This window comes from Brevibacterium sp. CFH 10365, from assembly GCF_009299785.1.
Taxonomy (GTDB): domain Bacteria; phylum Actinomycetota; class Actinomycetes; order Actinomycetales; family Brevibacteriaceae; genus Brevibacterium; species Brevibacterium limosum.
In genome coordinates this window covers 1-57671 of record NZ_VIGO01000010.1, presented here as the reverse complement: position 1 = coordinate 57671, position 57671 = coordinate 1, and the positions used below count along the sequence as shown (strand labels likewise).

General features: G+C 65.8%; 47 protein-coding genes and 2 pseudogenes (1 of these 49 running past the window's edge). 29 read left to right on the top strand and 20 right to left on the bottom strand.

Annotated features, from left to right (window positions below; translation table 11 throughout):
- A protein-coding gene (locus tag FHG09_RS17615) for a helix-turn-helix domain-containing protein (protein ID WP_152348945.1) crosses the window boundary here: on the bottom strand, positions 1–537 show its 5' end (the start). It extends 1362 nt beyond the left edge of the window; only the first 537 of its 1899 coding nucleotides appear in the window; its start codon is at positions 535–537; its stop codon lies beyond the left edge, outside the window.
- Between the two features lie 78 nt (positions 538–615).
- Positions 616–1896: a pyridoxal phosphate-dependent aminotransferase gene (locus tag FHG09_RS17610; RefSeq protein WP_152348944.1), complete on the bottom strand. Its 1281-nt coding sequence runs from the start codon at positions 1894–1896 to the stop codon at positions 616–618.
- A gap of 161 nt (positions 1897–2057) precedes the next feature.
- Between FHG09_RS17610 and FHG09_RS17605 the strand changes: the two genes are divergently transcribed.
- The 11 genes from FHG09_RS17605 to FHG09_RS17555 all read left to right on the top strand — a co-directional run bounded on the left by FHG09_RS17605 (position 2058) and on the right by FHG09_RS17555 (position 14664).
- Positions 2058–2693, top strand: coding sequence for a TetR family transcriptional regulator (locus FHG09_RS17605; protein ID WP_152348943.1), 636 nt, complete (start codon positions 2058–2060; stop codon positions 2691–2693).
- 109 nt (positions 2694–2802) lie between these two features.
- Positions 2803–3639, top strand: a complete 837-nt coding sequence (locus tag FHG09_RS17600) for an ABC transporter ATP-binding protein (protein WP_152348942.1) — start codon at positions 2803–2805, stop codon at positions 3637–3639.
- A complete protein-coding gene (locus FHG09_RS17595; RefSeq protein WP_152348941.1) occupies positions 3636–4370 on the top strand; it encodes an ABC transporter permease in 735 nt (244 codons plus the stop codon). The genes FHG09_RS17600 and FHG09_RS17595 overlap by 4 nt, the downstream gene beginning before the upstream one ends.
- A gap of 227 nt (positions 4371–4597) precedes the next feature.
- Positions 4598–5245, top strand: coding sequence for an NTP transferase domain-containing protein (locus FHG09_RS17590; protein ID WP_152348940.1), 648 nt, complete (start codon positions 4598–4600; stop codon positions 5243–5245).
- A complete protein-coding gene (locus FHG09_RS17585) occupies positions 5242–6096 on the top strand; it encodes an SDR family oxidoreductase (protein WP_152348939.1) in 855 nt (284 codons plus the stop codon). The genes FHG09_RS17590 and FHG09_RS17585 overlap by 4 nt, the downstream gene beginning before the upstream one ends.
- 105 nt (positions 6097–6201) lie before the next feature.
- On the top strand, positions 6202–8331 hold the full coding sequence (locus FHG09_RS17580) for a hydantoinase/oxoprolinase family protein (protein WP_152348938.1): 2130 nt from the start codon (positions 6202–6204) through the stop codon (positions 8329–8331).
- Positions 8328–10385 (top strand): hydantoinase B/oxoprolinase family protein, encoded by a 2058-nt coding sequence (locus FHG09_RS17575; protein WP_227492845.1) that lies wholly within the window; start codon positions 8328–8330, stop codon positions 10383–10385. The genes FHG09_RS17580 and FHG09_RS17575 overlap by 4 nt, the downstream gene beginning before the upstream one ends.
- Positions 10382–11374 carry a carbamate kinase gene (locus tag FHG09_RS17570; protein WP_152348937.1) on the top strand — a complete coding sequence of 331 codons (993 nt, stop codon included), beginning with the start codon at positions 10382–10384 and terminating at the stop codon, positions 11372–11374. The genes FHG09_RS17575 and FHG09_RS17570 overlap by 4 nt, the downstream gene beginning before the upstream one ends.
- Before the next feature lie 28 nt (positions 11375–11402).
- Positions 11403–12320: an AAA family ATPase gene (locus FHG09_RS17565; RefSeq protein WP_152348936.1), complete on the top strand. Its 918-nt coding sequence runs from the start codon at positions 11403–11405 to the stop codon at positions 12318–12320.
- Complete coding sequence (locus tag FHG09_RS17560) at positions 12317–13534, top strand: VWA domain-containing protein (RefSeq protein WP_152348935.1); 1218 nt, start codon at positions 12317–12319, stop codon at positions 13532–13534. The genes FHG09_RS17565 and FHG09_RS17560 overlap by 4 nt, the downstream gene beginning before the upstream one ends.
- On the top strand, positions 13531–14664 hold the full coding sequence (locus FHG09_RS17555) for an XdhC family protein (protein ID WP_152348934.1): 1134 nt from the start codon (positions 13531–13533) through the stop codon (positions 14662–14664). Before FHG09_RS17560 ends, FHG09_RS17555 begins: the two co-directional genes overlap by 4 nt.
- A 29-nt stretch (positions 14665–14693) precedes the next feature.
- Here the strand turns inward: FHG09_RS17555 and FHG09_RS17550 are convergent, their stop codons facing one another.
- Positions 14694–17672, bottom strand: a complete 2979-nt coding sequence (locus FHG09_RS17550; RefSeq protein ID WP_152348933.1) for a DUF1116 domain-containing protein — start codon at positions 17670–17672, stop codon at positions 14694–14696.
- Positions 17657–18829 (bottom strand): DUF2877 domain-containing protein, encoded by a 1173-nt coding sequence (locus tag FHG09_RS17545; RefSeq protein WP_193627432.1) that lies wholly within the window; start codon positions 18827–18829, stop codon positions 17657–17659. The genes FHG09_RS17550 and FHG09_RS17545 overlap by 16 nt, the downstream gene beginning before the upstream one ends.
- Before the next feature lie 35 nt (positions 18830–18864).
- Here FHG09_RS17545 and FHG09_RS17540 point away from each other — a divergent pair, with 35 nt between their 5' ends.
- From FHG09_RS17540 to FHG09_RS17500, 9 genes are all read left to right on the top strand, one after another.
- Complete coding sequence (locus FHG09_RS17540) at positions 18865–20682, top strand: PucR family transcriptional regulator (RefSeq protein ID WP_152348931.1); 1818 nt, start codon at positions 18865–18867, stop codon at positions 20680–20682.
- Positions 20683–20919: 237 nt separating this feature from the next.
- Entirely contained in the window at positions 20920–22395 is a 1476-nt protein-coding gene (locus FHG09_RS17535; protein WP_227492844.1) for a uracil-xanthine permease family protein, read from the top strand.
- Positions 22396–22399: 4 nt separating this feature from the next.
- Positions 22400–23371, top strand: a complete 972-nt coding sequence (locus tag FHG09_RS17530) for an FAD binding domain-containing protein (protein ID WP_152348930.1) — start codon at positions 22400–22402, stop codon at positions 23369–23371.
- The gene (locus tag FHG09_RS17525) at positions 23368–23877 is read left to right on the top strand and encodes a (2Fe-2S)-binding protein (protein ID WP_152348929.1); all 510 of its coding nucleotides are present in this window, start codon (positions 23368–23370) and stop codon (positions 23875–23877) included. The genes FHG09_RS17530 and FHG09_RS17525 overlap by 4 nt, the downstream gene beginning before the upstream one ends.
- Positions 23874–26264, top strand: a complete 2391-nt coding sequence (cutA, locus tag FHG09_RS17520) for an aerobic carbon-monoxide dehydrogenase large subunit (RefSeq protein WP_152348928.1) — start codon at positions 23874–23876, stop codon at positions 26262–26264. Before FHG09_RS17525 ends, cutA begins: the two co-directional genes overlap by 4 nt.
- Before the next feature lie 24 nt (positions 26265–26288).
- Positions 26289–26999, top strand: coding sequence for an SRPBCC family protein (locus FHG09_RS17515; RefSeq protein ID WP_152348927.1), 711 nt, complete (start codon positions 26289–26291; stop codon positions 26997–26999).
- Positions 26996–28402: an amidase gene (locus FHG09_RS17510; RefSeq protein WP_152348926.1), complete on the top strand. Its 1407-nt coding sequence runs from the start codon at positions 26996–26998 to the stop codon at positions 28400–28402. The genes FHG09_RS17515 and FHG09_RS17510 overlap by 4 nt, the downstream gene beginning before the upstream one ends.
- Positions 28403–28474: 72 nt before the next feature.
- Positions 28475–29701 carry an MFS transporter gene (locus FHG09_RS17505; RefSeq protein ID WP_152348925.1) on the top strand — a complete coding sequence of 409 codons (1227 nt, stop codon included), beginning with the start codon at positions 28475–28477 and terminating at the stop codon, positions 29699–29701.
- The gene (locus FHG09_RS17500; RefSeq protein WP_193627431.1) at positions 29698–29889 is read left to right on the top strand and encodes a hypothetical protein; all 192 of its coding nucleotides are present in this window, start codon (positions 29698–29700) and stop codon (positions 29887–29889) included. Before FHG09_RS17505 ends, FHG09_RS17500 begins: the two co-directional genes overlap by 4 nt.
- A 37-nt stretch (positions 29890–29926) precedes the next feature.
- Here FHG09_RS17500 and FHG09_RS17495 read toward each other — a convergent pair whose 3' ends face one another.
- The 5 genes and pseudogenes from FHG09_RS17495 to FHG09_RS20145 form a co-directional block, all read right to left on the bottom strand.
- Positions 29927–31399 (bottom strand): amino acid permease, encoded by a 1473-nt coding sequence (locus tag FHG09_RS17495; protein WP_152348924.1) that lies wholly within the window; start codon positions 31397–31399, stop codon positions 29927–29929.
- A 273-nt stretch (positions 31400–31672) separates the two neighbouring features.
- A complete protein-coding gene (locus tag FHG09_RS17490) occupies positions 31673–32710 on the bottom strand; it encodes a DNA glycosylase AlkZ-like family protein (protein ID WP_152348923.1) in 1038 nt (345 codons plus the stop codon).
- Positions 32711–32713: 3 nt separating this feature from the next.
- Positions 32714–33289: a GNAT family N-acetyltransferase gene (locus FHG09_RS17485; protein WP_152348922.1), complete on the bottom strand. Its 576-nt coding sequence runs from the start codon at positions 33287–33289 to the stop codon at positions 32714–32716.
- Between the two features lie 92 nt (positions 33290–33381).
- The gene (gene phoA / locus FHG09_RS17480) at positions 33382–35175 is read right to left on the bottom strand and encodes an alkaline phosphatase (RefSeq protein WP_193627430.1); all 1794 of its coding nucleotides are present in this window, start codon (positions 35173–35175) and stop codon (positions 33382–33384) included.
- A gap of 233 nt (positions 35176–35408) precedes the next feature.
- Positions 35409–35546: pseudogene (locus FHG09_RS20145) on the bottom strand (IS5/IS1182 family transposase); the annotation flags it as partial.
- 108 nt (positions 35547–35654) lie between these two features.
- Between FHG09_RS20145 and FHG09_RS20140 the strand changes: the two are divergent.
- Positions 35655–35927 carry a recombinase family protein gene (locus FHG09_RS20140; RefSeq protein WP_227492855.1) on the top strand — a complete coding sequence of 91 codons (273 nt, stop codon included), beginning with the start codon at positions 35655–35657 and terminating at the stop codon, positions 35925–35927.
- 314 nt (positions 35928–36241) lie between these two features.
- On the opposite strand, the gene FHG09_RS17465 is transcribed toward FHG09_RS20140, so the two are convergent.
- From FHG09_RS17465 to FHG09_RS17450, 4 genes are all read right to left on the bottom strand, one after another.
- Entirely contained in the window at positions 36242–37243 is a 1002-nt protein-coding gene (locus tag FHG09_RS17465) for a hypothetical protein (protein WP_152348920.1), read from the bottom strand.
- Positions 37240–37953: an ABC transporter ATP-binding protein gene (locus FHG09_RS17460; protein ID WP_227492843.1), complete on the bottom strand. Its 714-nt coding sequence runs from the start codon at positions 37951–37953 to the stop codon at positions 37240–37242. Before FHG09_RS17460 ends, FHG09_RS17465 begins: the two co-directional genes overlap by 4 nt.
- Position 37954: 1 nt before the next feature.
- The gene (locus tag FHG09_RS17455) at positions 37955–39250 is read right to left on the bottom strand and encodes a hypothetical protein (RefSeq protein WP_152348919.1); all 1296 of its coding nucleotides are present in this window, start codon (positions 39248–39250) and stop codon (positions 37955–37957) included.
- 95 nt (positions 39251–39345) lie between these two features.
- Positions 39346–39693, bottom strand: a complete 348-nt coding sequence (locus FHG09_RS17450; RefSeq protein ID WP_152348918.1) for a lactococcin 972 family bacteriocin — start codon at positions 39691–39693, stop codon at positions 39346–39348.
- 283 nt (positions 39694–39976) lie between these two features.
- On the opposite strand from FHG09_RS17450, the pseudogene FHG09_RS20135 reads away from it, so the two are divergent.
- The 5 genes and pseudogenes from FHG09_RS20135 to FHG09_RS17425 all read left to right on the top strand — a co-directional run.
- A pseudogene (locus tag FHG09_RS20135) lies at positions 39977–40114 on the top strand (IS5/IS1182 family transposase); the annotation flags it as partial.
- A 113-nt stretch (positions 40115–40227) separates the two neighbouring features.
- Positions 40228–41193 carry an ABC transporter ATP-binding protein gene (locus FHG09_RS17440; RefSeq protein WP_152348917.1) on the top strand — a complete coding sequence of 322 codons (966 nt, stop codon included), beginning with the start codon at positions 40228–40230 and terminating at the stop codon, positions 41191–41193.
- Between the two features lies 1 nt (position 41194).
- Positions 41195–42058, top strand: coding sequence for an ABC transporter permease (locus FHG09_RS17435; protein WP_152348916.1), 864 nt, complete (start codon positions 41195–41197; stop codon positions 42056–42058).
- A gap of 99 nt (positions 42059–42157) precedes the next feature.
- Complete coding sequence (locus FHG09_RS17430; RefSeq protein WP_152348915.1) at positions 42158–43468, top strand: sensor histidine kinase; 1311 nt, start codon at positions 42158–42160, stop codon at positions 43466–43468.
- Entirely contained in the window at positions 43446–44051 is a 606-nt protein-coding gene (locus FHG09_RS17425; RefSeq protein WP_152348914.1) for a response regulator transcription factor, read from the top strand. Before FHG09_RS17430 ends, FHG09_RS17425 begins: the two co-directional genes overlap by 23 nt.
- A gap of 11 nt (positions 44052–44062) precedes the next feature.
- Here FHG09_RS17425 and FHG09_RS17420 read toward each other — a convergent pair whose 3' ends face one another.
- Positions 44063–45199, bottom strand: coding sequence for an ABC transporter permease (locus FHG09_RS17420; protein ID WP_152348913.1), 1137 nt, complete (start codon positions 45197–45199; stop codon positions 44063–44065).
- Entirely contained in the window at positions 45196–46083 is an 888-nt protein-coding gene (locus tag FHG09_RS17415) for an ABC transporter ATP-binding protein (protein ID WP_152348912.1), read from the bottom strand. Before FHG09_RS17415 ends, FHG09_RS17420 begins: the two co-directional genes overlap by 4 nt.
- 327 nt (positions 46084–46410) lie before the next feature.
- On the opposite strand from FHG09_RS17415, the gene FHG09_RS17410 reads away from it, so the two are divergent.
- Genes FHG09_RS17410 through FHG09_RS17400 form a run of 3 tightly spaced genes read left to right on the top strand, consistent with a single transcriptional unit; the run spans position 46411 to position 51189 of the window.
- The gene (locus FHG09_RS17410) at positions 46411–48786 is read left to right on the top strand and encodes a SpaA isopeptide-forming pilin-related protein (RefSeq protein WP_152348911.1); all 2376 of its coding nucleotides are present in this window, start codon (positions 46411–46413) and stop codon (positions 48784–48786) included.
- A gap of 10 nt (positions 48787–48796) precedes the next feature.
- Positions 48797–50179, top strand: coding sequence for a SpaH/EbpB family LPXTG-anchored major pilin (locus FHG09_RS17405; protein ID WP_152348910.1), 1383 nt, complete (start codon positions 48797–48799; stop codon positions 50177–50179).
- Positions 50176–51189: a class C sortase gene (locus tag FHG09_RS17400; protein WP_227492842.1), complete on the top strand. Its 1014-nt coding sequence runs from the start codon at positions 50176–50178 to the stop codon at positions 51187–51189. The genes FHG09_RS17405 and FHG09_RS17400 overlap by 4 nt, the downstream gene beginning before the upstream one ends.
- On the opposite strand, the gene FHG09_RS17395 is transcribed toward FHG09_RS17400, so the two are convergent.
- From FHG09_RS17395 to FHG09_RS17375, 5 genes are all read right to left on the bottom strand, one after another.
- Positions 51161–53839, bottom strand: coding sequence for a helix-turn-helix transcriptional regulator (locus tag FHG09_RS17395; RefSeq protein WP_193627429.1), 2679 nt, complete (start codon positions 53837–53839; stop codon positions 51161–51163). The genes FHG09_RS17400 and FHG09_RS17395 overlap by 29 nt on opposite strands.
- Positions 53840–54083: 244 nt before the next feature.
- Positions 54084–54755, bottom strand: a complete 672-nt coding sequence (locus FHG09_RS17390) for a response regulator (RefSeq protein WP_152348908.1) — start codon at positions 54753–54755, stop codon at positions 54084–54086.
- Entirely contained in the window at positions 54752–56206 is a 1455-nt protein-coding gene (locus FHG09_RS17385; protein ID WP_152348907.1) for a sensor histidine kinase, read from the bottom strand. Before FHG09_RS17385 ends, FHG09_RS17390 begins: the two co-directional genes overlap by 4 nt.
- 142 nt (positions 56207–56348) lie before the next feature.
- Positions 56349–56933: a class I SAM-dependent methyltransferase gene (locus FHG09_RS17380; RefSeq protein WP_152348906.1), complete on the bottom strand. Its 585-nt coding sequence runs from the start codon at positions 56931–56933 to the stop codon at positions 56349–56351.
- Between the two features lie 47 nt (positions 56934–56980).
- Positions 56981–57671, bottom strand: a 691-nt coding sequence (locus FHG09_RS17375) for an anti-sigma factor (protein ID WP_152348905.1), incomplete at its 5' end; no start/stop codon positions are given.

The following is a 57671-nucleotide window of genomic DNA, read 5'->3' as shown; positions in this document are numbered from 1 at the left end:
CACTCCGAGGAGCGATTCCATGCGCTCGGCCTTCACCGCGGAGTCGACGCGTCTTTCGTGAGGCAGTCGGGTCAGATCGTAGTTCGACGTCCACTGTGCGGCGCGATCGCGCACGACCTGTCCTGCCAGTCCGACGCCGGGAGGTACCCGCAGCTCTTTGAGATTCGCCGAGATCGCTCCGCGACTGGCCTGAACACGCAGGTCGTCGGTCTCCGGATAGTACTGGGAGAGGTAGGCGATATCGCATCCGATGAGTGTTCGGGCACGATCGACGAGCTTCTGCAGCAGCTTCTCGGTGTCTCGCACACGGATGAGCTCCGAGGCGCTTTCGAGCAGGGCCGAACGCTCGCGATCCTTCTGCTTCCACCGGGTCATGGTCGCCGAGAGGTCGGAGAAGGAGTCGATGAGGTTGGGGTGGTGCTCGAGGCCGCGGGCCAGGGCAGCGCGGTCGAGATCGACTCCGCGGGAGAGGGCTCTGACGATCTCGGCCACGGCGGCCGCGGACACGGTCCCCGACTCATCATCGATCTCTGTCATGAGACCAGTGTCGCAGGGGCTCGGTGCCTCTGCCGCACCCGGCATCGGACGGATGATTCGCCCGATCGGTCGTCGCCGTCAGCCGGCGGCTGCGGCTCCGCGCACCTCATGCTCGCGCACGATGGGCAGTTCACACGTCGTCGGAGCGACCTGCCGGTAACCGGAGAGGAACGTGTCGAGGCGTTCGATCGCCTCGGTGAGCACCTCGACCGAGGGCAGGGTGACGAGCCGGAAATGGTCCGGTTTCGGCCAGTTGAAGGCCGTGCCGTGGGAGACGAGGATCTTCTGTTCGCGCAGCAAATCGAGGGCGAACTGCTCGTCATCGGTGATGCCGAACTTCTCGACATCGAGCTTCGCGAACATGTACAGCGCTCCGTCGGCCCGGTGTGCCGAGACCCCGTCGATCGAGTTGAGCCCCTCGTAGGCGACCTGCATCTGTTGGCCGAGGCGGCCGGCCGGCAGGACGAGATCGTCGATCGACTGCTTCCCGCCGAGGGCCGCCTGGATGGCGTGCTGTGCCGGCACGTTCGAGCACATGCGCATATTCGCCAGCAGTTTGATGCCCTCGAGGTAGCTGTGCGCCTCGTTCAGCGGTCCGGTGATCGCCAGCCAGCCGGAACGGTAGCCGGCGACCCGGTAGGCCTTCGACAGACCCGAGAAGGTCAGGCACAGCACGTCGTCGCCGGTGAGCGTGGCCATGTTGACCAGTTCGACGCCGTTGTAGGTGATCTTCTCGTAGATCTCGTCGGAGAAGACGATGAGGCCGTGACGGCGGGCGATGTCGGCGATCTTCTGCAGCGTCTCCTTCGAGTACACCGCGCCCGTCGGGTTGTTCGGGTTGATGACGACGATTCCGCGGGTGCGTTCGGTGATCCGGGATTCGAGATCTGCCAGATCCGGCTGCCAGGCGTCTTCTTCTGCGCAGCGGTAGTGGACCGGGGTGCCGCCGGACAGTGCCACCGAGGCGGTCCACAGGGGATAGTCGGGACCGGGGACGAGGATCTCGTCGTCCGGGTTGCACAGCGCCTGGAGGCTCAGGGTGATGAGTTCGCTGACCCCGTTGCCGAGGAAGACCTCGTCGGTGCCGAGGTTGTGGATGCCGCGAGTCTCGTAGTACTGGACGACCGCACGGCGGGCGGAGAGGATTCCCCGCGAGTCGGAATATCCCTGCGTCACCGGCAGGTTCGCGGCGATGTCCTGGACGATCGCCTCGGGGGCTTCGAAACCGAACGGGGCGGGGTTGCCGATGTTGAGCTTGAGGATCGTGTGCCCGGCGGCTTCCATCGCCTGGGCCTCTTCGAGGACGGGTCCCCGAATGTCATAGAGGACATTGGCCAACTTCGACGACTGCCTGAACATGTGAACCGAAAAACCTTTCATACGACTGCTGCTATATCCACGCTAGGACCCCCGCCGAGGTGGTTCTGACCAAACAGAGGCCCGTTTCCCAGACCTTTGCCGGGCTCGGCGGATTGTTGTGCAGACCTTTTGCAGCTTGGTCTCACGATACTCTGGGAACCATGGCGGATCTGAACCCGGGGCCCCGCCGGAGGGGGCGCCCGCGCAAGGCGGGCAGCAGTGACGCGCGAGCCGCGATCACCGACGCCGCTGGCGCCGAATTCGCCGAGAAGGGCTATGACAAGGCATCTTTGCGCGGCATCGCCCGCCGTGCCCAGGTCGACTCCGCGCTCGTCCACCACTACTTCGAGTCCAAGGCCGGCCTCTTCGCCGAGGTGGTCAGGCTTCCCGTTCGACCGGATCGCATCATCCGCTCGGCTTTCGACGTATCGGACGACCGCCTCGGCGAGTCTCTCGTGCACACGGTGCTCAGCGCCTGGGAACACTCGAGCGTGAAGTCGATCGGGGTGTCCGTTCTGCGTTCTGCGGTCAGCGATTCGGCGGCCGGCCGCCTGATCAGACAATTTCTGCTGCGCGAGCTCAAAGGAGCAGTGGCGGGGAGGATCGAGGACAGCGGCGTCGACCGTGCCGAGGCGGACCTGCGGGCCACGCTCGTCCTCACTCAGATGGCGGGTGCGCTCATGTTCCGCCATGTCCTCGAACTCGAACCGCTGGCGTCGATGTCCGTCGACGATCTCACTGCACGCCTGTCGCCCGCGGTGCAGGGGCATCTCGACGGGGTCAGCGACGCGGATTGAGCCCGAACGGCTTCAGCGCAGCTGCCGCTCATCGGCGATGGGGCAGCAGTCATGAGAACTGTCGGTGACAACTCTTGACCGGAGCACTCTCGGATGTCATATTCAGCACATGATGAATAAGTCGGTGGACGCACGAGGACTGACGATCCGGAGGGGCCGTCGGACCGTCATCGACTCCTTGGACCTCGATGTGTCCAGGGGCGCTGTCGTCGGCCTGCTCGGGCCCAGCGGCAGCGGGAAGACGACGCTGATGAGAGCCGTCGTCGGAGTCCAGATCGTCGCAGGCGGGCGGGTACAGGTGCTGGGTCGGCCCGCCGGGTCGGCGGATCTGCGGCATCGGGTCGGGTACATGACTCAGTCGGCGAGCATCTACGAGGACCTCAGCGTGCGGGCGAATCTGCGCTACTTCGCCCGCGTGCAGGGCGCTCCGAAAACCGATGTCGACCGGGTGCTCGAGCGCACGGATCTCATCGACCAGGCCGATCAGCTGGCTCGGACGCTCTCGGGCGGTCAGGCTAATCGGGTGTCCTTGGCCGCGGCGATGCTCGGATCCCCGGACCTGCTGGTCCTCGATGAGCCGACCGTGGGCCTCGACCCTGTGCTGCGGGCCGACCTGTGGGACCTCTTCCGCGGTCTCGCCGAGGAGGGGACCACGCTGCTCGTCTCGAGCCATGTCATGGATGAGGCCACTCGGTGCGATCGTCTCCTGCTCATGCGTGAGGGCGCGATCATCGCCGATACGACGCCGCGCGATCTGCTCGCGACCACGGGGGCCGCCTCGGCGGAAGAGGCGTTCCTCGACATCATCGACAGGGACACGACCGGTCGGGGATCGGCCGGGCGGCGGAGTTCGGGGACTCATCTGCTCTCGCGTGAAGTCGACGGACCAGGGAAGCGGGGGCATGGGCGACGAGGCCATGCCGGGGACAGAGGAGGCAGGCGATGAACCCGATGCGCACCCTGGCGACGACGGGGCGCGTCCTCGCTCAGATCCGCAACGATCCGCGTACGATCGCACTGCTGCTCATCGTGCCCAGTCTGCTCATCGGCCTGGTGGCGTGGATCTTCGACGAGACCGAAGTGTTCGCCGACATCGGGCCGGCGATGCTTGCGCTCTTCCCCTTCATCGTCATGTTCCTCGTCACGAGCATCGCCACACTGCGCGAACGCCGCAGCGGAACGCTCGAGCGTCTGCTGTCGATGCCGTTGGGACGCGGCGACTTCATCCTCGGATACACCCTGGCGTTCGGTCTCCTCGCCGTGGCGCAGACGGCCGTGGCCGTCGGGTACGCAACATTGGTGTGCGGGCTTGAGATCGAGGGCTCGGTCGGACTGCTCTTCGTCGTCGCGATCGCCGATGCTCTGCTCGGCACGGCGTTGGGGCTGTTGGCCAGCGCGTTCGCCCGCACGGAGTTCCAGGTCGTGCAGTTCATGCCCGTGTTCGTGTTCCCGCAGATCCTGCTCGGCGGGATCTTCCTCCCGCGCGATCAGCTGCCCGATGTGCTCGAGGTCATCGGCGACTGGTTGCCGCTGTCACACGCGATCGACGCGCTCGGGGCGGTCTCGACCGGAGATGAGGACAATGCCTATATCTGGCTGCGGGTGCTCTTCATCGCCTGCTGGATCGTCGGTGCCGTCATCGTCGGCTCGCTCACTCTGCGGCGTCGGACGCCGTGAGATCTGGCGGCGCTTGAGTCGTCTAAGTCTTCAGCCAACCAGTCCTGTGTGGTCGCCATTATGCTGGCCAGGTCGCATCAGAGGGCGCATGAAGCCACGGTCCGCGATGCCGGGTGCGATACGCCCGGAGACGTCCTTTCGGTACCACGAGATCTGACGACGGGCTGGGACCGTCTTTGGTGAGATGTGCAGTGGCACATCGGCGGAAGTGGTGCCAGTCTGGGCACATGGAGCAGGTGAATGAGGCGAGTCTTCTTCTGCTGGCTGCCGGCAGCGGTACTCGGATGGGCGGGCCGAAGGCACTGCTGCGGTACGGGGACGGCACCGCGCTGCTGACCGCGCAGGTCGAGAGGATGCTGACTGCGGCGACCGCGCGGGGACTCGACCCGGACGTCATCGTCGTGCTCGGCCCCGCATTGGCGCAGACGTCCCGTCTGGTGCCTCGCGGCGCGCGAGTCGTCGAGAACCCGGACTACCGCCAGGGTCTGAGCACCTCCCTGCACGCTGGGCTGAGCGCGGTGCCGAACACGGCCGCTGGTGTCGTCATCTCACTGCTCGACCTGCTCGACGTCCCGGCCGAGGCCCACGGACGCCTGCTCGATGCGACAGCCCCCGAAAATCTCGCCCGCGCGCACTGGAACGCGGTCCCCGGCCACCCCGTCGCCCTCGGTCGCGATCACATCGCCGAAGCGCTCGCGGCCGCCGCCGGGGACAAGGGGCTGCGGGCCATGCTCAAGCGCCACTCAGGCAGCGGCGCCGTCACCAGCGTCGAGTGCGCGGACCTGCTGCCGCCGGGCCGCGACGGGCTGGTCGACGTCGACACCCCGGAAGCCGCAGCCGAATTCGGAATGCACTTGGAAGGAACCCACTCATGACCCCGATCCCATCGAACAGAGCAGCCGAAGCACGAAGGGTCGCCATCGTCTCCGGCACCGGGAAGACCGGCCGCGCAATCGGAGACGCAGTGACGGCCGCAGGCCATGTACCGGTCCCTCTCGGGCGGAGGGACCTGACCGATCCCACTGCTGCTCTGCGCGGCTGCCACGCCGCCTACCTCATGGCCCCGAACCTGCACAGCGACGAACTCGGGTTCATCGAGATGCTCCTCGATTCCTCACACAGAGCAGGCATCGAGCGCATCGTCTATCACTCGGTGGCTGCTCCCTACGCCCCCTCGATGCCGCACCACCTCGCGAAGGCCGAGTCCGAGGACCGAGTGCGCAGGAGCTCTCTGCCTTTCACGATCGTCCAACCCTGCGCCTATATGGAGAACCTCCTGCCTGGACTGCGCGAGACTCCGCCCGCCATCAGTGTCGCCTACAGCGCCGACACTCCCTTCGGGCTCATCGGTCTGCGCGATGTCGGTGAGGCGGCCGCACGGCTGCTCACGACCGAGGACCACCTCGGCGCGACCCTTGAGCTCGGCGGACCGGAGCTCGTCAGCGTCCGGGACGTCGCTCGGGCCGCGGGCGAGGTCCTCGGCGCCGAGGTGGGCCTCGAGGTGACGAATCCAGCGGCCTGGACCGCTGCCCAGGAGGCCCGCGCCGATTCCGGCATTGACGCCCGTGAATGCGCATGGCTGACGGCGATGTTCGACTACTACGACCGCTACGGACTGCCCTGCGGCAGCGCCGGGATCCCGGCGGTCCTCGGGCGCGAGGCCCGCAGCCTCGATGAGGTGCTCGCCGAGGAGCTGCGCGCCAGCCTTGGCGAGAGCCGGTTGTGAACTCTCGCCAACAGACGCACTCGCGTTTGTCAGCTCTTGCCGGTTCAGTCAGCGTGGGCACCGGGAAAGATGGTGACAAATCCCACGCGACCTGGAAGGACGAAGATGTCGCCCCAAGCTCCACGGATCCGCATCGGCATCGACACCGGCGGAACATTCACGGACATCGTCGCATTCGACGAATCCACCGGTACACTGACGACGACGAAGACTCCATCGACGCCGTCGAACCCAGCCGACGGGTTCATCAACGGCATCGACAAGGTGCTGGCCATGCTCGGCGACTCGGTCTCAGCGGAGCACATCAGCGCCGTCAGCCACGGCACGACCGTGGCGACGAACCAGCTGCTCGAGGGCAAGCTCGACCGTCTCGGCTTCATCACCACCGAAGGCTATGAGTTCGTCCTCGAGATCGCCCGTCAGGCCGTGCCCGACGGCTACGGCAACTCCTATTTCTGGGTCAAGCCCGAACGCATCGTCCCCGCCGACCTCGTCAAGACCGTGTCCGGTCGCCTCGACTTCGAAGGCGGTGAGGTCCGTCCCTTCGATGAGGAGCAGGCCCGCGAGGTCGCCCAGTGGTTCAAGGATCAGGGCGTGATGACGCTGGGCGTGAACTTCCTCCACGCCTACGCCAACCCTGCCCATGAGCAGAGGATGCGGGAGATCCTCACCGAGATCCACCCTGAGGCGACGGTCTCGCTGAGCTCCGAGGTGCTGCGCGAATACCGCGAGTACGAGCGCTCGATGACCACCCTCGTCGACGCGGCCGTCAAACCGAAGGTCTCGAAGTACGTGCACAACATCCACGAACGCCTCGACGCCTACACCGGCGTCGGCGAGAACTCCGCTCTGCCCTTCTACATCATGAAGTCCAACGGCGGGGTCCTCTCCGCCGAAGAGGTCGTCCACCAGCCCATCACCACCGTGCTCTCGGGGCCGGCCGCCGGTGCGCTCGGCGCCGGGCTCATCGCCCGGGAAGCGGGCTTCGACCAGGTGCTCACCTGCGACGGCGGCGGCACCTCGACCGACGTCACCGTCGTCATCGACGGAGAACCGGCCCTGACCACCGAGGGCACCGTCGGCGTTTACCCTTCCAAGATCCCGATGATCGACGTCGTCACCGTCGGCGCCGGCGGCGGCTCCATCGCCTGGACCACACCGGAGGGCCAGCTCAAGGTCGGCCCCCAGTCCGCGGGAGCCGATCCCGGCCCCATCTGCTACGGCAACGGCGGCACCGAGCCGACGATCACCGATGCCCACGTCTTCCTCGGACGGATCCCGCCCCACCTCCTCGGCGGGGAGATCCCGCTCGACGTCGACGCGGCGAAGACCGGCATCGTCCGGACCGCCGAACGCCTCGGTCTGAGCGCGGAGAAGGCGGCGACCGGCATCCTCGAGATCTCCGCCTGGAACCAGGCCAATGCCCTGCGCCAGATCTCCGTCCAGCGTGGGCTCGACGTCCGTGACTTCATGCTCGCGACCTTCGGCGGCTCCGGCTCCCTGCTCGCCTGCACCCTCGTCGACGTCCTCGACCTCGCCGGCGTCGTCGTCCCGCACGACCCGGGGAACGTCTCGGCGTACGGTCTGCTCACCGTCGACGTGAAGAACGACTACGTGCAGACCCACGTCAGCCGCGACGACCGCCTCGACATCGCCGAGGTGGCCGATCTCTTCGCGGGACTCACAGACCGGGCCGCCGCCGCACTCGACGGTGAGGGCTTCCCCGCCGCGGCGCACCAGTTCGACCGTTCGGTCGACCTGCGCTACTTCGGCCAGGCCTTCGAGGTCCGCGTCCCGGCACCGGCGGGCGCGATCACGAGGGAATGGGCCGACGAGGTGACCCGAGCCTTCCACGCCGAGCACCGCAAGCTCTACGGCTACGACTTCGCCGCCGCCGACGACCAGTTCGTCGAATGGGTCAACCTCCGTGTGTCCGGCATCGGACCGATCACGCGACCGGAGACTCGCAGCATCGCCTCGGCCGACGGTGCGCCCGCCCTCGACGAGAGGGCGAAGACCGGTCAGCGTCCCGTCTGCTTCGACGCCGCCGACGGCTTCGTCGACACCCCGGTCTACTGGCGCGAGGAGCTGCTGGCCGGTGACGAGATCGCGGGGCCCGCGATCATCGAGGAGTTCGGTTCGACGGTGCCTCTGCACCCCGAGTTCAGCGCGCGCATCGATCGCGCGGCCAACATCATCATCACCCGCACCACCGGTCAGGAGGACAGCAAGTGACCACCACAGCCGACACGAGCGCCGTCGATTCGGGTTCGATGCTGCGCACCGAGCCCCTGACCGGCCAGGAGCTCGCCGACTACATCGCCGCCTCGCCGATCAACCCGGCCGGCCTGCCGACCGCCTACGAGCACGGCAACCGCCTCACCGCGGAAGGGTCGAGCGTCGACCCGATCATCGTCGAGATCGTCGAAGGCACCCTGGCCAGTGTGGAGATGGAGGTCGAGACCTCGATCTCGCGCACCTCACGCTCCCCGATGATCCGCGATGCCCATGACTTCCGCGCCGGCATCCACGACCGGCAGCTGCGCAAGCTCACCGGCCGTTCGTACTCCGCACTCGTCCACCCCGTCGTCCGGGACTTCCCCATCGAGGAGATGCGCGAAGGCGATGTGTTCTTCCACAACGACGTCTACGAATCCGAAGGCGGCATCGGCCACCTGCCGGACATGTGCGTGACCGTTCCCGTCTTCGCCGAGGGACGGGTCGTGTGCTTCGTCCAGGCCTTCGGCCACCACGACGACATCGGCGGGGCGTGCCCCGGTTCGATGCCCTCAGGGGCGACGAGCGTCTTCGAAGAGGGCCTCATGATCCCGCCGATCAAGCTGTGGTCCGAAGGGGTCCCGAACAGGTCCGCACTGCGGATCATGTCGCGCAACTCCAGGATGCCGGATTCGCTGTCGGCCGATCTCGACGCCGAGTGCTCGGCCTGCCTGATGGGCGCTCGTCGTCTCTCGGAACTCTTCACCCGCTACGGAGTCGAGACCGTCGAGACGGCCTTCGATGCGATTCTGCAGAACTCCACTGAGATCTACCGCCGTGAGATCCTGTCGAAGATCCCCGACGGCCAGTACGTCTGGGAGGACTATGCCGAGCACGACGGCGTCTCGGACCCCATGCTCCACACCCAGCGCATCACGCTGACGAAGACGCCGACCGGGGGACCGGACGACGGACCGCGGCTCATCGTCGACTTCACGGGCACCGCCGCCCAGGCCGCGGGACCGATCAACCACTGCGGCGACTATGTGGGCGGAAACTTCCTCAAGAAGTGGCTCGCCCCGATCTTGCGCAACCTCGCCGACACCCCCGAGCGGATGGGCGAACTCGACGTCAACGAGGGCATCGTGCCGCTCATCGAGATGCGCTTCCCGGAGAAGGGCACCCTGCTCACCCCCGAGTTCCCCGGACCGACGAACGCACGCACGTTCGTCATCCTCCGCCTCCTCGGCGTCCTCGCCGGCGTAGTCGCGAAAGCTGTGGACGGCCGCATGCCCGCGGACCAGGAGACGATCCGCTACACCGGGGTCTACGGCAAGGACCGCGACGGCAAGGACTACCTCATGCGCGAGGTCCTCGGCGGAGGCTCCGGCGGACGCTACTACTCCGACGGCGAGGACACGATCCACGTCGTCCCCGATTCCCGGAACCTGCCCACCGAATTCACCGAGTCCCGTTTCCCGTTCCGCGTCGAACGCCTCGGTCTGGCCGTCGATTCAGGCGGTGCCGGTCGTTACCGCGGTGGCCTCGGCTACGAGAAGCACATCCGGATGCTGCGCGACGGGCACTTCATGTCGATCGCCGACCGTTCGATCCTCGCGTGCTGGGGCGTCAAGGGCGGAAAGGCGGGCAAGCCCTTCGAAGTGACCATCGATCCGGGAGGTCCGAACGAACGTGAGATCGATGCGCTCGCCGATGCCGAGGTCATCAGCGCCGGTGAGGTCGTGCGGATCCGCACCACGGGCGGCGGAGGCTGGGGCGACCCCCTCGACCGTCCGATCGCCGAGGTGGTCCGCGACGTCAGCTGGGGCAAGGTGAGCATCGCCGGCGCTCGTGGGTCCTACGGAGTCGTCGTCACTGCCGATCCGAGCGCATCCGTCGGCGCCGATGCCGCCGGAGTCGACGGTGCCGAGGCCGACGAGGCGGCCACGACCGCGTTGCGCGAGCAGATGCGGGCCGCCCGGGATGCGAACGAGCCCTTCTTCGACCGCGGACCCGGCTATGCCCAGCTGTCCGTCGACGGAGCCTCAGCTGCGGCGGTCGACTGGCTGTGAGAGTCCTCGTCGCTCTCGGCGGCAATGCGATGACCGGGCCCGACGGAGATCCGTCTCCGTCGGCCCAGCAACGCGCGATCGCCGCCGCAGCCGTGCATTTGGCCGATCTCGCCGCGGCCGGACACGAACTCGTCATCACCCACGGCAATGGGCCGCAGGTCGGCAACATCCTGCGCAAGAACGAACTCTCCGCTCACGAGCTGCCGCCCGTGAGCCTCGACTGGTGCGGAGCGCAGACCCAGGGCACCATCGGCTTCACGATCGTCAGCGCCCTCGAACGCGAACTCGCAGCCCGCGGGCTGGAGAGCAAGGTCGCCGCCGTGGTCACCCGCACCGTCGTCGACCCCGCCGACCCAGCGTTCGCCGACCCGGTCAAGCCGGTCGGATCCTATCAGGATGCGGACTTCGCCGCGGAGATGACCGCTCACGGTCAGACCTGGAAGGACTTCGGCGCCAAGGGGTGGCGTCGCGTTGTGGCCTCTCCGGACCCCGTCGAGATCCTCGAGACCCCGATGATCTCCTTCCTCGCGGACTCCGGCTGGATCGTCGTCGCCGCCGGCGGGGGCGGCATCCCGGTCGTGCCCGCGGACGGGGGCTGTGCCGGGGTCTCCGGAGTCATCGACAAGGACCTCAGTGCCGCGAAGCTCGCCGCCTCGGTGGGCGCGGATCTGCTCATCATCGCGACCGATGTACCCTGCGCGGTCGCCGGCTTCGGCACTCCGGACGCGAGCGATGTCGGTGCCGTCACCGCAGCCGAGCTCAAAGCCCTGCGTGCCACCGGCACCTTCGCCTCCGGTTCGATGGGACCGAAGGTCGACGCGCTGCTCGACTTCGTCGACAACGGCGGATCACGAGCCGTCATCGCCGAGCTCTCGCAGCTCGCCGCGGCGGTGACCGGGGGAGTCGGCACCGCCGTGAGTTCGCACGGTCAGACGCACTCGGATGACCGGGTGGCAGCGGACGTTCGAGAGAGCAGAGACGATCAGTAGACTCGACTCGGGAGGAGGCGACGCAGCCATGACGATCTTCGACGATCCCCGTTCCCTGGCACAGGAGCTGGAGCGCGTGGGGCACATCGTCGCACCCGAACTCGCGACCACCTGTGTGCTCGCCCACCGCCTCGGCAAACCCCTGCTGTGCGAGGGTTCCCCGGGCGTGGGCAAGACTAGTCTGGCCCGAGCGCTCGCCCGCGCCTCCGGCGGCCCTTTCATCCGGCTGCAGTGCCACGACGGGCTCGAGGCCAGCCAAGCGCTCTACGACTGGGACTTCGCGAAGCAGATCCTCCACGTGCGCACGATCGAGGCGGCGTCCGGCTCGGCAGGGGAGCGCATCGACGCGCTCCGCCTCGACGATGAGCTCCACGACCGGGCCTTCCTGCTCGCCCGTCCGATCCTGCGCGCGATCGAGGACTCGCGGGGACTCGAGCCCGACGAACCGCGACCGGTGCTGCTCATCGACGAGATCGACCGCGCCGGCGACGAATTCGACGCCCTGCTGCTCGAGGCGCTCGCCGACTGGTCGGTCACCGTGCCCGAACTCGGCACGATCTCGACGCAGACCCCACCGCTGGTCATCCTCACCTCGAACCGCACCCGCGACCTCCACGACGCCCTGCGCAGACGCTGCCTCTACCAGTGGTTCGATCAGCCCGGCGCCGAGGCGGAATCACGGATCCTCTCCCTGCACGTGCCGGAGGCCGACGAGTCCCTGCGCCGGGCCGTCATCGCTGCGGCCAACCGACTCCGCAGCGCCGATCTGTTCAAACCACCTGGCACCGCCGAAGCCATCGACTGGCTGCGCGCCCTGCACGCCCTCGGCCTCGGCGAACTCGACGACCCAGCGATCGCGGCGACGATCTCCGCAGTCCTCAAAGACGCCGACGACCTCGCCCCCGCCCGCACAGTTCTCAGTCCGTTCGGAGGCGATGGAACGTGAGGACTCTGACGGACACTTTCCTGACCCTTGGCGCCCGGCTGAGAGCCGCGGGACTGCCCGCAGACCCGGACGCGGTGCGGTCGCTCATCACGGCCGTGACCTGCCTCGACCCGCTCGATCCGCAGCAGGTCCGAGCCGCGTCTCGGGCGCTGACCTGCACCCGACCCGAACATCTGCGCCTCCACGATGCGATCTTCGACGCCGTCTTCGGACTGGCAGGCCGACAGGATGCCGAGGAACCGGGCATCGACGTCGAATACCCCCGACCCGAAATGAGCACAGAGGGCGCAGGCGGGGAGGCGAGCGAGATCACCGAAGCCGGCCGGACCGAACACTTGCGCCACGTCGACCTCGGGTTCGAACACGGCAGCGAGGCCGCCGTCCTCATCGACGGCCTCGTCTTCCGACCACCGCGCGGCCTCGCGCATCGGACTCGCCCGGGGCACACCGGCATCATCGACGCCCCTCGGATCCTGCGCAGACTCATCCGCTCCGAGGAGATCTCAGCGATCCCGCGCAGGCGCAGCCTCCATCGCCGGCGCCCCGTCACCCTCGTCGCCGATGTGTCCGCCTCGATGACCGTGTGGCGGGAGCCCGCGCTGCGCTTCCTCGCCCGCGGCTCCGCAGTGCTCGGTGCCCGCTGCTTCACGGCGGGGACCCGCCTGACCAGAGTCGACGGACGCACACGAGCTGCTGCCGGTCACGGGCGAGGTGGCAGCGGTGTCGCCTCGGCGCTGGGTGAGGTCCTCGACGCGGGGGCCGGGACGCGCCTCGGCGATTCTCTGACCGAACTCCTCAGCGGGCGAATGAAGGACCTGGTCCGCGGCAGCATCCTCGTCGTCATCAGCGACGGCTGGGAACACGGGGACTGTGCGGAGCTCGACATCGCCTGTGCGCGGTTGGCCCGACTCAGCCATCGGTTCCTTTGGGTCAATCCCCGGGCCGGACGCGCAGGATTCGAAGCGCGCACTCGAGGCCTGGCCGTCGCCGCAGCGCATGCCGAGGCCGTGCTTCCGGCGACCTCCGTCGCCCAGTGGCAGAGCGTCGCCGACCTCATCGCGGCACCGGGATCGGCGCACGGCACCGGCGACGGACGCGCGTTTGCGACTCCGCGCGCTGTCGGTGGGCCTGTGACGGCGGTGGACGCGACTGCGAGCGCTGTGCCGACAGCGACCATGGTGCCGACAGCGACCGATCAGGAGGCTCACGCATGAACGAGGCCGACGCGATCCTCGCCTGGCTGGACGGACGTCGGGACTTCGCACTCGCCGTGGTGACGAAGACCTGGTCATCGGCGCCGCGACCGGCGGGCGCGATGATGGCCGTCGCCGCGGACGGACAGGTCATCGGCAGCCTCTCGGGCGGATGCGTCGAATCCGCCGTGCACGAACTCGCACTCGAGGTCCTCAGCACCGGTCGTGCGGCCTCGGCCCATTACGGAACGAGCGATGCGGAGGCGTTCGCAGTAGGGCTGGCCTGTGGAGGACAGATCGACGTCCTCGTCACCCCCGTCCTCGAGCCCGCCGCTGTCTCCCGACTGCGGATCTACCTCGAGGCGGTCTCCGGATCCCGTGCGGCAGCACTGGCTCTCGAGCTGCCGGGAGCCACCGAGGAGGACGGCGCAGAACTTGACGGACCGAGCCGCCTTCTCGCCCTCGACGCGGAAGGGAGAGCGCACGGTGACTTCGCTCATGAGCGCCTCACCGAACACATCTCCACCGACGCCCGAGGGATGATCGCCGACGGCGCCACCGGGATCCTCGAATACGATGAGACGGGACGTCGCCTCGGGTCGGGCACTCGCGTCTTCGTCGCCACCTCGACGCCTCCGCCGCGCCTGCTCATCTTCGGTGCCATCGACTATGCCGCGGCCCTGGCCGAGCTCGGCCGGTTCCTCGGCTACCGAGTCACGGTCTGCGACGCCCGGCAGGTGTTCACCACCGCAGAGCGTTTCCCCGCGGCCCACGAGGTCGTCGTCAGCTGGCCCCACCGCTACTTCGCCGCCGAGGCCGCAGCCGGTCGCATCGATGCCTCGACCGTGGTCGCCGTGCTCACCCACGACCTCAAGTTCGACGTCCCGGTCCTCCTCGAAGTCGTTCGGTCTGCGGCCGGATATGTCGGTGCCCTGGGGAGCCGGCGCACGCACACCCAGCGCACCGAGGCTCTTCTCGAGTCCGGGGCGAGCGAGGAGGAGATCGCGCGGATCCACGGTCCCATCGGTCTCGACCTGGGCGCACGCTCACCCGAGGCGACCGCGCTCTCGATCCTCGCCGAAGTGCTCGCCGAGAAGTCGCAGGGCACCGGGGCGTCCCTGAGCGCGACCACCGGCGCGATCCACCGCTGACGGCGGTCTGCCCCGGTAGGCGCAGGGCATCAGCCCCGCTGTGCGCTCAGGCCCTCGATCGCCGAGGTGAAGCATTCGGGCGGCGGCGTGACGAGTCCCGCGCCCACCTGGCCGACTCCGGCCACCTTCCCGGCCATACCGGTGTTGATCTGCGGCAGCACGTGCGTACGGAGCACCTTCGCGAGGTCGATTCCGCTCGGCACCCCGCGGAACTCGAGGACGGGGATCTGATGCTGCGGATGCTCGCCGAAGGTGATCTCATACATCCGTCGGGTGGTGTCGACCGCGAAGGCGACGTCCCCACCGACGAGACGTACGACCGCGGGGGCTGCGGCCATCGCGAGGCCGCCGATGCCCGCGGTCTCCGTGATCGCGGAGTCGCCGATGTCGGGATTGGCGTCCTCGACGCCGTAGGAGCCGAGGTAGAGACCGTCGGCGATCTGCGCCGGGCCCGAGTACCACTGCTCACCGGTGCCGGCGAGCTGAATGCCGAAGTCCGTGCCGTTGCGGGCCATGGTGACGACGAGAGTCGAGCCGGGCACCCCCTTCGCCGCCGCCATGGCGAGCTTGCACGTGGGCATGATGAGATTGAGCGCGAAGTAGTCGTTGGCCCCGAGGAAGCGCGCGACCTCGGCGAGGTCGTCAGCGGGGAAGTCGAGGGTGAAGAGCTTCGGCATGATGTCACGGAGGAAGAGCAGGGTCGCCGTTCGGTTGCGGTTGTGCCCCTCGTCCCCGGACTGGAGCATCTGCGTGACGTAATTCTTCGTGTCCAGCGGCCCGGTGGCGGCCACGGCCGCGGCGAGCACGGGGCCGAGCACGTCGCGCATCCAGTTCAGGCGAGTGAGCACCTCCTCGTTGTTCGCGCCGTAGCGCAGCACCTTGCCGAGGCCCTCGTTGAGAGAGCAGTAGGCGCGATTGCCGTGGACCGGGTCGACGAGCTCGAACATCCACATCGAGGGGCTGACCACGCCGGCCATCGGCCCGACTGCGTCACGGGAATGGCAGGGGGCGAAGGAGAAACGGCCATCGGCGAGACCGGCCTCCGCTGCCTCCAACGTCTCGGCGAGTCCTTCGAAGACGACGGCGCCGGCCAGAGCCCCGCGCATCGGGCCAGAGGCTCGGTCCCACTCGAGCGGAGGGCCGGAGTGGAGGAACTCGTCCTCGCGCAGTCCGAGGCACTCGCGGGCCGGTCGAAGCCCCACGACTTCGGCCCCTGCGGCAAGCATGCGCTCAACCGCTTGGGCGTTGGCCTCCCGGCGGCGGGGGTCGGCCATCACCTGATAGAGCGCGGCCGGATCGCCGAGGGCGGGCTTCCACGGAACCTCCGTCACAGGTACAGCCTGGGCACGCAGCTCCTCGGCGAAGAGGCTCAGGCCCACGGAGACCACGGAGGGTGCGGTTTCGAGCAGGCCCGAGAGGCTCTGGGTGCCGGCTGAGTCGGTGGTTGCCTGTGCGCCGGAGAAATTCGGGCATGCGCGCGACGGTGGCATCGAGGATTCGGCGACCGTGCTCACCTGTGCCTCGTAGCCGAGGTGAGCGAGTGCACGTGCGCTCGCCTCAGCGTTCGAGAGGAACACCTCGGCGCCGACGTCAACGAGCGCGCGGACGGCGGCAGAGAAGTCCTGCGGATCGGCACTCGTGCCGATGAGGCTGACGACGACGGGCAGGACTCGGCCGTCTTCGGCGGCCGCCGACTTGGCCTCAGTGATCGCTGCGGCCAGATCATCGGCGGGATCCGCGTGGGCGCCGTGGCCGAGCACGAGGTCGAGCAGCAGCACACCGGCCCGGGGGCCCAGATCCCGGATCGCCTGCAGACGCAGCGAGGGGTCGATCATCGGGTGGGCCCGGCCCCGGGTCATCTCGTCGGCACCGAAGTCGAGCACGGTGTGCGCGTCGGCGCTGACGGCCGTTCCGCTCACCAGTTCAGCTCCGGCCAGTGGGATGTTCGAAGAGATCGGGCCGAGCGCGGACCGCGCGATGAGCATCGCCTCATCGGCCATGGTCCCACCGCAGAACAGGCCGATGAGCGAACCGGTCAGCGCCCCGGCTGGCTCGGAGACTCCCCAGTGCGGCCATTCGGGCACAGTGAAGTCGGCTGTGCTGAGGGCGGTTTCGACCCCGGCCGTGAGACTCGGCGAATCAGGGCCGAGGATCGCCCAGCTCACACGCACTTCGAGTTCGGCGGCGAGGTCCTCGATCTCAGCGACCACCTCGGCGTCGGCGGGCTTCGAGACCACGATGATGTGCTCGGTCTCGGCGTCGACGGCGAGCGCCCGCAGGGCCTGTCGTGCGCTGAGGCCGCCGACCTCGTGGGAGAGATCGCGTCCGCCCGTGCCAATGAGATGGCTGACCCCGGCCCCAGCGGCATCGAGGAGGACCGAGACTTGCTGGGCTCCCGTGCCCGAGGCCGCGATGATGCCGAAGGTCCCGCGGCGCACCTCATTGGCGAATCCCAGTCCGACCCCTGAGATGATCGCGGTGCCGCAGTCTGGACCCATGACGATGAGGTCGCGCTCGGCGGCACGAGTTTTGAGTTCGACCTCGGTCGAGACATCGACATTGTCGCTGAAGAGGAGCACCGAGGACCCGGAATCGAGGGCCGCGAGGGTTTCGACTCCGGCGCTCTCGCCGGGCACCGAGACGAGAGTGAGCCCGGCCTCGGACCCGGCGAGCGCGGATTCGACGGTGAGGGCCGGCTGCACGGAGCCGCCTGGGCCAGTGGACTCGCGGGCGGCGGCGGTGAGCCTGTCGAAGGCGACGTCGACGGCGTCGCTGCCGTCTGACAGGGCCGCCTCTGAATGCGCGCGGATGGCGATGATGAGGTCGTTCGGGGTGACCTCTTCGGCGATGTCGAAACCGGCTCCACGGATGAGGTCGAGGTTGAGCTCCGAGGCCATCCCGATGAGGGCGTCGTCGACCCCGGGAGTGGTCTTGACCTCGGTCGAGACCTGCATGAGGGCGACCGAGTCGACGTAGACGCCGTGGCGGACGGTCAGTGAGCGTGGCATGGATGAGTCCCTTTCGATGAGTGCTGGGGCGGAGTGCGGGTCGGAGTCCGCGGGTCGTCGCCGCCGCGGATGCGGATCATCGCCGCGGTTGGAGACCGGGGTGGTGACAGCGAATGGCTCGCTCCCGGGCGCGAAGGGCGGCGGCGAGTGAGAGCTGTGAGGACGGCGAGGAACCCCGTGAACAGGTCGTGGCCGGAACTGTGGCCGATCCGGTCGAGCGGAGAGAGCACGGCTGCGTACTCAATCGGCGGAGTCTCAGCGGCGGCGGGTCCGTTCGCGGATGCCGTGAGCAGCCTGTGGGCGGCTTCGATCGCCGCCGCGACCTCGGGCAAGCAGTGACCGGCTACAGCCGCACGGATGAGCGCTGCCGACAGTGCAGGAGTCGCTTGGGCGAGGTCGATAGGTTCGAGTGTGCGCGAAAGCAGATCGAGCGGAGGGTTCCTGCCTGTGGATCGGAGCGCGAGGGCGATGCCGGACAGAGCGTCGTCACCGCTGGGGGTGCTGCCGGGTCCGGCGCCGATGAGAGCTCGCACCCCAGCCTCGGTGTCGGCGACGTCCTCGTCGAGGAGGGCGGAGGCGAGGTCACCGGCACGGGAGCCCAGATCTGACAGCCCGGGACGCAGATGGCCGGCCAGGGCAGCCAGCGTCATTGAGTCGAGGCCATTCCACGGCTGTGTCTTCACACGAAGCGGCCGGTGCGTGCGGACGATGCGGAGCGCAAAGTCAGGGAACCCAATCCACCGAGGTGAGGGGACATGGTCCTCGAAGATCGGCGGATGCGAGCCGAGTCGCATCGGTGAGACGGCGGGGATCACCCGGGCAATGGTTCCGGCCCGCAGTGTTGCGAGGTGCGTGCTGTCGAGCTGCGGGACACTGAGCCCGAAGGGCAGCACCAGGGCGCCAGGCCCCATGATGGGCAGCGGGCACCGGCCGGTACCTCGGGGACCTTCGCTGTCGCCGACTGCGAGGTAGAGCCCCGCGGCGAACACATGGACCACCTCGGCGGGGATAGCGCCGACCTCGGCGGGGGGCCGGCGGACTTCGGCGGGGTCGCGGGCGATCGGTGAATGCTCAGCGCCACCGACCCGTGCCGCATCGATCCGGGGGACCGGCAGGAGGGAAGCGGTGGCGGGAAGAACCACGGACCGAGACCTCATTTCGACAGAGTATCCCGCCCTGTTATCGTCAATGCATGTCAAATGATGCCAAGGATTCCGGATTTGGTCAGCAGGAATTGACATTCGGCGGGGGAGGAGGGCACGGCTTCTCCCCCGAATCTCTCACCGTGGCGGATGTGCTCAGACTGCCGAGCATGCGTGGGGCCAGACTTGTCGGCGGTGCCGCCGGTCTCGACAGAGTCGTCGAGCTGTCGAACGTCATGGAGGTTCCGGACATCCTGCCCTGGGTCAAGCCCGGCGAGCTGATGCTCACGACCGCGTATCCAATACGTGATCGTCCCGAGGATCTTGGGGGGCTGCTCGAAACCTTCGACCAGCACGGGCTGGCGGCAATCGGCCTCAAATCCGGGCGCTATCTCGAGCGGATCCCCGAGGCTGCCGTGAGGGTCGCGGATGCCCTCGGCCTGCCGCTCATCCACCTCGGCGAGGACGTCGGCTTCGACGAGATCATGCAGGAGGTGCTCACCGGCAATCTCGACCGGAGGGCTCAGGTCATTGCCCGCACGGAGGCGTCGATGCGCGAGCTAGTCGACGTCGTGGTAGGCGGCGGGGACCTCGCGGACGTGTGCCGCATGCTCGCACAGTGGACGGGCGTGGCCGCAGCGGTGACGACGCTTGACGGCCGTGTGAGATGTCTGCGCACGGCCGATGCGGAAGTTTCGTCGGCCGAGGTCTCCGCTCTCGAGTGCTTCGACCGTTCGGGCCGGTTCCGTGTCGAGGACGAGCCCGCTGGCATCAGCCGACACGCCGAACTCCGCGGCGGAGAACCCCGAGGTGGCAGCGGAGACGCGCGCACTGCACGCACAGGATCCGACCGAGACGATAACAGTACCGCGAGCGAGGCACTGAACTGGGGAAACGTCGTCATCGAGGGTGGCCGGCGGCCGGCGGCCGAGACTCTGCCCGCTGCTTCGAACCTCGGTCGGATCGTCGCCTTCGGCGCCCGGACGCTGCGAGCGGGCGACTTCCGTCTACTCGAGCAGGCCGCGGCCGCGGCCGCACTCGTCATCACCCGTGAGCAGGCCATCACCGCTGTCGAGAGCAAGTACCGCACCGACTTCGTCCTCGAAGTTCTGCGCGGGCACATCGCCTCGAGTGACCGGGTGCTCTCCCATGCGCACTCGCTCGGCTGGGACCTCGACCGGCCGATCAGCATCGCGGTCGCCGAGGTGGATTCCGAAGCCGACTCCACGGACGCGAGCAATAAGCGGACGATGCAGTCGCTGTTCGCCGACGCCTGGACGAAGGTCGTCTCCCAGTTCGACCCCCACGCGGCGGTGGTCGGCTCGGGTGATCAGGTGATCGTGCTCCTGGCAGCGGAGCCAAGAGAGAGGATCGTCCGTCGCTTGGAGGAGTTCGTCTCCTCGGTGAGGGGGCACGGGGGAGGCGGCCGACGACAGTTCTCCGTCGGGATCTCCCGCCCCGCCGAGGGCGTCTCGCGTCTGGCCCCGGCCTATCAGGAGGCGATGCGGGCACTCGAGGTCGGCCGGCAGCTCGCCCGCGGTCAGGGTCTGCGTCACTATGACTCTCTCGGCGTCTACCGACTGCTGCTCCAGGTCGGGGAGCAGACCGAGCTGCGCAACTTCGCCGAAGAGGTCCTCGGGCCATTGGCGACCGATGCCAAGGAGGAGTACGCGGGCCTGCGCGAGACCCTGCAGGAGCTGCTCGACCACAATCTCAACGTCGCCGAGACCGCCCGGGCGCTGTTCTTCCACTACAACACTCTGCGCTACCGGATCGGCAAGCTCGAGCAGATGGTCGGGCCCTTCACCGAGGATCCGGACCTGCGTCTTTCCCTCGCGCTCGCCCTGCAGATCGTCAAGTTGCCCTGACGGCGCGGGTCCGGGAGCTGCGAAGCAGGAATGCTGCGAGCAGGGAACTTGGCGAAGACTGCCGAAGGTATGGGTTTTTCTTTGGCAGGAAATGACGTGATGCAGGACTCGAGGGCGCAATAGAGTCGGTTCCTGAGTCGGAGTGGTCCGCAACCGTGCAGGCATCGAGTCAAGCGGCCTATATCACTGACGAACCATGTATCGGAGCCGGCAATTCTCAACGATGAGGAGAGGCACATGTCGATGTTTTCCTGGAAGCTCCACGGCGACGGAAAGACCATAGCGCCTGGGCAGGCTGTTGCTCCGGACGAGCGCCTGACGTGGGGCAGAACCGTAGGGCTCGGCGTCCAGCACGTCGTTGCGATGTTCGGAGCGACCTTCGTCTTCCCGATCATCATGGGGCTCAATCCGCAGCTGGCAGTAATGATGTCCGGAGTCGGCACGATCATCTTCCTGCTCATCGTCAAGGGCAAGGTGCCCAGCTATGTCGGCACCTCGGCCGCCTTTGTCGGGGGCGTCACAGCTGTCACCGCTCAGGGAGGTACTCCCGCAGAGGTCACCGGTGCGATCATGGTTTCGGGCGTCATCCTTGCCCTCGTCGGTACGTTCATCCACTACATCGGCTCTGCGGCTTTGATGAAAGTCCTTCCGCCCGTCGTCACCGGCGGCGTCGTCATGCTTATTGGCTTCAATCTCGCACCGGTGGTTGCGAACACCTATTGGCCTCAGGACCAGTGGATCGCCGTCATCGTCATGGTCTTCATCGTCTTCGTATCAGTATGGGTGCGCGGCTTCCTTGGTCGCATCGCTGTCTTCCTCGGCCTCGTGCTCGGTTATGTGCTGTCCTGGATCTTCGACCAGGTGTTCGGCCAGATCACCTCTTTCAGCGCTACTGCCGGTGAGGTGACGACCCACTTCCGTGTCGACTTCTCTGGTGTCGCTGCGGCGCCCTGGATCGGATTTCCGCCCATGACCGACACCGCGGCTGGAGTCGTCGGTGTCCATCTGCCCGTTTTCAATGCCGCGGCTATCGTCGTCATGCTTCCTGGCATCATCGCCCTCGTCGCCGAGAATGCTGGTCACGTCAAAGCCGTGGAAGAGATGACGGGAGCCCCGCTCGACAAGTATATGGGGCGTGCCGTCATCGGCGATGGCGTCGCAACCGTCGTCGCCACCTCCGTGGGCGGTTCTCCGACGACGACTTACGCGGAAAACATCGGAGTCATGGCAGCGACTCGGGTCTATTCGACAGCTGCCTACTGGGTTGCCGCTCTGGTGGCGATCCTGTTCGGGCTCTCGCCGAAGTTCGGTGCCCTCATCTCAGCGGTACCCGGAGGTGTCCTAGGAGGCATCACCGTCGTCCTCTACGGCATGATCGGCATGCTGGGCGCGAAGATCTGGATCGAGAACCGCGTGAACTTCGCTAACCCGCTCAACATCGTGCCTGTCTCGGCGGGTCTGATCATTGCGATCGGCGATGTGAGCCTGAACTTCAGCGAGGATTTCGTCCTCTCGGGAATTGCCTTGGGAACGATATCGATGCTGGTCATGTACCATGTTGCCCGCCGGTTGGCACCTGCTGACATGCTTTCCGACTCCGACGGCGGTGCCGGTGGGGCTGGTCTCTCTGTCGGGCGGGAAGGGCACCAAGGACGTGTTGTCGATGGTGCGGAAAGCGATCGCGGCCGACGCGGTCAGGAATCGAGTGAATGAGACGATGAAGCCATCACCCCTGCGAATCCATCGACCGACGACAGTCGACGAGACTCTCGACCTCCTTGCCGCTCGAGGTGACACCGGAAAGATCCTCGCCGGAGGCCAGAGCCTCGTTCCCGTCCTCAACATGCGCCTGGCCGCTCCCAGCGATCTCTTCGACATCACTTCCGTGGCCGGAATCGACGAGCTCGAGGTCTCGGGCGCCGACGGTTCGGAGGAGATCTGCGTGGGTGCGAGCGTCACACATCGACGGGTCGAACGCAGCGCGGACGTCACCAGGGCCAACCCACTCCTCGGCGAGGCTCTGCGCTTCGTTGCGCACCCCGCGGTGCGCAATCGGGGCACGACCGTCGGCTCGATCGCCCATGCCGATCCAAACGGCGAGATGCCGATGGTCCTCGCGCTCACCGGTGGTCGCATCGAGGCACGCAGCCGACGCGGTGAGAGGACATTGAGCGCCGAGGAACTCAACATCGGGCCGTTGGAGACCTCGCTGGAATCCGATGAGCTCATCACCCGTGCGATCTTCCCAGCGCTGCCCGCGGGTTCGCGCACAGGCTTCGACGAACTCGCCCGGCGCAGCGGGGACTACGCGCTTGCGGGAGTGGGGATGATCCTCGACGTCGCCGGCGAGACCATGACGGGACTGCGCTGCGGATTCGTCTCCGTCACCGACGTTCCCGACATCCTCGACCTCGGCGAAACCGTATCGGGCGCAGGGCTCAGCGATGCCTCCGAGGTCGCCGCCACGGTCTCCGAGGCGGTGCGCGACTTCATCGACCCCGGCGGAGACATCCACGCCTCGGCGGACTACCGGAGACACCTTGCCGGAGTGATCGCCTCCCGCCTGTTCCGGCGTCTGTGCCGCAGCGACGGCGCGAGCGGTCGCGGGGATGCGCGCGGCGTAAGCGGTCGAGTCGAGGACAGCCCGGTCGGGACGACCGGTGACGACACGGAGAGAAGGCGAGCATGACCGAAGACATCGGCACAGAACCGACATCGAATATCCGACTCGCAGTCAACGGCACCCTCTACGAGCTCGAGGTCCCCGACAGGAAGCTGCTCTCGGACGTGCTCCGGCAGGACCTGGAGCTGACAGGCACCCATGTGGGCTGCGAACACGGAGTCTGCGGGGCCTGCACGGTCCAGCTCGACGGTGAGCCCGTGCGCTCCTGCCTGGTGTTCGCCGTCACGGCTCAGGGCCGTGAGATCACAACGGTCGAAGGCATTGGCGACGATCCTGAGAATCCATCCGACGTCCAACAGGCCTTCATCGACTGCCACGGTCTCCAGTGCGGCTTCTGCACCCCGGGCTTCGTCACGACCATCGACGCCTACATCGACGAGAATCCGAACCCCACCGAGGAGGAGGCGCGCGAGGCCGTATCCGGCAACCTCTGCCGCTGCACCGGCTACCAGAACATCGTCTCCGCAGTGTGTCGAGCCGCCGAACTGCGCGCAGAGGGGGCCTCGCAATGACCACTCGCCTCTTCGGTCAGAAGATCACCCGACGCGAAGACCCACGCCTGCTCACCGGCCACGGCCGGTATGTCGACGACGTCTCGGGAACGGCGATCGCCGCCGCATTCGTGCGCAGCCCCCACGCCCATGCTGACATCCTCGACATCGACGTCACCGGCGCCCTCGACGTCGTCGGCGTCATCGCGGTGTGGACGCACGAGGACCTGCCCGGACAGGCCGCGGAACGGCTGCCGATGCTCATTCCGCATCCCTCGATCGTTGCCCCGCATACCGGTTACGCCCTGGCCAAGGACCATGTGAACTTCGTCGGCGAGCCCATCGTCATGGTCATCGCCGAGAACCGCTACATCGCGGAGGACGCTGCGAACCGCATCGAGGTTGAGTACAGCTTCCGCGAGGCCGTCGTCGGCGTCGAAGCGTCCCGCGAGGGAACGCGAATCGTCCATGAGGGGATGGAGGACAACGTCGCCGCTCACATCGTGCAGGACGTCGGCGATGTCGATGCGGGGCTCGAGGGCGCGCCCCATGTCCTCGAACTCGACCTCGAATTCGAGCGCAGCGCCTGCATGCCGATGGAGGGCAAGGGCGTCGTGGCACGGTGGGATCCCGGCGAGGAGAGCCTGGAGGTCCACTCCTCGACGCAGACGAGCACGGGTCTGCGGGCCGTTCTCGCAGCCAAGCTCGAGATCCCGCTGACCCGGGTCGAGGTCATCACCCCCGACGTCGGCGGAGCCTTCGGTGTGAAGATCAACCACCCCTGGCCGGAGGAGCTCGCCGTGGCCTGCGCCGCGCGTGCGCTCGAGACCACTGTCAAATGGACCGAGGACCGTCGCGAGCACTTCATTTCCTCCGCCCACGAGAGAGCGCAGACCCAGTGGGTCAAGGTCGGCTTCGACGACGAGGGTCGGATTCTCGGGCTCGACGTGAAGTTCTGGCATGACAACGGCGCCTACCTGCCCTACGGCGTGATCGTCCCGCTCAACACCTCCACCCACATCATGGGCCCGTACGTGATCCCGGCGTTCCGCGTCGAGTACTGGTCGCTGTACACGAACACTGTCATGGTCACCCCGTATCGTGGTGCCGGTCGCGCCCACGCGGTGTTCATGATGGAGAGGACGATGGACGCGATCGCCGCCGAACTCGGCCTCGACCGCACCGAGGTGCGTTTGCGCAACTTCGTCCGCGACTTCCCGCATCCCATGGGCCTGCGGATGCAGGACGGAGCCGAGGGCTGCATCGACTCGGGAGACTTCGTCACCTCGATGGACAAACTCAAGTCGATCGTCGGCTGGGACGAGTTCGAAACCTACCGTGAGCAGGCCCGCAGCGAGGGCCGCCGGGTGGGCATCGGCCTCGCCTGCTACATCGAGAGCACCGGCGCCGGGCCCTACGAAGGCGGACACATCGAGGTCGAGTCCTCCGGACGGGTGAACGTCTGGACCGGCCTCACGACCCACGGGCAGGCCCATGCGACGGTCTTCGCTCAGATCGTCGCCGATGAGCTGGGAGTCCCGCTCGAGACAGTCCATGTCAAGACCGGCGATACGCGTAAGCTGCCCTATTCGGTGGGAACGTGGGGTTCGCGCGGAGCGGTCATGGCCGGCAACGCACTCCACCTCACCGCGAAGAAGGTGAGGCAGAAGGCTCTGCGGATCGCCGGTCAGTCCCTCGAGGCCGATCCCGAAGACCTCGAGATCGACGAGGGCATGATCCAGGTCAAGGGCGATCCCAGCGCGTCGATGCCGCTGGCTGCGGTGTCGGTGCTGTCAAACCCGCTGCGCTACGCCTTCGACGAGAGTGCACGGGCGGCCACCCAGTTCGCCAAGGACTCCGCCGAGGACGAGCCCTCGATCGGGCCGGGAGAGCAGCCGGGGCTCGAGGAGCAGGAGTTCTTCTCGCCGCTGCGCTCAACCGTGGCCAACGGCATGCATGCCGCGATCGTCGAGACCGATCCGGAGACCGCGGACATCAGAATACTGCGCTACTGCGTCGTCCACGACTGCGGACCGATGGTCAACCCGCTCGTCGTCGAGGGGCAGGTCCATGGAGGTGTGGCCCAAGGAGTCGGCGGGGCGCTGTACGAGAAGATGGCCTATGACGCCGACGGACAACTGCTCAACGCCTCCTTCATGGACTTCCTCATTCCCTTCGCGTCCGAGGTCCCTCACGTCGAGACCGACCACCTCGAGACTCCGAGTCCGCTCAATCCGCTCGGCATCAAGGGAGCCGGCGAGGCCGGCACTATCCCCGCCGCCACTGCCATCGCCTCGGCCATTGAGGACGCCGAGGGGATCCCCATCCGCTCGATGCCGCTGGACCCCTCGACCCTGTGGCATATGAGAACGAACCATACCGAGGGTGAGTTCAACCGCTCCCGCTGAACCCGATCGAAGGACATCCAAACCATGCTCATCTCCTCCACAGCCACCATGATCGCCGATCCGGCGACGGCCTATGCCGCATTCCACAACGAGTCGATCCTCGCCGCGACCATCCCGGGAGTCGAGAGCTTCACCCGGACCGGTGAGGGCAGCTTCGACGTCGTCCTCACCATGGGCGTCGCCGCCATCAAGGGCACATACAAGGGCACCGTCGCGTTCTCCGAGGAGGTCGAGGGCACGTCGTTCGTGCTCAGCGCCAAGGGCGCAGGCGGGCCTGGAACCATCGGCGCGGACATCTCGGTGGCACTGGCTCCCGGAGCCGAGGGCGGCAGCGACATCACCTGGCAAGCCGATGCCGTGCTCGGCGGGCCGATCGGGGGAGTCGGACAGAGGATGCTCGGCGGGGTCGCCAAACGCATCGCGAAGAAGTTCTTCGCCGACATCGACGCGGCCATCCGCGACGGTGTGCCGGAGACAGATGCGGCCGCAGGTGTTTCGACCGGCGCTGAGGTGGACGGGCTCTCCGGTTCCGGTGCAGCCGCTCCTGTCGGTTCAGGCACCGCCGCCGCGGGCGCGCCCGCAGTTTCGTCTCTACCGGGAGATGCCGCGGTTCCCGCCGCCTGGACGGCCGGCAGCCACCGACCTTGCGGCGACGGCTTCGTCGTCGGCGCTGCCGTCGGTGCGGGTGCCGCGCTGCTCGGCGTCTGCCTCGGTCTGCTGGCCGGTCGTCGTTGACGACGGAGTGCCCGACCTGGCTGTCCCTGTCCGAGCAGGCGGCCGGCCTCGACAGCCGTGAGATCAGCAGCGTCGAGCTCGTGACCGCGCACTTCGACCGCATCGCCGAGATCAACTCGGCGACGAATGCGATCGTCACCCTCGACCCCGAACGCGCGCTCGCCGCGGCACGTGAGGCGGACCGGCGGCGTGCGGTGGGTGAAGAGGGCATGCCACCACTCTGCGGAGTGCCGATGACCCACAAGGACACGCACGACACTGCAGGTATGCGCACGACCTACGGCAGCGAGCTCTTCGCCGATCATGTGCCGCAGCGGACCAGCACCGTCATCGCTCGACTGCAGTCGGCAGGCGTGATCTCCACGGGCAAGTCGAACGTGCCCGAATTCGCGGCCGGGGCGCACACGGCCAACCGCGCCTTCGGGACGACGAGGAACCCCTTCGACACCACCCGGTCGGCCGCCGGATCCTCGGGAGGCGCGGCCGCAGCCATCGCCTGCGGAGTCCAGGCTGCCGGGGACGGTTCCGATACCGGCGGCTCACTGCGCCTGCCCGCCTCCTTCAACAACATCGTCGGTCTCCGGCCCTCGCACGGGTGGATTCCCCGGACCTTCCCCGAAGATCCCTGGCAGTGGCTGAGTCAGCCGGGCTTCATGGCGCGCACCGTCGACGACGTCGCCTGGCTCATGGAGCTGTGCAGCGGGACCGGCTCTGGGCCTGTCTCGCCGCCTTTCGGGCCTTGGCGCGGGGAGGCGACCGATCTCAGCGGAATCACCGCAGGGTTCTCCCCCGACCTCGATGGCCTGCTCGAGCTCGAGGCGGAAGTCCGCGACGTGGTCGCCGGCGCCGCCTCGGTGTTGGCCGACCTCGGCGCCCGGCTGAGCGAGTCCGTGCCGGATCTCCGCGCGGCCCGCGGTGTGTTCCGAACGGCCAGGGCCTATGAGTTCGCGGCGAACCTGCGGGAGGTGGATGCGGCCCATCCGGGGCGGTTGAAGGCCTCCCTGCAGGCCGATGTCGATGCCGGTCTCGCACTCACGGCCCCCGATCTCTTCGACTTCGATCGGGCACGCGCGCGGCTGTGGTCGGCGATGAACGACTATTTCTCCACTCACGACGTCCTCGTCACGGTGACCTCGCAGGTCCTCCCGTTCTCCGCGGAGGACGAATATCCCACTCGGATCAACTCTCGACCGATCGAGGACTATATGGCGTGGGTCGACTCGACGACTCTCATCTCCGCTACGGGCTGTCCGGCACTGAGCGTGCCCGCCGGCTTCAGCTCCACCGGTCTGCCGATCGGAATGCAGATCATCGGACCGGTCGGTGGTGATGCCACAGTGCTCCGCGTCGCCCGCGGCTTCGAGGCAGCCACCGGACATGCGCGGCGCCGTCCCGACCTGTGAGGACCGGATACTCAAGCCGGGAAGTCAGGCGGGTGAGAAGAGGAAGCGAATGGTCGGAGAGGAGAGACGGAGATGAAGCGCAGCTCAACCACTGACCGTGCTGCCGCCGGCGAGCGGTCGGGCACCGGGTGGACGCTGGCCGCGGCGACGTACGTCTTCGCGGTGGTCATGATCGGCACCACTCTGCCGACGCCGCTCTACCCGCGCTATCAGGCTGAGTTCGGATTCGGCAGCACCCAGACCACCCTGCTCTTCTCGATCTACGCCGGAGCCGTCATCGCCGCGCTCGTCTTCTTCGGCAGGCTCTCGGAGGCCTGGGGCCGGAAGCCGTTGCTGGCCGCAGGCGTCCTCGTCTCTCTCGCCTCGGCCGGACTGTTCATGGTCGGCGGTCATCTCGGTCTGCTCTATACCGGACGGGTGTTGTCCGGGATCGCAGCCGGCATCTTCACGGCCACCGGGACGGTCGCAGTGCTAGAGAATGCTCCGCCCGGCAGGCGCAGACTCGCCACGTCACTAGCCACAGCGGCGAACATCGGCGGTCTCGGACTGGGCAATCTCATGTCAGGAACGGTCGCCGAGGCGTTCCCGCGTCCCCTGTTCACGCCGTTCCTTATCCACGCCGTCCTCCTCCTGCTCGCAGGAGCGGCGTTGCTGGGCGTCAGGGAGAGTGCGCTCTCGCGTTCGCATTCCCTGCGCCTGCAGCTGCCCGCCATCCCGCCAGAGTCCCGCGCGGTCTTTCTCCGTGCGGTGCCAGGAGCCGTCGCGAGCTTCGCGATCGCTGGACTGTATTCGGCCGTCGCCCCGAGCTTCATGCAGCAGACCCTTGACATCGGCTCCGCGGCAGTCATCGGCGCGGTCGTCTTCGCACTCTTCGGAGCCTCCGCCGCGTGCCAGCTGCTGTTCCAGGGGCTGGCCGATCGGACTCTCGTCCTGTGCGGAGGGATCATTCAGATCGCCTGCATGGCCTCCCTGTCGTTCGCACTCCTGGTGGACTCGACCCTGTTGCTCGTCGCCTCGGCGATCCTCGGTGGGGCCGGTCAGGGCTTCCTCTTCACGACGGGCATGCGCGCCATCACCGCTATCACCGAGGTGCGGAACAGGACGGCCGTAACGACCTCGTACTTCATCCTCGCCTACCTGGCCATGTCGGCGCCGATCATCGGAGTCGGCGCGCTAGCGCTCGTGACAGGACTCGTCGCCTCAACGATCACTTTCGCCGTGGTGACAGTCCTGGTCGCTGGTCTCAGTCTTCTCAGGCTCGGACAGTGGAGCAGTCAGCGCCGCGGCGCTGACGGGTGAAGCAAATCGACGTGCTCGAGGTCATCGGCGACTGGCTGCCGCTCTCGCATGCGATCGATGCGCTGGATGCCGTGTCGACCGGCAACGAGGATGACGCTTATATCTGGCTGCGGGTGCTCTTCATCGCCTGCTGGATCGTCGGTGCCATCATCGTCGGATCGCTGACCCTGCGGCGGCGGACGCCGTGAGAAGCGGCAACGTCGCGGATCGTCGCGAACCGGAGCGTCAGCTCCGTCCGGACCCCATGGGTTCGGTGCGGTCGGTCAGATCAAAGGGTCGGCGGCCCTGACCGCGGACGAAAGCGAGGTAGCACAGCCACAGCGCGACCACCCACAGCAGTCCGACCCACAGTGCCGCCCGTGAGTCGGGAACGATGCCGACCATGACGACGACGAAGACGATGAACGCCACGGTGATCCACGATCCCACCGGCCACAGCGGCATGGGGAATTCGCTGGGAAGGCGCGCCTCCTCGGCGATCACCTTCTTCATCCGGATATGGGAAGCGAGGATGATCAGCCACACGAGCACCGTGGCGAAGGTGGCGAGGGCACCGAGGAGGAACAGGGCCTGATCGGGGTAGAGGTAGTTGAGGAGAACGCCGAGCAGGAGTGCGACGATCATCGTGACCACGGTCATCACGGGCACGCCGCTGCGCGAGGTGCGGGCGAAGGATCGTGGAGCCTGCCCCTGTTCGGCCAGTCCGTGGAGCATCCGACCAGCACCGAAGATATCGGCGTTGATGGCCGACAGGGCCGCTGTGACGAGGACGACCTGGAGGATGGCGGCGGCTGCACTGAATCCGACGGAGTCGAAGATCGCGACGAAGGGGCTGACCTCGGAGGTGATCTGGTTCCAGGGCAGGATGCACATGATCACGCCGAGGGTGAGGACGTAGAAGAGGAGGATGCGCACCGGCACCGAGTTGATGGCGGCCGGCAGCACCTGCTTCGGGTTCTGCGCCTCGCCGGCGGTGACTCCGATGATCTCGATGCCGCCGAAGGCGAACATCACGATGGTGAACGATGAGAGCAGACCCCAGAATCCGTTGGGGAAGAAGCCGCCGTGGTCGACCAGAGCCTGCGGGCCCATCTGGTCGTGGTCGGCGATGCCGAAGCCGAAGATGATGATGGCCACGCCGGCGGCGATGAGGGCGATGATCGCGACGATCTTGATGAGCGCGAACCAGAATTCGAGCTCTCCGAAGACCTTGACGCCGATCATGTTGATGGCGGCGATGAAGAAGACGACGGCGAGCACCCAGATCCAGCGGGGGACTCCCGGGAACCAGAAGCCCATGTACACGCCGATCGCAGTGGCGTCGAAGACGGCGACGAGAACCATTTCGAAGGCGAAGGTCCAGCCAACGAGGAATCCGGCGAACGGGTGGATGTACCGGGAGGCGTACTGGCCGAAGGAGCCGGAGACGGGGTGGCGGACGACCAGTTCGCCGAGGGCGCGCATGACCATGAAGACGGCGGCACCGCCGACGATGTAGGCGAGCAGCACAGCCGGTCCTGCGGCTTGGATCGACTCGGAGGAGCCCATGAAGAGGCCGGTGCCGATGGCTGAGCCGAGGGCCATGAAGCGGATATGTCGGGCGGTCAGGCCCCTTTTCAGGCCGACGTTCTCTTCATGTCCGTTCGCGGTTTCGTCGCTGGGGATCGCCTCGTTGCGGTCCTTGTCGGCTGGAGCCATCGGTGTCTGCTGTCCTCTTCTCTCGACTGCCCGTGGCCACCTTGCCTCATGTGATCGATGGACCAGGCTCCACGGCCATCTCAGACTTACACACCGACGCGGCGGCAGAGAACGGATGCTGGGAGAAAGAGTCCGAGATCTCAGAAAATCGGGTCGGACCGGGGTCGAGGGCCTGCTGCATGCGCAAACTGACAGGTTCCAAACGTATAGTAGATGTGGTTCCAAACGTATAGTAGGCGGCCCGCTATTTGCATAGCAGGCGAGTGCAATGAGTCAGGGTTGAGCAGCGTTTTCGCCGTCCCAGACCACACGAACTCCCTCGGATGCAGTCGGCAGCGGGAACTCTTCGGCCTCGGCAGCCACCGAATGGCGTCGAGATTCTGAGAGCCTTTTCCACGCGGTGATCGTCACCGTGTTTCGACTGCGGCGCCAGGTGCCGACGACTTCTCCGTCCACGAGCACGGCGCCCGGCCAGACACGCGGAGTCCACAAACATTCGCGCAGAGGGGCGTCGGGAACCACGAGACTGCGGTCCTCGCCCCACAACAGCAAATAGTTGTCACCGCTGGGCAGCAGACGAGCCGGAGCAGGTTGTGAAGGCGTGCTGCGCAGATCATCCTCGTCCGACGCAGCGATCCATGCGTCACCCAACGCTGTCCGGACCGGGATCAGCTCATCGTGAAGGTCATTGAAGGCGATTTGTGCCGCGCGAGTCTGGATCCCTGCCCACGCGGCGAAGGACTCGACGGTTCCGGGGCCGAGAATGTGCAGGTGCCTGCGAAGGAGGTCCTTGCGCGCATCCTCGGGGGAGATTTCTGGTTGTGGAACCGTTCGGACCAGCGGTGGGCCGAAACCCTCCCAGCGAATCAGCACTCGCCCGGTCGTGGCCGCATAGCGCAGGGCATTCGGGTGGACGCCGATCGCCTGCCCGGCCTCTCGATAGGTCAGGGTACGACCGGATAGGAATGTCTCCAACTGATCCGCCAACTGCGTCGCCCTCTTCTGGGCTCGAGCTTCGAGCGGGTGACGGCCGAGGGTGAAGACTGCACGATCAGAACTGGCGATCACGTAGGTCGTGTTTCTCGGACCCCACACCTGTTCCAGCTCGGGCGCGGTCCAGGTGTCTGCGCTGACCCCCTGGAGCCGTGCCGTCAAGGACAGCAGTGCCGATTTCGGAACGCTGTCCTGCAGGCCTGCCCACGCCGCTTTTCGCACTGTGTCGGAATCGAGATCGCATCGTTCGTCCAATCCTGAGGCATGGCGCCGGTAGTCGAGAATCTGGTCACGAATGACGGCCAACGGCGCGCTCACCTCCTACGCCTGCTGGCGGTCGCTGGAGAGCATCCCGAAGATGAGTGTGTCGGTCCATTCGCCCTTCGACCACCAGTCCTTGCGCAGGTGCGCTTCCTCCCGCATGCCGATCCTGCGAGCCAATTTCGCCGAGGCGGCGTTCCGAGCATCCATCTGAGCGACGACCCGGTGGAGACCGTAGTGGTCGAAGGCGATGTTGAGGACCGCGATGGCCGCCTCGGTGGCGAAACCGTGGCCGCCCGCTGCAGGATCGAGGATCCAGCCGATTTCGGCTTTCTCATCACTGCCGTCTTCGAGCCAGATCGCGATGTCGCCGATGACGCGGGAGCCTTCAAGGGAGTCGAGACCGTCGGCGGTCTCGACGACCAGGGCAAGGGCACGGGATTCGGTCTCGAGTCCTGTGCGCTGCATCCGTTCGGCGATCTTCGTCCGGGCCACCTCGGCGGTCCAGGGGTCCTCGAGGAGGAACCGGGCGACGTCCTCACGGGAATAGATCGGAAGGTGCGCCTCGGCATCGGACTCACGATACGAGCGCAGGCGCAGTCGGTCGGTGGTCAATGGGAGCTCGAGTGGTTCCATGGGCCTACTCTGCCAGGTCGACCTGTGGAGACGACGAACGATGCCGGACGCTTCGCTGGGAGCATCCGGCATCGTTCGCGGTCGGGCTGTTGTCAGGCGGGGAGGATCCCGCGGCGCTTGGCCATGCGGACCAGGGCCGATCCGCCGATGATCGCGGCCACGCCGAAGAAGATGGCGGCACCGATCTCGACGCCGGTGCGCGGCAGGGTTCCGCCGCCACCGCCGGCCAGACCAGGACTTTCGTCTCCGCCGCCGGACGAGGCATTGCCTTCGCCGCCTTCGGAGCCGCCGTTCGCGCCGGCCCCGCCGCCAGCGGAATCGGAGGAGCCGGTGGAATCCTCGGACCCGTTCGAGTCCTGGGATCCTGCCGAACCGTCATCGCCGCCTGCATCGGACGAGCTCGAAGCATCGTCAGAGCCGTTTGCGTCATCCGCGCCGGCCGAGTCGTCATTGCCGTTCGCGTCGTCGCCCGGATCACCGGGCACCTCGGCGTCGCGGTCGAGTCCCAGACCGTCGGCGATCGTAAAGTGCATGTCGGTCTGATCGGTCAGTCCGACGACGTTGGCCGCGCCTGGTCCGTAGGCCGCGATGCGCAGCTGAGTTCCGGTGTGGCCCTGCGACTCCTCTTCGTCGGCGGTCGCGTAATTCATCGTCATCTCGCTGCCGTCGGCGGTGGTCAGGGTCCGGGTGAGACCCGGGGTGTCCGTACCGGCGCTGACGATCTGGCTGGTGTGAGCGTGATCGGCGGTGGTGATGACGAGGGTTTCGCCGTCCTCCTTCGCGAAGTCGAGGGCTGCCTTGACCGCCTCGTCGAGGTCGACGGTCTCTCCGATCTGACCGCACGGGTTGGCCGCGTGATCCTGCTTGTCGATGCTCGCCCCCTCGACCTGGAGGAAGAAGCCCTTGTCGTTGTCGAGCAGATTGACGGCCTTGTTCGTCAGCTGGTCGAGCTTCGGCACGTCCGAGGTGCGCTCCGGGTTGTTCGTGCACTTCACGGCCGGTTCGGTGCCGCCTCCGTGCGTGGCCTTCGGTCCCTCCCAGCGAACGGGGAAATTGCCCTCTGTGAAGAGACCGAGCACCGGTGCATCTTGGTTCGCCTCTGTGACGGAGTCGAGTGAGTCGGAGTCATCGACGAGCTGGTAGCCGCGTTCCTCCGCCTGCTCACGCAGCGTCTTGTCCTTCCAATCGCCGGCGGCGGCCTTCTGTTCGAAGGATGCCGAACCGCCGCCGAGGGTGACATCGGCGCGGGCATTGAGGATCTGCTCGCTGATCGAGCCGAGCCCGCCGTTCTCCAGTGCCTCGTCCGAGCAGTCCTTGGTCGTCTCCTCAGGACCGTAGCAGCCGCGCTGGCTGATGTGGGCGAGCTGCGCGGCAGGAGTCGCGTCCTGGATCTCCGCGGTCGAGACGTCGCCGGTCTTCATGCCCTTGGCGCGGGCCATCTCGATGAGAGTCTTGTGCGGTTTGCCTGTCCGGTCGACGCCGAGTGCGCCGTTGTAGGTCTTCGTTCCCGAGGACCACCCGGTGGCGCTCGCCGCGGAGTCGGTGACATAGTCCGGCTTGCCGGAGTCCCTGTCCACCGCGTAGGTCGTGTACTGCCCGGTCAGCGGCAGTTCGTCGAGGCCGTCGAAGCGACCATGGGCGCCCTTCGCATAGTTGCGGGCGGCGGTGATCTCCGAATCGCCCATGCCGTCGCCGATGAGGAGGATGACGTTCTTCGCGCCGGAGTCCTCGACCGCGTCGCGGATGGCGTCGGTGTTGTCGCCGTCGAGTTGGCGGGCTCCGCCGGGTTCGTCGATTCCTGCCGCCGAGGCGGGACTTGCGAATCCGAAGAGTGCGAGGCTGAGTGCGCCGGTTGCCGCGGCGAGTCGCAGGGTTGTCCTGGCCATGTGCAGTCCTTTCGTTGAGGTGCACAGGCGCTCACCGAAGAGGAGGCGTCGTAACGATTCGAGCGGTGCCGGAGGCAGGGCTCGGACGAGTGCGTGAGCGTCGTGTGCGAGCAGACTGCCTCCAACCTACTCAGCATTCACACAAGGCGAGTGGAGGGAACGTGAAGCCTGAGTTAACTCGCAGTTCGGTCTCTGCGTCTCCGCATTAGGGCATGTCTCCTTTATCGGCGTAGTCATGTCAGGATCGCGCTGATCACTACTGCCGCTCGATAGGGGATGGCGAGCTTGTCGTAGCGCGTTGCTAATCCTCGCCACTATTTGACGTAGGCAAACGAGCGTTCCACGACGTTACGGTTCCGATAGGCACCAGCACTCCTTAGTCACAACACCACCGTGTCAGTGCTGGAATGGTCGATAGAAGAGACACGCCCTGGTTCGGGCAGGCGCTCGGCTAGTCGCGAGTCAGCAGCGCCGATCAAATCCCCGGCAGACAGTACGAGATCATCGGCTGGTGCGATAAGACTTTTGAGGACAAGCTCAGCGGGAAATCTCGCTCCAACTGGGCTGGCCTGAGTAAGCTCATCGACTACGCGCGAGAGGGTGACCATAATCGCGTCGCCTCAATGGATCGCCTCGGCCGAGATACCCGGGAGCTCTACTCACTTGTCGACACACTCACCGGAAAGGGCTGTACGGTCACCTTCGTCTCGGAGAACATCGCCGTCTCCAAGAATGGCAGCTCCCCCATGTAGGAATTGTTCCTCACGTTTCTGTCGGGGATGGCCCGGTTCGAGCGCGCGCGGATCCTTGAACGCCAGCGTGAAGAGATTGAGCTGGCGAAGGCTCAGGGCGACTATCAGCGCAAGCTCACTGACGAGGACGTGCAAGCCTGTCGAGCGATGGTCGACCTGGGGGCATCGGTGCGGAGGTTGCCCGGCGCTACGAGGTCTCCAGACAGACGCTCTATAGCGCACGGAACGGCTCGAGAGCCTATTCTCCTGACACTTGACGGTCGGAGCGCCTGGACCTGTTCTCAATCATCTGGGGAAATTGTTTGCAGTCAGCTTCACGCGAAGCGTTTCTTGACAAGATCGCTGACGCGGACCTGGCTGACGATTATTACCCCGGACAGCGAAGCTGCTGCCGTGAGCACTGTTGTGCTGATGAGTGGGACTGCAAGAACTCGCACCGCGATTGTGATATCCATTCCGGGTATCCAAGGGAGCACCGCGACGCACAAGAGTGCGGCCGCGCCCGTACTCATGACCCCTCTTAGTCCTAGCCGCGACCACCATGCCCGCATCAGGGAGTAGCCGTGTAATCGTTGCACCCCCAGTACTGCAGCGTCGCGAGCGAGCGCGCCGATCGTAGCCACAATGACCAGCGCGGCGAGGCCTCCAGAAAGTACCAGAAGGGGCGTTGTAGACAACGGTTCAGCGTCCACCGCATCCTCAGTGTCTTCAACGAACGTGGCAGGAGTGGTCAAAGCTGCATCTGGATCCACTTCGAGGATCTCTTCATTAACCTGACGGCTGATCGATTCAAGGAAGCCTTTGAAGTCTCGTCGATCGGCAGTTTCGGCTTTGTAGACACCAATCGCTGGGAGGTTCGCGAACATGTCTTCTAACGGGCGGAATGTGAGGTCGTAGCTATTCGCGAGACTCTGCGGAGCCTCCTTCGTGGCACCGGGCTTACTCGACAGCACTGTCCCTGTCCCCTGCGTTTCGGAGTTGGTCAACGTACTTCCGCCTGCGAGGCGTGCACGTTCAAACATCTTCGTCGGGTGGTTGAGTCGAATGTAGTAGGTGAGGTCGAGGCCGTTTCCATCTGACTGGCGAACGGTCCTTCTTACGAGATTGACATTGTTCTCATCCGCCGCGGTAGTGAGAATACGTTCTGTCGCCGAGGGATCCTGTACGGGTACATCGCGGGACCACGTGAAGACCGTCATGTCTTGCGTGAGCCCGTAAGTGGCGGTTTCCTGCGCACGCTTGATCTCGGTGGTCAGTCCAAGAGCTGTTGTGATGATGAACGTGAGGAAGAGCGTGATTGCGACGAAGTTCCTCACGAAGGCGCGTCCTCGCGGCCCGCGTCTTGGTTCGAGGTTCCTTCTGGGTTGCTCAAAGAGGCGACTTCTACGGTTCTGGTACAGTTTTCAGCCACCCGAAGGTCATGCGTTGCGAGAAGTATGGTCCGCCCAGCGTCGCTCATTTCCCTCAAAAGTTTGACGATTTCATCGCGGTTGTCTTCATCGAGTGATCCGGTGGGTTCGTCGGCGAGGACGAGTTCGCATGGTTTCAGCCAAAGGCGCGCGATGGCTACTCTCTGCTGTTCTCCTCCGGAGAGAGAGTAGACGCGGCGATTTTCGCATCCAGGCAGACCCACGCGCTCGAGAATGCGGGCGATCTGCTTTGCTTGGTCTCTGCGGTCGGAAGAATAGGTCAAGGCAACCTTCAGATTTTCGCGCACCGTCGAGGAGTCAATGAGAGCGAAGTTTTGGAACAGGTACCCGAGGCGATGACGCAAGAACTGAGTGGCATCTCGCGAGCGAGGCCGTGGTGCTGTGGCGCCGAACAGTCGAACTTCGCCCGCATCGGGAGAGTCGAGGAGTCCAGCGAGATTGAGGATCGTCGACTTCCCAGACCCGCTGGGCCCAGTGAATGCGACCATTTCCCCGGGGTTGACAGAAAAACTAGTGTGACTGAGTACCGTTCGCCCGGTGTAGGTTTTTTCGACATTATCGAAAACGACGGGCTCTACTTCTCTTTGGCTGGGCATATCAAATTTCCTTGAGGCGGAGAGCGGGATGGCGGCGATCGAAGACCACGACGACAGCGATGGCAATGACTGTCTCCACGAGCACAACGGTGCCAGTGACAGCAAGCAGAGTCGGCCATTCGTCGAGAAGCAACAGAGGATGGAAATACTCTGGGATCGCCACATGGCCTCCGAGAACATAGAAACTGGTGGCTGCCACCAGCGCGGCAGGGATGAGGAACAGCCAGGACGTTGCCAGCCCCGCGAAGACCTCCTCGAAACTCTTGAGCCTCGAGTAGCCATGGAGTCTGCGGATAGCTGAGTGCACGCGCCATCGCTCATAGGCGACTACGACAGCCACAATGCTTAAGGCCACAGTAAGGACTCCCGCCACAACTGTGGCAGTGATCAACCAACGTGCATCCTCAGATGAGAGGGAAAACTGCTCGTTGATTGCATCGGCAGGGTAGACGAGTGCAGTGAAGTTGTCATCGAGTTCGTACTTCTCGAAAAGGGGCAGCAGCTCTTGGTAGACCTTCTCAGGGTCTCCATCGACTCTCACCTTCATTGGAGTGTCTATTTCACCGGTGAGCGTGTTCTCCCAATCGCTGGCGATGGTGTTCGAACGTGTCATCACTGTGACGATCGGGTCAGGCAACGTGTTGCCCTCTTCCGGTCGTATTTGGGTGTTAAACGTGAATAGATCCTGGCCGGGCCGTGTCCAAATGATGCGAACCTTCTGTTTGCGAACTGCATCACTGACTTCGTAGCCATTTGCTTCTGAGTATTCGACATCGCTGTCGGATGGGCCATTGCGCGATTCCTGCACATAGTTCCGGATCACATCCTCACGATCCTTGAACGTCTCTGGAACAGCGATCACCCAGTCAGTTTCTTCATCGGAAACCACGATTGGTTTTCCTGAGCTATCGAGAATCGGATACCTCTCGAGATAGTTGGTGTTCACGCTCATTTGAACATAGGGCAACACAGGGTCGTTCCCAACGACGTCCATGTCAGCTGCCTCGACGTAGATCCCTCCACGATCATCAAGCTCGGGGTAGATGTGCTCGGCTACAGTTTTCGAGACCCCGTCGGTGCCATCTTCGATGGCCTGCAGGTCGTCTCCGTTGCTTCGGGGGAAGTAGACGGCATAGTCCGTGCTTTCACTCCAATCATTGAGTGCCGAAGCATCATCCGCCACGAGAGTGAAAGCGCTGAAGAAGCCGACAGTCACGGCAATGAGCACCCCCGCGGCACACGATTTCATCCCCAAAGCCACCAAGGTCTTAATAGTGCCTGTGGAAGGTGTCCGCATAGGTCTCCTATCGTTAGTAAAAGCTCACGGGAGCTGGGGTGGGCCGATTCACCAGTCCACCCCAGCTCGCATGAAGTGTTCTCGAGCCGCTTTAACTACACGTTGTCATTCCACATCGCCCTGCACACCTGACTTCTCTTTCCGTAAGCGTTCGCGTTGGCCCATTTGCCCTTGCCGGCTGTCTTCGTCACATTGACGGAGCCGATGATGGCGGTGCCAGAGTGGCGCTTCGTGCGGTGGAGGTAATGCGAGTAGCACTTCTTCTGCTTCCCGGCCTTCGTCGTCACTTTCTCGCTACCGTAATTCCATGTTGAGGATTTTCCGACCTTCTTCGCCTGAGTAGTGAAGCCTCCCCCGGTTGCCTCATCTTGCACAATGGCTTCACCCGAGGTTGCCTGTTCGCTTGAGGCGCTGACATTGCTGGAGGTGGTGTCACTCGCCATTGCTCCAGTCGCACCAGTTGTCGATAGGGCAAGCGCGAGAACAACCGTCGCTATCGTCTTTGAAGCCTTCACTTCACTCTCCGGTTTCTATCAATGGTTCTTCAGTGAACGGTCAGGATTGACCTTCGAGCAACGTTAGCGGGAAGTCCCGCAATGCACATCGCACAAAAGTATGAAGTTTCGACCTTTTTCACTCGGCAGCTGGAGTGTTCGGAGTCACCTAGGGCGTGTCTCTTCTATCGACCATTCCAGCACTGACACGGTGGTGTTGTGACTAAGGAGTGCTGGTGCCTATCGGAACCGTAACGTCGTGGAACGCTCGTTTGCCTACGTCAAATAGTGGCGAGGATTAGCAACGCGCTACGACAAGCTCGCCATCCCCTATCGAGCGGCAGTAGTGATCAGCGCGATCCTGACATGACTACGCCGATAAAGGAGACATGCCCTAGTTCTGCGAACCGATGACAAATGGCACCCCCGCCTCGGTGACAAATGGCATCTGTACACACCGGCTCCGATTTCTAGTCTGTGGACATGACTTCACAGACAGCGACTCACACAGTCCCTCCGACCCGGACATCCGCCGCGACCCCTGCAGCTGTCAGCCTGAACCGCCTGACCAAGAGCTTCGGCGAACTGACAGCCGTCGACGGCCTCAACCTCGACATTCGCCCCGGCGAAGTCGTCGCCTTCCTCGGACCCAACGGGGCTGGTAAGACAACGACCATCGACATGCTCCTCGGACTCAGCCGACCCGATGACGGCTCGGTCGAAATCTTCGGGATGCCGCCTCGGCGAGCGGTCGCCCTCGGACTCGTCAGCTCGGTGATGCAGACCGGCGGTCTGCTCGATGACCTCACCGTCCGCGAAACCGTCGACTACACCTCGGCGATCTTCGCCTCCTCCCTCGACACGGACCTCGTCCTCGAGCGCGCCGGGATCACCGACATCGCCGACTCCGTGGTGAAGAAATGTTCCGGCGGGCAGAAGCAGCGTCTGCGCTTCGCCATGGCCCTGTTGCCGGACCCCGCGCTCATCGTCCTCGACGAGCCGACGACCGGAATGGACGTCACCGGCCGCCGCGACTTCTGGCACCAGATGCGCGCCGACGCTCTGACAGGAAAGACAATCCTCTTCGCCACCCACTACCTCGAAGAGGCCGATGAATTCGCCGACCGCGTCGTCCTCGTCGCCGACGGCCGGGTCGTCGCCGACGGACCCGCCCACGAAATCCGCGGCATGACCGCCGCGAAGACCGTGAGCGCAACCCTGCCGATGACTGACGACACCGCCGAATCGAGCGTCAGTGACTTACTCGACCGCCTCGGCGGACTGGCCGGAGTCGAATCCATCGATGTTGCGGCCAGGCGGTTGAAGATGCGCACCACGGACTCGGATGCAGCCGCGAAGATGCTCTTCGACAATGCGTGCACCGACCTCGAGATCACCTCCCATTCCCTTGAAGACGCCTTCATCAGCCTCACCTCGAAAGGAGCCTGACATGTCCGTCCACCCCGAAACTGTCCACTCTGGAACCGCAGTCGACACCGACCCGGCCATTGACACTGATACCCGCACCGCCGCCTCGGCGCCGTTCCTCACTTCGCTGGAGAACCGACGAGTTCCCCGCCTGGGCGGATTCTCAGTCACCCTGCTGCGCCTCGAACTGCTGCGGAAGCTGCGCAACCGGCGCACACTGATCTTCACAATGATCATGCCCGCGGTCTTCTACCTCATCTTCGGCCTGACGAACAAGGACGAGATGCTCGGGAGCACGAACGCCGCGCTCTACATCTCGGTCTCCCTGGCCACCTACGGCGCGATGATCGCCACCACCACCGGCGGTGCGCAGGTCGCCATCGAACGGGCGCTCGGCTGGAGCCGCCAGCTGGCACTGACTCCCCTGCATCCGGCGGCCTACATCCTCATCAAGGTGATCGTGTCCATGGCGCTCGGTGCGGTGTCCGTGATTGTCGTCTTCGTCCTCGCCGCCGTCACCGGTGTCCACGCGCCCCTGGGCACTCTCATCGCCTCCGGCCTCCTCGTCATCCTCACCTCCGGGGTCTTTGCGGCCTTCGGCGTCATGCTCGGCTATCTGCTGCCGGCCGAGAACGCGATTCAGGTCGCGAGCATGGTCCTCGGCATCCTCTCGCTCATCGGCGGACTCTTCGTCCCCTTGGAGATCTGGCCGGACACTCTGCAGACGATCGCCCGCTTCACCCCGGCGTACGGAGTCGGCGAAATCGCCCGTGCTCCGCTCGGCGGGGGTTACGATCATTGGGCGATCGTCAGTGTGATCGTGTGGCTGGGGATCTTCGTGGCAGGTTCGGCATGGGCACTGCGCCGGGACACCGCACGAGTGTGAGGCCAATGGTCGCGCACTGGCCACGACACCGCATACGTGAACGCTGCGAGCACGACACCAGCATGACGGCCAGGGCACAGTGACCGAGGAAGGAACACAGTGACCGCGAACGAGACCACCGGCGAGGCGAGGGCCGAGTCCTCGCCTGCCGGGCTGCGTCCGCTGAACTTCATGAGTTGGTTCTTCCCGTTCTTCTGGCTCGTCTTCCTCGCCTACCCGCTGAGCGCATCGTTCCAGCTCGGCGGAGCACAGCGGATCTGGGGCGTGAGCCTCACCGTCGCATTCGCCGTCATCTTCTACACCGGCATGATCGCCGGCGGGATCGGTCTCGGCACGTTCGCCCGCACAATGCGCGACCCTCACGCCCGCCGCACTCGCCGGGCGCTCGTCATCGTCAACTCCTCCATCGCCGGAATGATCGCCATCACCGCGGTGGCCGTTCCCATCGTCGGTGAGGAGGCGCTGTCGTTCCTCGCCTACATCTCCGTCCTCTCCGTCGTCGCGATTCGCCGGGTGATACCCGGCCTCATCGTTGCGGCATCGACGCTCATCGTCGCCGAGGCGGCCCAACGTCTCGTCCCCGGGTGGACTCACGATTGGTCCTCCACCTTCGGGATCTCGATCTCCGGGTTCGCCATGGTCATGGCGCTCATGGCAGGCGACCGGGCTCGAGCAGCCCGCGCTGCAGAAGAGGAGAACCGCAGACTCGAGCGCGAAGCCGAGCGGCTGCGAGTATCCCAGGTCGTCCACGATGTGCTCGGACACTCGCTCACCGTCATCGCGCTCAAGGCGCAGCTGGCGGCAAAGCTCGAAGCGGCCGGCTCGCCTGATGCGGCCCGCCATATCGCCGAGATCGAAGAACTCGCCCGCGGTGCGCTCGCCGACGTCCGGACCACAGTGCAGGGAACACGGACGATCTCCCTGGCCGAGGAGCTCGTCGAGGCAACTCGGGCGCTGCGCGCCGCCGACATCACGGTCGAGGCTCCCACCTCGGTCGATGTCGTCGACCCACGGCTGCGAGAGCTCTTCGCCTGGAGTCTGCGTGAAGGCAGCACGAACATCCTCCGGCATGCCCGAGCCCGACGGGCCACCATTGTTCTCAAGAGGAATCGATTGACCATCAGCAACGACAACGGTCGCCTAGGTGACCCCGCGCACCCGGTCACGGAGCTCAACCTGGGCGAAGTAGGTGCCGGAGCGGGACTGCAGGGATTGCGAAGCCGGGCCCGCGCTCTCGGCGGGAGTCTGCAGACGCGGCAGACCGATGACAGGTTCGAGCTCATCGTCGAAGGGGCGGATGCGGACCTCGCGCGTCCCCGCGGGGACGCAGATGTCGACGAATTCAAGGCGGGCTACGCCGAACTCAACGCAGAGAGAGGTGAGGCCGGTGACGACTCTGCTCATCGCTGACGATCAGACCATGGTCCGTGAAGCGCTCGCCGCGCTGCTCGGTATGGAAATCGATTTCGAGGTCGTCGCCCAGTGCGACCGCGGTTCCGAGGTCGTGCCGGCGATCACCGCGACTCGGCCGGATGTGGCGCTGCTCGACGTGGATATGCCCGAACCCGACGGTCTCACTGTCGCCGCGACCCTGAACGTGGAGTTTCCCGAGGTCAAGGTCATCATCGTCACGACCTATGGCCGGCCCGGCTGGGTCAAGCGGGCCCTGGACGCCGGGGTCAGCGGGTTCATGGTCAAGGACGCTCCGGTCGATCACCTCGCCGAGGGTATTCGCCGGGTCATGGCCGGAATGTCGGTCATCGACCCCGAGCTCGTCGTCGAATCGACGATTCACGGGGCTTCGCCGCTCACGGCCCGGGAGACCGATGTGCTCCGCACAGCCGCAGACGGGTCCAGCGTCGACGAGGTGGCCGCTCAGCTGTTCCTGTCCGCCGGGACCGTGCGGAATCGGCTGTCCTCGGCGATCGGGAAGACGAACGCCCGCAACCGTGCCGATGCCGCCCGGATCGCTGCGGAGAACGGTTGGCTGTAGGCCTCAGCCCGTCACCGCTTGAGCGCCTGCCCCCACGTCAGCTTCGGTCCCGACTTGAGGATCGAGCGTTCGAAGATCCGCGTGGCCAGCAGCAGCGCCAACAGAGTGGTGCCGATGAGGATGAGCAGGGAGACCAGCGGCTCCCACCACTCGATCGTGCCGAGGAAGACTCTCATCGGCACTGCCACCGCAGCCGAGAACGGAATGTAGGACAGCACTGCCATGACCGTCTCGTTGGACGAGAAGATGATGACCCCCATGTAGGGCAGGAAGATGAGCATCATGATCGGGGTGCTCGTCGACGGCAGGTCCTCGGTGCGCGAGACCATCGAGGCGGCCGCCGCATAGCGGGCGGCGACCATGACGAAGCCGACGATGAAGAGCGGGACGAACCAGGCGATGGGTTCGGCGACCTTGCCCAGCACCAGGTCGTTTCCGCTGATGGCGGCGCCCGCGAGAACCGCGACCGCGGTGAGTCCGATCTGTGCGAAGGCGAGGATCGTACACGCGATGACCTTGCCGAACATGAGCACCCGCGCCGAGGTGGACGCGAGGAGGATCTCAACGATCCGCGACTGCTTCTCCTCCACCACGGACGAGGCGATCGTGTTCCCGAACGTCATCGCCGCCATGAAGAACACGAGGCCGAGGCCGAGCCCGATGAAGTAGGTGAGCGCCGGGTCCGGGGCGTCGGGATCGAGGAGTTCGACCTCAGGGGTGAGGCTGAGTGCGCCGATGAGGGACTCCGGCGCCGAGCGCAGGGACAGCACGGCGACCCCGGTCGGCGAATCCGTCGATTCGACGACAGCGGATTCGACCTCCTCGGAGGTGATCAGAGCTTTCGCCTCGGCCACGTCATCGACTGCGACAGGTTCGATATCGTCGATGTCCTCGACGGCTTTCGCCCCCGCCGAGGTGACCGCCACCTTGTCGGTGGATGAGAACAGTGTGGGCAGCGATCCCGAGACCCCGACGAGCACACCGAAGAGGACGATGCTCAGGATCGTCGAGACCATGAAGGCCTTCGACTTGAGACGGACCATGATCTCGCGTTCGATGACGAGGCCGATCGCGGTGGCGAAGCCCGCCCGAGCAGAGCCACTGTTGAGGCTGTCGGTGGTTGCCGAGTCTGTAACCGTCGTGCTCATGACTGCGTGACCTCCTGGAAGAGACGGTTGAGGGCGACCTCGTGGGGAGCGAAGGAAGAGACCGATGAGACGGAGAGCGCTTGGCGCAGGACCGCCTCGGCGGCATCGGCGTTCGGGGCCGTGAACCGGGCCCAGCTGCCGTCGAGTTCGATGACGGAGATATCGGGCAGGCCGCGCACCCAGCCGAGGTCGGCGTCGGTCTGCAGAGTCCACTCGGGCAGGCTGCGCTGGCGACGCAGTTCCGCGGTGGTGCCGGCGGCGACGAGGCGGCCGTCGTTGATGATGACGAGATCGTCGACGAGCCGTTCGACGAGGTCGAGCTGGTGGCTGGAGAAGAGCACCGGGGCGCCGGAGGAGGCGAAGGACGTGAGGACGTCGAGGGTGCGTTCGACGGCAGCGGGGTCGAGTCCGGAGAAGGGCTCGTCGAGGACGAGGGCCTGCGGGTCGTGGATGAGGGCCGCGGCGATCTGGACCTTCTGCTGGTTGCCGAGGCTGACCGATTCGAGGGTGTCGGTGGATTCGCCCTTGAGGTCGAGCTGCTCGAGGAGCTCGAGCCCGCGCTTCTTCGCTGCCTGGCGGGACAGCCCGTGGAAGCGGGCGAGGTAGACGAGCTGGTCGATGATCGGCATCTTCGGATAGAGGCCACGCTCTTCGGGCATATAGCCGATGGTGCTGCGGTGGCCGGGAGTGATCGGTGCGCCGTCGACGAGGATGCGGCCGGAGTCCGCGGCGAGCACGCCGAGGAGGATCCGCATGGTCGTGGTCTTGCCTGAACCGTTCGATCCGACGAAACCGGTCATCCGGCCGTCGCCGATGTCGAAGCCGAGGTCGTGCAGCACCTGCTTGTCGCCGAAGCTGCGGTTGATGTTCTCCAAGGTGATCATGTCTCAACGCTATGCGGAGATCAGAGATCGGGGATCAGCCGTGAGGGTGAATTCGTGCCCCTGCCTGCGGGGGAGGAACGGATGCCTGGTGGTTGAAAATCAAACTACTGAGTAGTCGAAACCGAAACTACTCAGATCACGATCGACTACTCATCTCTTGCTGAAGTGTGTGGTCTGGGCAATGTGATTGAACTAGCAACTGTCTAGGTTGAAGGAGTTCGACCAGCTCTTCTCTCTCCCGCCCTGATTTCTGCGACACGTGCCCGTGCGCAGGCAGGGAACCGAATCGGGCTGGAATACCTTGCTCGACTTCGAAATGAGGGACCTATGACCCGGGTACGTCTGCGCGTGCACGCCCTGTGGGCTGCACTCACCGCTGTGCTCATCGTGATCGCCGGCGGCGTCGCCTTGTTGCCGGCCGCTCCGGCGCAGGCGGCACCTGTGTCGATCGGCTGCGAGCCGGGCGTCGTTTACTCGGTGTCCGCGAAGGGTGCGCTTCGGGAAGTCAAGAATGGAGGCTTTTCTGAAATAGTGGCGGCCAGCAGCTTCTCGAGCTTCAACGGTCTCGGCATCGGGAAGGACGGGTCGACGCTCTATGGGTATGAGCGGACGAACAACGCTGGCACTGCGACCATCTATTCGCTCGATAGGTCGACTGGGGCATGGAAAACGACCAATGCGAATACCGGTTCCATGGCAACTGGTTTCCAGTTCGTGGGTGGCGCTGTCGACCTCAGTACGGGCCTCTTCTATTTCGGCGGATTCACCAGCGACGGCAAGATCTTCGGCATCTATGCCTATGATCCATTGACCAAGGCGATCAGTCGCAAAGGTGTAATCAACACCAATCGAAACATCGTCAGTGGGTCGGGAGCCAACGGAGACATGGCCTTCGACAGCGAGGGCAATCTTTTCGTAGTTCGTGGTATGAGCAACCAGACGAGCATCTTCTCGGTAACCAAGAACAACCTCGATGCCGCGAGCGGGTCCAATACGGTGATGGCGTCCTTTTCGGGACCATACTCGACGACGACCGATGTCAACGGTGTCGCTTTTGACGCTGCGGGATACGGATTCCTCGGCGCAGGAGCGAACGTCTCACGCTGGAATACTCCTGCTTGGACGAATCCCGACAGCACTTGGTTCTCGGGTTCGTCGAGTTTTGGCAGCACTGACCTCGCGACCTGCTCTGCACCTGCGACAGTCACATTGCAGAAATACGTCGAGGGAGGACGAGCCAAGCCGGGTGATCAGTTCGCTCTCTCGCTCAAAGAGGCCGGCTCCGAGCTGGGACCGGCGACAACCACAGGCAACGCTACGAAAGTCCAGGACGATAAGATCGGTCCGATTCCGACGAAGCGTGGACTGAAGCTCACGTTTGCGGAGACAGCGGGCAATTCGACGACGAATCTCGATGACTACGCCAGTACATACTCGTGCACCGTCGATGGCAGGGCACTTTCCGGAGCCTCGGGCACTGGAACCTCTGGGACGGTGACGATTCCCAGCACTGGCGACGCCGTCGTCTGCACGATCACGAATGCTCCGCTGACGGCCAATGTCTCCATCCACAAGGATGTCGTCGATGAGAACGGCGAGAACAAGAAAGCGGGCAAGGACTGGACTGTCGGTGCGAAGGCGACCGCCATGACCGACTCGGTGAACTCTTCCCCGACAGCCGCCACCCAGAAGACCGACTCCAACGGCGATGCGAAGTGGGGACTGAAGTTCTCGAAGACGACTGGCCGGGCCACGGTCGCAATCTCTGAGACTCAGCAGGACGGCTACGAGTTCAAGAGCGGCTCGTGCGACATCACCCGCCTCGACGGGTCGAAGGACACGAAGAAGCTCACCAGCGACAAGAGCTTCGACCTCACCGGAATCAAGCCAGGCGACAACGTCGACTGCACCTACCTCAACAAGGTCAGCGACACCGCTCTGACCCTGGTGAAGAAGGTCGACAACAAGGCAGCCGCCGGTGACGCCAAGGAATCCGACTGGACGCTCAAGGCTGTCGGCGACGCGGCCTCGGGCAACACGACGATCGAAGGCAAGACCGGAACGACCGAGGTCACGAAGGCCAAGGTCAAGGCCGGCAGATACGCTCTGTCCGAGACCGGAGCTCCGAAGGGCTACGAGGCCTCCGACTGGGCCTGCGCGCCGAGATCCGGTTCCGGAGTCGTCACCTCGGACAAGAGCTCCGTGACTTTGAAATCCGGTGACGACGTCACCTGCACCATCACGAACACCGCGAAGACCGGCGTCGTGAGCTGGGGCAAGACCGACGAATCCGGCACCGCCCTCAAAGGATCGGTGTGGACTCTGACCGGACCGGACGGATCCGAGCTCACGATCGAGGACTGCACAGCCGCCTCGGCGAATGAATGCACCGGACCGGACAAGGACCCGGCAGCAGGGAAATTCTCGGTCACCGGCCTCAAATGGGGCGACTACTCGGTGGCGGAGACGAAGGCTCCGGCCGGATACATCCTCGACGACACACCCCACACGTTTACGGTCTCCGGATCCGACCTGGATAAGAAGCTCGGGTCGTACACCAACGAGCAGAAGCCCCCGGTGGCACTGCCGCTGACCGGCGGAACCGGAAGCCAGATCTACCTCATCGGCGGAGCAGCACTGCTCGCCGCCGCCGGTGCCATCGCACTTCTCAAGGGCCTGCGCCGCAGGAACCGGAAGCACTGAAAGGGAAACAATGAAAAACAGGAAATCAGGTCTGTTGCGGCGTCTGACCGCGGTGGCCGCCATCGCCTCGCTGAGCGTTCTGGGCATGGCCGGCACGGCGCAGGCCACTGACAATGTGGGCAACATCGATGCTGGCCATAAGGGCTCGATCATCATCCACAAATACGACGGAAGCTACGGCACCGACGGCGGCAACGGCTCGGAGATCGCCGACACCTCGGACCTCGGCAATCCTCTGGGCGGCGCCGAATTCACGGTCAAGCAGGTCACTGCCAAGGGTGGCCAGACCATCGACCTGACGAAGCCGGAAGGCTGGGATCTCATCAGCGGCCTCAAAGCCTCCGAGGTCAAAGCCGGCGGCTTCGCCACCACAACGGTGGGCTCAAAGACCACTGACGGAAGCGGACTCGCCACCTTCGGCGGCCTGCCACTGGGCCTCTACCTCGTGGAAGAGACCAAAGCCCCGACGAACGCCACCTCGACGACCGACCCGTTCCTCGTGACACTCCCGCTCTCGCAGTCGAACGGCAAGTGGCTCTATGACGTCAACGTCTACCCGAAGAACTCGGTGAACAAGACGCAGCCGACCAAGGAGGTCTCCAACCCCTCGGCGCCCGTCCTCGGCGAGACCGTCGATTGGACCATCACCACACCGGTTCCGGCTGCGAACAACGGAATCACGAAGTTCTCGATCGTCGATCAGCTCGATCCGCGCCTGAGCTACGTCTCCGCCAAGGTCGCCGGCTTCACCGACGGCACTGACTACACCATCGTCAGAGACGGCCAGACCGTGACGATCAACTTCACCTCCACCGGGCTGAGCAAGCTCAAAGCCGGCAACAAGGTCGTCGCGACGATCACCACGAAAGTCACCTCACAGGGCGACGGGACCATCGAGAACACTGCGCTGGTCAACACCAATGACTCCAAGGTCGAAACCCCTCAGGTGAGCACTAACTGGGGTTCGCTGAAGGTCATCAAACACGTCGCCGGCGATCAGTCCCACACTCTCGCCGGAGCCGAGTTCGACATCTTCTCCGACAAGGACGGGCAGAACAAGGTCGCCTCGGTGAGGACCGCGGCGGACGGCACCGCCTCGATCACCCTGTGGGTCGGCAACAACGACGACACCTCTCAGACCTACTGGGTCAAGGAGGCCAAGGCCCCGAGCGGCTACATCCTCGACGACTCACTCAATGAGGTGACCGTCAAGGCCGGCGCCACCACCGCAACCGTCGAGTACAAGTTCGCCAACACCCAGCAGGGCCACCCCGAGCTGCCGCTGACCGGTGCTGACGGCAAGCTGCTGGCCATGATCGCCGGCATCGGCCTCATGCTCATTGCCGGTGGCGCAGGCATCGTCGTGGCCAATCGCCGCAAGAACCAGGTGTGACCCACTCACCTGATGGCAGGCTGGCCGCCGAGGCCGCCGTGCCGGACACGACCACGCGGCGTCCGTCCACCGACGGGCGCCGCTGGCGCGTGCCCATCCTCTCCCTCGTCATCGCGCTCATCGCCCTGACAGGTTTGGGCATCTGGACCTACCCGAGTGCGGCCGCATGGTTCTCCCAACTCGACCAGTCGAAGATCATCGACAATGCGGCCGGAGTGACCGAAAGCGGTCAGGCCGAGAACGCTCGGCAGATCACCCTCGCGCACAAGTACAACGAGGCATTGGAGTCCGGCGCGCAGCTCGAGTCGAATCACCGCCTGCCGTCGGGCAGCGGCACCTCAGCGGAAGGGGCGCCGGCCTACGACGAGGTGCTCGACGACGGTGGGCCGGGAGTGATGACCAGGCTGCGGATCCCCGAGATCGACGTCGACCTGCCCGTCTACCACGGCACGGATGATGCGACCCTGCTCAAGGGCCTCGGCCACCTCGAAGGCACGAGCCTGCCCGTCGGCGGAAACGGCACACATTCGGTCATCACCGGACATCGCGGGCTCGCCGAGGCGACCATGTTCACGAACCTCGACAAGGTCGGCAAGGGCGACCGATTCACCCTCACGACCTTCGGCCAGGTGCTCAGCTACCAGGTTGTGAGGACTCAGGTCGTCGACCCGGATGAGACCGAGTCCCTGGGCGCGATCTCCGATCGTGACCTCGTCACACTCGTGACGTGCACGCCGCTGGGCATCAATTCCCAGCGCATCCTCGTCACGGCCGAACGGGTCTTTCCGACGCCGGCGGCCGATCTCGAAGCAGGCACGGCCGAACCCGATGTGCCCGGGTTCCCCTGGTGGATCGTCATCATGGCAGCGGGACTCGTGGCCGCCGGCATCTACGTCTGGTGGTCAGGTCGACCGGTGCGCCCGAAGGCCGCGAGCGCGGAGGGTCGGCCCCGCCGAGGCGGCCGGTCCCGTCCCAAGGCCGTTACGACCTCGCGCGGCCCGCGGCATTGATCCGGCCCGAGTCACGCAGCGTGAGCATCAGCCGCGGAATATCACGGCGGCGTTCGGCTCCGAGCTTGGCCCTGGCCTGCAGCACATGTGATTCGACGGTGCGCACCGAAAGGACGAGACGCTGACTGATCTGCACATTCGTCAGTCCGTCGGCGACGAGACGGCACACCTCGAGCTCACGCTCGGACAGGGTCACGGCAGGAGCCGTGGACAGTGCCAACGCCGTGTCCTCCTGCGGCTGCGGGTCCTCGGGAGGCATTGCCGCTCTCTGCCGCAGCGCATCCAGCGCCTCCCCGGCCACCCGGGCGCGGGAGCTGAGGCGCCGACCGAGGAACAAAGCCCTGGCCTGAGTGTAGGCGTGACGGGCGGCACCCCGATAGCCGGCCTCCTGCAGTTCCCGCCCCACAGTCAGAAGCCCCTCGGCGTCCTCGTCGGCCGCGGCTTCGATGTGTCTGCGCGCGGCCTGGGGGCCGGGCAGACCGAGCTCGGTCGATTCGAGGGGCAGCGTCTCGCGCGCCTCGGCGGCGTTGAGGGTGCCGTCGAGGACGCGGGCATGAGCGAAGACGGTGTGCATCCATGCGGGCATCGGTCCGGGACTCTTCGCGCCCGGGCCGAGCAGGAACGAGGCCAGGCCGTCGTGGAGACGATAGCCCTGGGGCGGAGCGGACTCATCGGCGGCCGTCGGGTGATAGTACGGCGCATTGCTGCGCTGCCACCGGCCGAGTGTGTCGCGCAGGCCCCATCCGACTGCCAACAGGGCCGGGGTGGCCGTGGCGGCGAGGGCCTCGAAGTCACGGGCAGCAAGATCGGTCTCACCATCGAGCAGACGCTGGATTCCGATGCACCAGGAGGCCGTCGCGGTCAGCTGCCAACCGCTGTGGGTGGAGGCTCCGCTGGCCATAGACAGCAGTGTGCGAGTGGTGAGTTCGCAGCGTTGGGGTTCGATGCCGGCCAGCAGGCAGTTGACGGTCGAGCCGACGATGAAGAACCAGGCCATGGTGAGGGTGAAGCCTGAGAGGGGCCCGGACCGGACGCTCGTGAGGTCGACGTAGAGGTCGAGCCCTTCGCTCGCGGCGGCGGCCAGCCCTTCGGCATCGTCGGTCTTGAGGTGATATTGGCACAGGGCCGCGAACGCGGCTAACCGCAGGGCCGGCATTGCGAGAGGCGAAGCTGCGACGGCGCGCACCTCTTCGACGCGAGTCATCCCACCCCCGGTGAAGGAGGACACGAGGTTCGCGATGCCCGGGATCAGCGGGTCGATCTCATCCCGGAGGAAGTCCGTCCACCATGACGGCAGCTCCGGCTCGGCAGCGAGGCCCGCGGCTGCCGTGAACAGCAGCTCGAGTCCGACCGGGTCCCGCTCGCACCCCATCGTTCCGTGAGCGGTTGCGGTTCTGATCAGTTGGATCGCTCCGGTGCGGTCACCGGTGAGCAGACGCGCCGTGATCATCTGCAGCTCCCACTCGAGCAGCATCGGCGGTTCGTCGTGAACTTCGTCCTCGACCATGTGGAGCATGATCATCGCTTCCAGAGGGTCGCCGAGGCGGTTGAGCGAGCGCGCCGCCCCGAGCAGCAGGGCGGCATGGGGCCGATCGATGTCGCGGCCGTCGTTGATGGCATCTCGAGCGAGGCGGATCTCGGCGGCTTCCCCGACTGGGTAGCCCGCCTTCCACAGAATCGTCAGGCGACGGTCGAACTTCTCCTCGTCCGCGGCATCGGTCTCACCGATGAGCTGGTTGGCCATGGCGTCGACGTGCAGCGGTGAGACCGCCACCGCCGGCTGACCGCTGACCTCGAACTCCCGTGCCAGCCGCAGGTCGACGAGTCGGGCGATGACCGTTTCGCCGAAGAGCTGTTTGGCCGTGCGGATGGGCATCGGACTGAGATCGCCGAGACGGCCGGCGGCGATGAGTGTGGAGCTGCGCAGCTGCGGATACTGGACTGCGAGGCGGGACAGGATCCGGTTGCCGAAGAACGGGGTGTCGAAACTGGAGTGCGGGTAGTGGCGCGGAACTCGGTGCGGGGCCTCCTCCGCCCAGGCGACGAGATCGGCGGCGACCAGCGGTCTGCCCGCGGACAGGGCGGCCAGGGTCCTCAGCTGCAGATCATCGAGCGGAATCGTCGCCGACAGCCCCGTCACCAGGGCCAGGGACTCGCTGCCGGTGAGCCGTGCCAGGTCGAGCCTCTCGAGGTGCCCGGTGCTCCACGCGTCGGCGATCTGCTGGAGGACGCCGTTGCCTCCGCTGTGGACGGAACGCAGCCGGTCACCGTCGACGAGGTAGGCGATCGGCACCCCTGAGGCGTGGAGGGCCTGATCGATGACAGGTTCGGCGGCGGCCGAAAGCAGATGCGCTCCGCTCATGATCCGCGGTCCCCCGCTCAGCCGGCGGGCGTCGACGAACTCCGCGACCTCCTCGGTGGTGGTGTGGGTGCTCACCCGCAGCAGCGACTGCTCGGACTGACCGAGGGCGCCCGAGAGCGACCGGGCGAAGTCCAGGGCTCCGTCGCCGGTCAGGCAGGCGACGACGACAGAGCGGCCGGACCGGAGGATATCGAGGATCTGGGCCGATTCTCGACTGCGGGTCGGTGCCTGGTGCACGAGCCGGTCGTAGGCGGGATCGATGGGGGCGAAGCCGTCCACACTGTGCATGGGGGTGCAGCCTTTCCGGTCTGCGAAACGGGGCAGCCGTGAGGGCCGCGGTCCCGTTCGCCGGGGGTGACCGTGAATGGGATGGGTGGGTATCTGTGGGGAGGGACGAGTCGTCTTTCGGCGACTCGACGCGAACAACATTACCCCCGTTGTTGATGGAGTAGCGCTCATTGTCCGAAATTGTTGTGCGACACCTGCGCCGAGGCGGGCGATCCCCTCGCCGGGGAAGCTGCGACAGATCGGCTCATCGGGTTCGTTCCTGCTGGCCGACGGCTATGACTCCGTTCTCATACGCCCAGATCACCGCGTGGATTCGATCGCGGATGCCGAGTTTCGACAGCAGGTTCGACACGTGGGTCTTCACGGTCGCCTCACCGACGAAGAGGTTGCCTGCGATTTCGGAGTTGCTCGCCCCGGTCGCCACCAGTCGCAGCACTTCGAGTTCCCGGTCGGTGAGCTGCCCGAGCTCCGGGGCGGTCGGTGCAGCCGGTTGCGGGGTGGACACGGAGCGTTCGATGACACGGCGGGTGACCTCGGGGGAGAGCAGGCCGTCGCCGGCGGCCAGGGCGGTGACCGCGTCGATGAGCTGTTCGGCTTCAGCGGTCTTGAGCAGGAACCCGCTGGCGCCGGCGGCCAAAGCACGAAACAGGAAGTCGTCGCGGTCGAAGGTCGTGAGCATGAGGACGGCTCCGGCCGCCCCGTGGCGGACGATCTGCGCGGTCGACTCGAGTCCGTCCATGACCGGCATCTGCACATCCATGCAGATGACATCCGGGGAGAGCTCGAGCGCCCTGTCGATGGCGATCTGCCCGTTCTCGGCCTCTCCGACGACGGTGATCCCGTCTTCGGATTCGAGGATCGTGCGGAATCCGGTGCGGACCATGGATTGGTCGTCGACGAGGAGGACCCTGATCATATGGATGCCTTTGCTGAGGGATCGGAACCGGTTGTGGGGCGAATCGGAGCGTCGGATGCGGCGGCGTCGGATTCAGTTGCCGTTGTGTCGGGCGCTGGGGAGTCCGCAGTGCTGCGCGGGTAGGGGATGCGGGCACGCACGAGCCAGCCGCCGCGCGACTTCGGTCCTGCTTCGAGACTGCCGCCGAGGGCGCTCATCCTCTCCCGCATCCCGACGATGCCCAGTCCCAGTCCGTCGCTCGTGGACCGTCTCTCGGCCTCGGGTCGGGCCCCAGAGGAAACGGACGCGACGGCGGTGCTCGTCGGCCTGGAATCGCTGATCTCGACCTCGAGGTCACTGCGGCCGTAGCGCAGCCGCACTTCCACCTCGGCGTCGGCGCCCGCATAGCGGGAACAGTTGGTCAGGGATTCCTGGATCACACGGTAGATCGACATCTCAGTGATCGGGGTGAGCGGACGAGGGTCTCCGATCGTCGTGTACTCGATGGTTCGGCCGAATCGTCGGGCGGATTCGATGAGTTCGGGAAGGTCGCCGAGGCCGGGGTTGCCCTTCGTCGACGACGACGTCGGTGAGTCGGTCGGGATGGCGGCCGCATCGTCGCGGGTGGCGGCCGGGCCGTCTGTGGCGGCAGTGCCATCGGTCGGGGAGCCCGTGTCGCGGAGGGTGTAGACGAGGGCGCGGAGCTCGTCGACGGTCTCTCGGGTCGAGGCTTCGATGACCTGCAGTGATTCCTTGGCCTTGTCGGGGCTCTTCTCGAGGCTGCGACGGGCGGCTGCGGCGTGGATGCCGACTCCGGCGATATGGTGGGCGACCCCATCGTGGAGTTCGCGGGCGATGCGCACCCGTTCGAGGTCGAGCGCCTGCCGGGTCAGCTGCTTCTCCTGTGCACGGACTTCGTCGTTGGCGGCTCGGAGATCGGCCATGAGCCTCCGTTGCTTCCATGCCCTGTTGCCGAAGACCCACGCTCCACCGAAGAAGGCGACATTCGTCAAGAAGGACACCCCGCCCGAAGCCGTGAACTGAAGAACAGTGAAGTCCCCGAGCGTCCGGAACTGGACAGTCAGCGACACCGTGAAGAGGACCGCCATGCCGATGCACAGCAGCAGACGCGACCAGAAGGCCACTCGTCGGCTGCGCTGCCACGGACCGATCGAATAGATTCCCAGGAACAGGATGATCTGCGAGACACCGATCTCCATGGCACTGTTGACCAGCGCCACCGAATAGACGAGGCAGATGACGGCAGCGCTCTGACTCGGATAGCGGCGGCGATAGAGCAGAGGGACCGTGAGAAGCACTGACGCAAGGGCGCACGCCCACAAGGGGGCCTTGAGGACCTGAATGCTGGAGGCGCTGTAGAGCACGGCGAAGAGCACCGAGGACACGGACAAGGCAACGACGATGTAGACATCGCCCCTGGTGGTTCGTGTGGATGACTCGTTCTCCGTCATCCTTCCAGCTTAGACAGTCGCCGGGTCGGTCGGCATCCGTCTCAGTGAGGAATTCGCGGAGCGCCTCTCCCACTGGTGGTGGAGGTGCGGCTCGGAACAGACCCGGCAGGCGGCACGAGCCATGACTGTCGGCGAGACCTGTTCAGTCCTTCTGCGCGATGATGACGGCCAGGTCTCGGTGCTGCCAGTGCACGCGGGTGGTCAGCCCCGCCTCGGCGAGCCAGGTCAGCTGCTCATCGAGGGAGCTGGGAGTGTCGTCGATCCAGTCGATCGGAGTGACGATGTCCGCCGGATCGGCGGGGACGACGAGGTCACCGAGGACGAATCGCCCGGCTGAGTCGAGCACCGCGGCGATGCGGGCGAAGAGGTCTGCCTTGCCGGGGCCGTCGAGGTGATGGACGGCGAGCGTCGACATGACGAGATCGAAGGGCCCTCGAGGAAGCGGGTCTTCGAGGCGGCCCAGCCGCAGCTCGGTGCGCTCGGGGTCGAGGGTCACCTCGGCGGCGAGCATCTCTGGACTCGCGTCGATGCCGAGCAGCCCGGCCTCGGGGAGTGCGTCGAGGACGCGCTGTGCTGTCAGCCCGCTGCCGACGCCCAGATCGAGGATCGATTTCGGTGCTCCCGCGGCCGCTGCAGCAGCCACCTCGGTCTGGAGGCGCGGATAGTCGGGGATCTCCTCGGCCATGAGCGCCTGGTAGGTCTCCGGGTCCCACTCGAAATCGGGCATATCAGCTCCTTCGCCGCCGATGCGAGGAAGCTTACTCCCCGCAGCCGCTAGAGGTCGATGGCGACGATCGGATCCGTGGTCGGCTGCTTCGAGCCGCCTTCGGGTTCGACGGTGATGCCGAAGACGCTGCCGGCGGAGAACGTCTCACCGGCGATCGTCACCGGCTCGTCCGACATCAGGCCGACGCTTTCGGGGCCGTCGGCGCCGATCACCCACATCTGCATCGACTTTCCGGTCGGCGGCTGCCCGAGGTCTTTGGGGCTGAGGCGGATGAGCTGCTCGCTCTCGGAGGAGAACACGGTGACGGTGCCGCCTTCCGGCATGTCCGCAGTGTCTGTGCGCAGGTCGCCGGCCTCCATCAGGCGGGCGGAGTCGTTCAGCTGCTGCTGGGTCGCGGCCAGGTCCTCTTCCAGATCGTTCTGCCGCTGGTGCTGCTGCCAGACGGTCGCACCGAGACCGGCTGCGACGACGATCGCCGCCGCGGCTGCGACCCAAGGCAGCCAGGAACGTCGGCGAGACTGCTGCCCGCCACGGCCCTCAGCATGGTCGCCGGATCGGCGAGCCTGCCGATGGTCGCTGAGCGACGTCGGTGCAGGCGGTGCCTCGGTGCCGGTATCCGCGGCGGCCGGTGGGGCCGACGCTTCGGTAGCCGATGCGGCACCTGCCTCGGGGGTCGGTGACGATTCGGGTGCCGACTGCTGTTCGTGGTTCTCGGGGATGGCGAGGATCGCATCGCGA

What these genes read in the sequence shown, in the direction of transcription:
- FHG09_RS17590 (WP_152348940.1), top strand. Translation starts at nt 4,598, where the DNA reads ATGGAGCAGGTGAATGAGGCGAGTCTTCTTCTGCTGGCTGCCGGCAGC.
- FHG09_RS17565 (WP_152348936.1), top strand. Translation starts at nt 11,403, where the DNA reads ATGACGATCTTCGACGATCCCCGTTCCCTGGCACAGGAGCTGGAGCGC.
- FHG09_RS17395 (WP_193627429.1), bottom strand. Translation starts at nt 53,839, where the DNA reads ATGCACAGTGTGGACGGCTTCGCCCCCATCGATCCCGCCTACGACCGG.
- cutA (WP_152348928.1), top strand. Translation starts at nt 23,874, where the DNA reads ATGACCACTCGCCTCTTCGGTCAGAAGATCACCCGACGCGAAGACCCA.
- FHG09_RS17385 (WP_152348907.1), bottom strand. Translation starts at nt 56,206, where the DNA reads ATGACGGAGAACGAGTCATCCACACGAACCACCAGGGGCGATGTCTAC.
- FHG09_RS17420 (WP_152348913.1), bottom strand. Translation starts at nt 45,199, where the DNA reads ATGAGCACGACGGTTACAGACTCGGCAACCACCGACAGCCTCAACAGT.
- FHG09_RS17540 (WP_152348931.1), top strand. Translation starts at nt 18,865, where the DNA reads ATGTCAAATGATGCCAAGGATTCCGGATTTGGTCAGCAGGAATTGACA.
- FHG09_RS17495 (WP_152348924.1), bottom strand. Translation starts at nt 31,399, where the DNA reads ATGGCTCCAGCCGACAAGGACCGCAACGAGGCGATCCCCAGCGACGAA.
- FHG09_RS17530 (WP_152348930.1), top strand. Translation starts at nt 22,400, where the DNA reads ATGAAGCCATCACCCCTGCGAATCCATCGACCGACGACAGTCGACGAG.
- FHG09_RS17505 (WP_152348925.1), top strand. Translation starts at nt 28,475, where the DNA reads ATGAAGCGCAGCTCAACCACTGACCGTGCTGCCGCCGGCGAGCGGTCG.
- FHG09_RS17525 (WP_152348929.1), top strand. Translation starts at nt 23,368, where the DNA reads ATGACCGAAGACATCGGCACAGAACCGACATCGAATATCCGACTCGCA.
- FHG09_RS17460 (WP_227492843.1), bottom strand. Translation starts at nt 37,953, where the DNA reads ATGCCCAGCCAAAGAGAAGTAGAGCCCGTCGTTTTCGATAATGTCGAA.
- FHG09_RS17600 (WP_152348942.1), top strand. Translation starts at nt 2,803, where the DNA reads ATGATGAATAAGTCGGTGGACGCACGAGGACTGACGATCCGGAGGGGC.
- FHG09_RS17515 (WP_152348927.1), top strand. Translation starts at nt 26,289, where the DNA reads ATGCTCATCTCCTCCACAGCCACCATGATCGCCGATCCGGCGACGGCC.
- FHG09_RS17455 (WP_152348919.1), bottom strand. Translation starts at nt 39,250, where the DNA reads ATGCGGACACCTTCCACAGGCACTATTAAGACCTTGGTGGCTTTGGGG.
- FHG09_RS17435 (WP_152348916.1), top strand. Translation starts at nt 41,195, where the DNA reads ATGTCCGTCCACCCCGAAACTGTCCACTCTGGAACCGCAGTCGACACC.
- FHG09_RS17580 (WP_152348938.1), top strand. Translation starts at nt 6,202, where the DNA reads ATGTCGCCCCAAGCTCCACGGATCCGCATCGGCATCGACACCGGCGGA.
- FHG09_RS17405 (WP_152348910.1), top strand. Translation starts at nt 48,797, where the DNA reads ATGAAAAACAGGAAATCAGGTCTGTTGCGGCGTCTGACCGCGGTGGCC.
- FHG09_RS17450 (WP_152348918.1), bottom strand. Translation starts at nt 39,693, where the DNA reads ATGGCGAGTGACACCACCTCCAGCAATGTCAGCGCCTCAAGCGAACAG.
- FHG09_RS17610 (WP_152348944.1), bottom strand. Translation starts at nt 1,896, where the DNA reads ATGTTCAGGCAGTCGTCGAAGTTGGCCAATGTCCTCTATGACATTCGG.
- FHG09_RS17585 (WP_152348939.1), top strand. Translation starts at nt 5,242, where the DNA reads ATGACCCCGATCCCATCGAACAGAGCAGCCGAAGCACGAAGGGTCGCC.
- FHG09_RS17415 (WP_152348912.1), bottom strand. Translation starts at nt 46,083, where the DNA reads ATGATCACCTTGGAGAACATCAACCGCAGCTTCGGCGACAAGCAGGTG.
- FHG09_RS17545 (WP_193627432.1), bottom strand. Translation starts at nt 18,829, where the DNA reads ATGAGGTCTCGGTCCGTGGTTCTTCCCGCCACCGCTTCCCTCCTGCCG.
- FHG09_RS17550 (WP_152348933.1), bottom strand. Translation starts at nt 17,672, where the DNA reads ATGCCACGCTCACTGACCGTCCGCCACGGCGTCTACGTCGACTCGGTC.
- FHG09_RS17380 (WP_152348906.1), bottom strand. Translation starts at nt 56,933, where the DNA reads ATGCCCGATTTCGAGTGGGACCCGGAGACCTACCAGGCGCTCATGGCC.
- FHG09_RS17595 (WP_152348941.1), top strand. Translation starts at nt 3,636, where the DNA reads ATGAACCCGATGCGCACCCTGGCGACGACGGGGCGCGTCCTCGCTCAG.
- FHG09_RS17390 (WP_152348908.1), bottom strand. Translation starts at nt 54,755, where the DNA reads ATGATCAGGGTCCTCCTCGTCGACGACCAATCCATGGTCCGCACCGGA.
- FHG09_RS17410 (WP_152348911.1), top strand. Translation starts at nt 46,411, where the DNA reads ATGACCCGGGTACGTCTGCGCGTGCACGCCCTGTGGGCTGCACTCACC.
- phoA (WP_193627430.1), bottom strand. Translation starts at nt 35,175, where the DNA reads ATGGCCAGGACAACCCTGCGACTCGCCGCGGCAACCGGCGCACTCAGC.
- FHG09_RS17485 (WP_152348922.1), bottom strand. Translation starts at nt 33,289, where the DNA reads ATGGAACCACTCGAGCTCCCATTGACCACCGACCGACTGCGCCTGCGC.
- FHG09_RS17605 (WP_152348943.1), top strand. Translation starts at nt 2,058, where the DNA reads ATGGCGGATCTGAACCCGGGGCCCCGCCGGAGGGGGCGCCCGCGCAAG.
- FHG09_RS17555 (WP_152348934.1), top strand. Translation starts at nt 13,531, where the DNA reads ATGAACGAGGCCGACGCGATCCTCGCCTGGCTGGACGGACGTCGGGAC.
- FHG09_RS17535 (WP_227492844.1), top strand. Translation starts at nt 20,920, where the DNA reads ATGTCGATGTTTTCCTGGAAGCTCCACGGCGACGGAAAGACCATAGCG.
- FHG09_RS17440 (WP_152348917.1), top strand. Translation starts at nt 40,228, where the DNA reads ATGACTTCACAGACAGCGACTCACACAGTCCCTCCGACCCGGACATCC.